Source organism: Streptomyces sp. NPDC034103 (assembly GCF_055575395.1).
Genome location: NZ_JBVISS010000004.1, coordinates 449,555 through 505,832, shown reverse-complemented (window position 1 = coordinate 505,832; position 56,278 = coordinate 449,555). Strand labels below are relative to the sequence as shown.

At 72.3% G+C, this 56,278-nt stretch carries 49 protein-coding genes and 1 pseudogene (1 of these 50 only partly in view); 22 read left to right on the top strand and 28 right to left on the bottom strand.

Annotated features, from left to right (window positions below):
- The 3 genes from ACZ56U_RS11705 to ACZ56U_RS11695 form a co-directional block, all read left to right on the top strand.
- A protein-coding gene (locus tag ACZ56U_RS11705) for an alpha-ketoglutarate-dependent dioxygenase AlkB family protein (protein WP_469083843.1) crosses the window boundary here: on the top strand, positions 1 to 152 show its end. 490 nt of this gene lie to the left of the window's left edge; the window shows 152 of its 642 coding nt (coding positions 491-642); the start codon falls outside the window, past its left edge; its stop codon occupies positions 150 to 152.
- 36 nt (positions 153 to 188) lie between these two features.
- Complete coding sequence (locus tag ACZ56U_RS11700) at positions 189 to 1,433, top strand: ROK family protein (RefSeq protein WP_469083842.1); 1,245 nt, start codon at positions 189 to 191, stop codon at positions 1,431 to 1,433.
- 242 nt (positions 1,434 to 1,675) lie between these two features.
- Complete coding sequence (locus tag ACZ56U_RS11695) at positions 1,676 to 2,125, top strand: RpiB/LacA/LacB family sugar-phosphate isomerase (RefSeq protein WP_469083841.1); 450 nt, start codon at positions 1,676 to 1,678, stop codon at positions 2,123 to 2,125.
- A gap of 64 nt (positions 2,126 to 2,189) precedes the next feature.
- Here the strand turns inward: ACZ56U_RS11695 and ACZ56U_RS11690 are convergent.
- From ACZ56U_RS11690 to ACZ56U_RS11675, 4 genes and pseudogenes are all read right to left on the bottom strand, one after another.
- Positions 2,190 to 2,420, bottom strand: a pseudogene (locus ACZ56U_RS11690) (tautomerase family protein); the annotation flags it as partial.
- A gap of 130 nt (positions 2,421 to 2,550) precedes the next feature.
- Positions 2,551 to 3,459, bottom strand: coding sequence for a phosphotriesterase family protein (locus tag ACZ56U_RS11685; RefSeq protein ID WP_469083840.1), 909 nt, complete (start codon positions 3,457 to 3,459; stop codon positions 2,551 to 2,553).
- Complete coding sequence (locus ACZ56U_RS11680) at positions 3,456 to 4,040, bottom strand: DUF4865 family protein (protein WP_469083839.1); 585 nt, start codon at positions 4,038 to 4,040, stop codon at positions 3,456 to 3,458. Before ACZ56U_RS11680 ends, ACZ56U_RS11685 begins: the two co-directional genes overlap by 4 nt.
- Before the next feature lie 71 nt (positions 4,041 to 4,111).
- Positions 4,112 to 4,687, bottom strand: a complete 576-nt coding sequence (locus tag ACZ56U_RS11675; protein ID WP_469083838.1) for a TetR/AcrR family transcriptional regulator — start codon at positions 4,685 to 4,687, stop codon at positions 4,112 to 4,114.
- Positions 4,688 to 4,864: 177 nt separating this feature from the next.
- Here ACZ56U_RS11675 and ACZ56U_RS11670 point away from each other — a divergent pair, with 177 nt between their 5' ends.
- Entirely contained in the window at positions 4,865 to 5,185 is a 321-nt protein-coding gene (locus ACZ56U_RS11670) for an SHOCT domain-containing protein (RefSeq protein ID WP_469083883.1), read from the top strand.
- A 196-nt stretch (positions 5,186 to 5,381) separates the two neighbouring features.
- On the opposite strand, the gene ACZ56U_RS11665 is transcribed toward ACZ56U_RS11670, so the two are convergent.
- Positions 5,382 to 5,933, bottom strand: coding sequence for an ATP-binding protein (locus ACZ56U_RS11665; RefSeq protein WP_469083837.1), 552 nt, complete (start codon positions 5,931 to 5,933; stop codon positions 5,382 to 5,384).
- Positions 5,934 to 6,117: 184 nt separating this feature from the next.
- Positions 6,118 to 6,441 (bottom strand): hypothetical protein, encoded by a 324-nt coding sequence (locus ACZ56U_RS11660; protein WP_361520942.1) that lies wholly within the window; start codon positions 6,439 to 6,441, stop codon positions 6,118 to 6,120.
- Positions 6,442 to 6,777: 336 nt separating this feature from the next.
- Between ACZ56U_RS11660 and cds1 the strand changes: the two genes are divergently transcribed.
- On the top strand, positions 6,778 to 7,902 hold the full coding sequence (gene cds1, locus ACZ56U_RS11655) for an L-cysteine desulfhydrase Cds1 (RefSeq protein ID WP_469083836.1): 1,125 nt from the start codon (positions 6,778 to 6,780) through the stop codon (positions 7,900 to 7,902).
- Positions 7,903 to 7,987: 85 nt separating this feature from the next.
- Here cds1 and ACZ56U_RS11650 read toward each other — a convergent pair whose 3' ends face one another.
- Together ACZ56U_RS11650 and ACZ56U_RS11645 are read right to left on the bottom strand one after the other, a co-directional pair.
- On the bottom strand, positions 7,988 to 8,458 hold the full coding sequence (locus ACZ56U_RS11650; protein ID WP_469083835.1) for an SRPBCC family protein: 471 nt from the start codon (positions 8,456 to 8,458) through the stop codon (positions 7,988 to 7,990).
- Positions 8,459 to 8,512: 54 nt separating this feature from the next.
- A complete protein-coding gene (locus ACZ56U_RS11645) occupies positions 8,513 to 9,343 on the bottom strand; it encodes a DeoR/GlpR family DNA-binding transcription regulator (RefSeq protein WP_391242341.1) in 831 nt (276 codons plus the stop codon).
- 351 nt (positions 9,344 to 9,694) lie between these two features.
- Here ACZ56U_RS11645 and ACZ56U_RS11640 point away from each other — a divergent pair, with 351 nt between their 5' ends.
- Positions 9,695 to 11,926 carry a hypothetical protein gene (locus ACZ56U_RS11640; protein ID WP_469083882.1) on the top strand — a complete coding sequence of 744 codons (2,232 nt, stop codon included), beginning with the start codon at positions 9,695 to 9,697 and terminating at the stop codon, positions 11,924 to 11,926.
- Positions 11,927 to 11,956: 30 nt separating this feature from the next.
- On the opposite strand, the gene ACZ56U_RS11635 is transcribed toward ACZ56U_RS11640, so the two are convergent.
- The 4 genes from ACZ56U_RS11635 to ACZ56U_RS11620 all read right to left on the bottom strand — a co-directional run bounded on the left by ACZ56U_RS11635 (position 11,957) and on the right by ACZ56U_RS11620 (position 16,691).
- Complete coding sequence (locus ACZ56U_RS11635) at positions 11,957 to 14,395, bottom strand: right-handed parallel beta-helix repeat-containing protein (protein WP_469083834.1); 2,439 nt, start codon at positions 14,393 to 14,395, stop codon at positions 11,957 to 11,959.
- A gap of 202 nt (positions 14,396 to 14,597) precedes the next feature.
- Complete coding sequence (locus ACZ56U_RS11630) at positions 14,598 to 15,203, bottom strand: Rv1733c family protein (RefSeq protein ID WP_469083833.1); 606 nt, start codon at positions 15,201 to 15,203, stop codon at positions 14,598 to 14,600.
- A 171-nt stretch (positions 15,204 to 15,374) separates the two neighbouring features.
- On the bottom strand, positions 15,375 to 16,205 hold the full coding sequence (locus ACZ56U_RS11625; RefSeq protein WP_469083832.1) for an MOSC domain-containing protein: 831 nt from the start codon (positions 16,203 to 16,205) through the stop codon (positions 15,375 to 15,377).
- A 51-nt stretch (positions 16,206 to 16,256) separates the two neighbouring features.
- Positions 16,257 to 16,691 carry a DUF6643 family protein gene (locus ACZ56U_RS11620; protein ID WP_469083831.1) on the bottom strand — a complete coding sequence of 145 codons (435 nt, stop codon included), beginning with the start codon at positions 16,689 to 16,691 and terminating at the stop codon, positions 16,257 to 16,259.
- 295 nt (positions 16,692 to 16,986) lie between these two features.
- Between ACZ56U_RS11620 and ACZ56U_RS11615 the strand changes: the two genes are divergently transcribed.
- Positions 16,987 to 18,261: a TerD family protein gene (locus ACZ56U_RS11615; protein ID WP_469083881.1), complete on the top strand. Its 1,275-nt coding sequence runs from the start codon at positions 16,987 to 16,989 to the stop codon at positions 18,259 to 18,261.
- A gap of 2 nt (positions 18,262 to 18,263) precedes the next feature.
- Here ACZ56U_RS11615 and ACZ56U_RS11610 read toward each other — a convergent pair whose 3' ends face one another.
- Positions 18,264 to 19,457 (bottom strand): glycosyltransferase, encoded by a 1,194-nt coding sequence (locus ACZ56U_RS11610; RefSeq protein WP_469083830.1) that lies wholly within the window; start codon positions 19,455 to 19,457, stop codon positions 18,264 to 18,266.
- Between the two features lie 39 nt (positions 19,458 to 19,496).
- Here ACZ56U_RS11610 and ACZ56U_RS11605 point away from each other — a divergent pair, with 39 nt between their 5' ends.
- Both ACZ56U_RS11605 and ACZ56U_RS11600 read left to right on the top strand, forming a co-directional pair.
- Positions 19,497 to 20,282, top strand: coding sequence for a glutamate racemase (locus tag ACZ56U_RS11605; protein WP_469083880.1), 786 nt, complete (start codon positions 19,497 to 19,499; stop codon positions 20,280 to 20,282).
- Between the two features lie 90 nt (positions 20,283 to 20,372).
- Complete coding sequence (locus tag ACZ56U_RS11600) at positions 20,373 to 20,918, top strand: hypothetical protein (RefSeq protein WP_469083829.1); 546 nt, start codon at positions 20,373 to 20,375, stop codon at positions 20,916 to 20,918.
- Here ACZ56U_RS11600 and ACZ56U_RS11595 read toward each other — a convergent pair.
- Positions 20,915 to 21,985 carry an O-antigen ligase family protein gene (locus tag ACZ56U_RS11595; RefSeq protein WP_469083828.1) on the bottom strand — a complete coding sequence of 357 codons (1,071 nt, stop codon included), beginning with the start codon at positions 21,983 to 21,985 and terminating at the stop codon, positions 20,915 to 20,917. The two genes, ACZ56U_RS11600 and ACZ56U_RS11595, sit on opposite strands and share 4 nt — an antisense overlap.
- Before the next feature lie 217 nt (positions 21,986 to 22,202).
- Between ACZ56U_RS11595 and lnt the strand changes: the two genes are divergently transcribed.
- From lnt to ACZ56U_RS11575, 4 genes are all read left to right on the top strand, one after another.
- Positions 22,203 to 23,813, top strand: a complete 1,611-nt coding sequence (lnt, locus tag ACZ56U_RS11590; protein ID WP_469083827.1) for an apolipoprotein N-acyltransferase — start codon at positions 22,203 to 22,205, stop codon at positions 23,811 to 23,813.
- Positions 23,814 to 23,823: 10 nt separating this feature from the next.
- Complete coding sequence (locus ACZ56U_RS11585; protein ID WP_469083826.1) at positions 23,824 to 24,303, top strand: NUDIX hydrolase; 480 nt, start codon at positions 23,824 to 23,826, stop codon at positions 24,301 to 24,303.
- Positions 24,304 to 24,357: 54 nt separating this feature from the next.
- A complete protein-coding gene (locus ACZ56U_RS11580) occupies positions 24,358 to 25,158 on the top strand; it encodes a 3-hydroxybutyrate dehydrogenase (RefSeq protein WP_469083825.1) in 801 nt (266 codons plus the stop codon).
- A 75-nt stretch (positions 25,159 to 25,233) separates the two neighbouring features.
- Positions 25,234 to 27,159 (top strand): helix-turn-helix domain-containing protein, encoded by a 1,926-nt coding sequence (locus ACZ56U_RS11575; RefSeq protein WP_469083824.1) that lies wholly within the window; start codon positions 25,234 to 25,236, stop codon positions 27,157 to 27,159.
- Positions 27,160 to 27,214: 55 nt separating this feature from the next.
- On the opposite strand, the gene ACZ56U_RS11570 is transcribed toward ACZ56U_RS11575, so the two are convergent.
- Positions 27,215 to 28,600, bottom strand: coding sequence for an MFS transporter (locus ACZ56U_RS11570; RefSeq protein ID WP_469083823.1), 1,386 nt, complete (start codon positions 28,598 to 28,600; stop codon positions 27,215 to 27,217).
- Positions 28,601 to 28,835: 235 nt separating this feature from the next.
- Here ACZ56U_RS11570 and ACZ56U_RS11565 point away from each other — a divergent pair, with 235 nt between their 5' ends.
- A complete protein-coding gene (locus tag ACZ56U_RS11565) occupies positions 28,836 to 29,495 on the top strand; it encodes a DUF1707 SHOCT-like domain-containing protein (protein WP_469083822.1) in 660 nt (219 codons plus the stop codon).
- A gap of 18 nt (positions 29,496 to 29,513) precedes the next feature.
- Here the strand turns inward: ACZ56U_RS11565 and ACZ56U_RS11560 are convergent, their stop codons facing one another.
- Positions 29,514 to 30,410 carry an SCO2400 family protein gene (locus tag ACZ56U_RS11560; RefSeq protein ID WP_469083821.1) on the bottom strand — a complete coding sequence of 299 codons (897 nt, stop codon included), beginning with the start codon at positions 30,408 to 30,410 and terminating at the stop codon, positions 29,514 to 29,516.
- A gap of 184 nt (positions 30,411 to 30,594) precedes the next feature.
- Positions 30,595 to 32,235 (bottom strand): phosphoglucomutase (alpha-D-glucose-1,6-bisphosphate-dependent), encoded by a 1,641-nt coding sequence (gene pgm, locus ACZ56U_RS11555; protein ID WP_469083820.1) that lies wholly within the window; start codon positions 32,233 to 32,235, stop codon positions 30,595 to 30,597.
- A gap of 114 nt (positions 32,236 to 32,349) precedes the next feature.
- Here pgm and ACZ56U_RS11550 point away from each other — a divergent pair, with 114 nt between their 5' ends.
- Complete coding sequence (locus ACZ56U_RS11550; protein ID WP_469083819.1) at positions 32,350 to 33,027, top strand: class I SAM-dependent methyltransferase; 678 nt, start codon at positions 32,350 to 32,352, stop codon at positions 33,025 to 33,027.
- A gap of 357 nt (positions 33,028 to 33,384) precedes the next feature.
- Here the strand turns inward: ACZ56U_RS11550 and ACZ56U_RS11545 are convergent, their stop codons facing one another.
- Positions 33,385 to 34,236: an SDR family oxidoreductase gene (locus ACZ56U_RS11545; RefSeq protein ID WP_469083818.1), complete on the bottom strand. Its 852-nt coding sequence runs from the start codon at positions 34,234 to 34,236 to the stop codon at positions 33,385 to 33,387.
- Positions 34,237 to 34,536: 300 nt separating this feature from the next.
- Positions 34,537 to 37,686 (bottom strand): RICIN domain-containing protein, encoded by a 3,150-nt coding sequence (locus ACZ56U_RS11540; RefSeq protein ID WP_469083817.1) that lies wholly within the window; start codon positions 37,684 to 37,686, stop codon positions 34,537 to 34,539.
- Between the two features lie 263 nt (positions 37,687 to 37,949).
- On the opposite strand from ACZ56U_RS11540, the gene ACZ56U_RS11535 reads away from it, so the two are divergent.
- Both ACZ56U_RS11535 and ACZ56U_RS11530 read left to right on the top strand, forming a co-directional pair.
- Entirely contained in the window at positions 37,950 to 40,004 is a 2,055-nt protein-coding gene (locus ACZ56U_RS11535) for a galactose-binding domain-containing protein (protein ID WP_469083816.1), read from the top strand.
- A 37-nt stretch (positions 40,005 to 40,041) separates the two neighbouring features.
- Positions 40,042 to 40,635, top strand: coding sequence for a TetR/AcrR family transcriptional regulator (locus ACZ56U_RS11530; RefSeq protein WP_469083815.1), 594 nt, complete (start codon positions 40,042 to 40,044; stop codon positions 40,633 to 40,635).
- Between the two features lie 83 nt (positions 40,636 to 40,718).
- Here ACZ56U_RS11530 and ACZ56U_RS11525 read toward each other — a convergent pair whose 3' ends face one another.
- Together ACZ56U_RS11525 and ACZ56U_RS11520 are read right to left on the bottom strand one after the other, a co-directional pair.
- Positions 40,719 to 42,098 carry a Tat pathway signal sequence domain protein gene (locus ACZ56U_RS11525; protein ID WP_469083814.1) on the bottom strand — a complete coding sequence of 460 codons (1,380 nt, stop codon included), beginning with the start codon at positions 42,096 to 42,098 and terminating at the stop codon, positions 40,719 to 40,721.
- A 326-nt stretch (positions 42,099 to 42,424) separates the two neighbouring features.
- On the bottom strand, positions 42,425 to 43,870 hold the full coding sequence (locus ACZ56U_RS11520) for a glyceraldehyde-3-phosphate dehydrogenase (RefSeq protein ID WP_469083813.1): 1,446 nt from the start codon (positions 43,868 to 43,870) through the stop codon (positions 42,425 to 42,427).
- A 430-nt stretch (positions 43,871 to 44,300) separates the two neighbouring features.
- Between ACZ56U_RS11520 and ACZ56U_RS11515 the strand changes: the two genes are divergently transcribed.
- From ACZ56U_RS11515 to ACZ56U_RS11495, 5 genes are all read left to right on the top strand, one after another.
- Positions 44,301 to 46,361 (top strand): xanthine dehydrogenase family protein molybdopterin-binding subunit, encoded by a 2,061-nt coding sequence (locus ACZ56U_RS11515; RefSeq protein ID WP_469083879.1) that lies wholly within the window; start codon positions 44,301 to 44,303, stop codon positions 46,359 to 46,361.
- A gap of 29 nt (positions 46,362 to 46,390) precedes the next feature.
- On the top strand, positions 46,391 to 46,855 hold the full coding sequence (locus tag ACZ56U_RS11510) for a (2Fe-2S)-binding protein (RefSeq protein ID WP_469083812.1): 465 nt from the start codon (positions 46,391 to 46,393) through the stop codon (positions 46,853 to 46,855).
- Between the two features lie 57 nt (positions 46,856 to 46,912).
- Positions 46,913 to 48,403 (top strand): purine-cytosine permease family protein, encoded by a 1,491-nt coding sequence (locus tag ACZ56U_RS11505; RefSeq protein WP_469083811.1) that lies wholly within the window; start codon positions 46,913 to 46,915, stop codon positions 48,401 to 48,403.
- Positions 48,400 to 48,942, top strand: coding sequence for a cysteine hydrolase family protein (locus tag ACZ56U_RS11500; protein ID WP_469083810.1), 543 nt, complete (start codon positions 48,400 to 48,402; stop codon positions 48,940 to 48,942). Before ACZ56U_RS11505 ends, ACZ56U_RS11500 begins: the two co-directional genes overlap by 4 nt.
- A 169-nt stretch (positions 48,943 to 49,111) precedes the next feature.
- Positions 49,112 to 49,519, top strand: coding sequence for an SseB family protein (locus ACZ56U_RS11495; protein ID WP_469083809.1), 408 nt, complete (start codon positions 49,112 to 49,114; stop codon positions 49,517 to 49,519).
- A 263-nt stretch (positions 49,520 to 49,782) separates the two neighbouring features.
- On the opposite strand, the gene ACZ56U_RS11490 is transcribed toward ACZ56U_RS11495, so the two are convergent.
- From ACZ56U_RS11490 to ACZ56U_RS11460, 7 genes are all read right to left on the bottom strand, one after another.
- Positions 49,783 to 50,763, bottom strand: a complete 981-nt coding sequence (locus tag ACZ56U_RS11490; protein ID WP_469083878.1) for an AraC family transcriptional regulator — start codon at positions 50,761 to 50,763, stop codon at positions 49,783 to 49,785.
- A gap of 158 nt (positions 50,764 to 50,921) precedes the next feature.
- Positions 50,922 to 51,311, bottom strand: a complete 390-nt coding sequence (locus ACZ56U_RS11485) for a MarR family winged helix-turn-helix transcriptional regulator (RefSeq protein WP_469083808.1) — start codon at positions 51,309 to 51,311, stop codon at positions 50,922 to 50,924.
- 60 nt (positions 51,312 to 51,371) lie between these two features.
- A complete protein-coding gene (locus ACZ56U_RS11480) occupies positions 51,372 to 51,716 on the bottom strand; it encodes a VOC family protein (RefSeq protein WP_353693499.1) in 345 nt (114 codons plus the stop codon).
- A 275-nt stretch (positions 51,717 to 51,991) separates the two neighbouring features.
- A complete protein-coding gene (locus ACZ56U_RS11475) occupies positions 51,992 to 53,023 on the bottom strand; it encodes a LacI family DNA-binding transcriptional regulator (protein ID WP_469083807.1) in 1,032 nt (343 codons plus the stop codon).
- On the bottom strand, positions 53,020 to 53,961 hold the full coding sequence (locus ACZ56U_RS11470) for a carbohydrate ABC transporter permease (protein WP_469083806.1): 942 nt from the start codon (positions 53,959 to 53,961) through the stop codon (positions 53,020 to 53,022). Before ACZ56U_RS11470 ends, ACZ56U_RS11475 begins: the two co-directional genes overlap by 4 nt.
- On the bottom strand, positions 53,958 to 54,932 hold the full coding sequence (locus ACZ56U_RS11465) for a carbohydrate ABC transporter permease (RefSeq protein WP_469083805.1): 975 nt from the start codon (positions 54,930 to 54,932) through the stop codon (positions 53,958 to 53,960). The genes ACZ56U_RS11470 and ACZ56U_RS11465 overlap by 4 nt, the downstream gene beginning before the upstream one ends.
- The gene (locus ACZ56U_RS11460; protein WP_469083804.1) at positions 54,929 to 56,248 is read right to left on the bottom strand and encodes an ABC transporter substrate-binding protein; all 1,320 of its coding nucleotides are present in this window, start codon (positions 56,246 to 56,248) and stop codon (positions 54,929 to 54,931) included. The genes ACZ56U_RS11465 and ACZ56U_RS11460 overlap by 4 nt, the downstream gene beginning before the upstream one ends.
- Between the last annotated feature and the right edge of the window lie 30 nt (positions 56,249 to 56,278).

Below are 56,278 nucleotides of genomic sequence, written 5' to 3'. Positions count from 1 at the left end.
ACGTCGAACTGCGCAGCGGCGACCTGTTCGTGTTCGGCGGGCCCTCCCGGCTCGCCTACCACGGGGTGCCCAGGGTGTACCCCGGCAGCGCGCCCCCGGAGTTGGGGCTGACCGGGCGGCTGAACATCACGCTCCGGGTCAGCGGGCTGTAGGAGGTCCGTGCGGCGGATCATGGGAGACTCGCCCCCATGAGCGGCGACGCGGACCCCCGGCCGGCGGGGGAAGGGACCACCTCGAGGACGCGGCTGGACCGGGGGCGCGGTGCGCTCGGGCCCGCGTTGGAGCTCGTGCACACCGGACGCGCGCCCACCCGCGCGGTGCTCACCGCCGAACTCGGCGTGACGCGTGCCACGGCCGGCGCGGTCGCCGCCGAGCTGGAGGCGCTCGGACTGATCCGGGTGGACGCCCGCCCCGGCGCGGCCGCCGGCTCCCAGGGCCGGCCCTCGCACCGGCTCGCGGTCGCCGAGGACGGGCCCGTCGTGCTCGCCGCGCAGGTGCACGCCGACGGGTTCCGGGCGGCCCTGGTCGGCCTGGGCGGCCGGATCGTCGCCACCGCGCCCGGCTGCGAGACCGTCGACGCCGACCCGGCGAAGGTCCTCGGCTCCGTCGTCGAGGCGGGCGCCGAACTGCTGCGCACCACCGGCCGCCGCTGCGTCGGCGCCGGTCTCGCCGTGCCCTCCGCCGTCGCCGAGCCCGACGGCACCGCGCTCAACCCCCTCCACCTGGCCTGGCCCGTCGGCGCCCCCGTCCGCCGGATCTTCGCGGAGTGCGTGCGCGCCGCCGGCCTCACCGGACCCGCCTTCGCGGGCAACGACGTCAACCTCGCCGCGCTCGCCGAGCACCGGCACGGCGCCGGCCGCGGCGCCCGGGACCTGCTGTGCGTGGCCACCGGGCACCGGGGTGTCGGCGGTGCGCTGGTCCTCGACGGCCGTCTGCACACCGGCAGTTCGGGTCTGGCACTGGAGGTCGGCCACCTCACCGTCAACCCCGAGGGCCGACCCTGCCACTGCGGCAGCCGGGGCTGCCTGGACGTCGAGGCCGACCCGCTGGCCTTCCTCGACGCCGCCGGCCGCGAGACCGGACCGGAGGTGTCCCTGCTCCAGCAGGCCAACGAGCTGATCCGCGACCACTACGACGAGCCGGACGTCCGCACGGCCGTCGAGGCTCTGATCGACCGGCTCGGTCTCGGTCTCGCGGGCCTGGTCAACATCCTCAACCCGGACCGCATCATCCTCGGCGGACTGCACCGCACCCTCCTCGACGCCGACCCGGACCGGCTGCGCGCGGTCGTCGCCGACCGCAGCCTGTGGGGGCAGAGCGGCGGGGTGCCGATCCTGGCGTGCACGCTGGACCACAACAGCCTGGTCGGCGCCGCCGAGTTGGCCTGGCAGCCGGTGCTGGACGATCCGCTGGGCGCGCTGTCCCGTCAGTGACCGGTTGCCGACGACGCAGAGCAGCGCCAGCTTCTCGGCGTCCGCGGTGCCGGCGTCAGCCGACCCACCCTGCCCTGGTGACCCTCGGCCGTCTCCAGGATCCGCGGCCGAGGGGGCTCGGCCGGCCCCCCACGCTTCGGGCACATCGTGCAGGACCACCTGAAGCGCCGGTGTTCGCCAGGACCGGCACCCACGACTGACGCGACCTCCTCGCCCGCGTGCTCGGCGCGTAGGCTCGGGGCATGCGGATCTCCGTCTCCTCCGACATGGACGAACCCGTGGCCCGCGCCCTCGTCGCCGAGCTGCGCTCCCGTGGCCACGAGGTCGTCACCCACGGGGCGCTCGCGCCCGGCGCCGATCCCCAGTGGGCGGTGTGCTCGGAGGCGGCCGCCCGGGACGTCGCCTCCGGCCGGACGGACCAGGCGGTCGTGTGCTGCTGGACCGGCACGGGCGCCTCGATCGCCGCGAACAAGGTCCCGGGCGTACGGGCCGCCCTGTGCACCGACGCGTACACCGCGGACGGCGCTCGGCGGTGGAACGACGCCAACGTCCTCGCCCTCGGCCTGCGCCTGACCTCCGAGCCCCTGCTCAAGGAGATCCTCGACGCCTGGTTCGCCGGTTCGGCGAGCGAGGACCCCGAGGACCGGCGGAACGTGGCCCGGATCGGACGCCTGGACCGCGGGGAGCCGTGACTTCGGGCGCGGTGCCCTGCGGGGCGTGGCTCGAGCCCTCCCCGCGGCAGGCCGGAGCGTCACGTCAGGCCTGACTCCCGGGTTCGTACTGAGCCTCCCCATGACCGAGCGACCAGTCCACCGACGCGTTCTCGGTCACGGTGACGAACACGTTCCGCGGCTCGGTTCCCGCGTAGTCGTGGGCGAGTTCCGCGATCCGGCGGTACAGGGCCCGCTTCAGGTCCGGGGTGCGTCCGGCGCGCATCGTGATCGCCACGTGGACGATGCCGTCGTCGCGGCGCACCCCCGGATAGTTCGGGGTCGGTGCCGAGCGCGTCGATGCGGACGAAGGGCGTGTCGGTGAGGGTCCTTTCACGAGGGCGGCGCCCCGTCCACCGGTTCGCCGCCTCGGTCGGGGGCGCGGATGCCGCCGTCGTCGATCCCGGTCAGCGCCACTCGACGGCGAAGGCCCGGGCGGGGTTGTCGTTCAGCACGCGTTCGACCAGCTCGGTGCCCAGTTCGGCGACCAGCCGCGGCCGCACTCGGCGCAGCAGATACGGCATCCCCGGACCGCCGTTCACCGAGCGTGCCGCCGCGGTCGTGGTGTCGCCGCCGAGCAGCAGCCGGTCACCGAACCCCGCGTCGGCCAGAGCCCGTACGGCGTCCGGCATCCGCCAGTCCGTGGCGTGGTTCGCGCGGGAGGGGCCGTCGAAGGCGAGATAGCAGCCACTCGCCGCGGCCTGGAGGTGCAGCACGAAGTCGGGGGAGCGGTTCAGATGACCGAGGATCACCCGGTGCGGAGGCACCTCCAACTCGCCGCACAGCAGGTCGAGTACGTCGAGGGCGCCCGTCCCCAGCTCCAGGTGCACGGCGATCGGCGCACCCGTGGCGTGGTGTGCCTCCGCCGCCGCGCTCATCGTCCAGCGGGCGTGCGCGTCGAGGGCGTGGAAGCCGCCCGCGACCTTGATGATCCCGGCACGCACCCCGGAGAGGCCGATGCCGTCGGTCAGTTCGGTGACGAAGACCTCCGCGAGCCGGCCGCGCAGCTCCGCCAGAGTGCGCTCGTCGTAGTGGACGGCCCCGTGCAGTCCCGTCGCGGCCACCACCAGCACCCCGGTCTGCCTGGACAGCGCCGGCAGATCGGCGGCCCGCCGTCCCAGCCCGTACGGTGTCCACTGCACGACGCTGTGCCCGCCCTGGTCCCGGAAGGCCGCCAACTCCGCGCGGGCCGCCGCCACGTCGCGCAGTTCCTGTCCGGGCAGTTGCGGGCTGCCGAAGAACAGGTGGTCGTGCGCGTCGCACACCCCCAACCGCTCCGGCGCCACGTCCCCGAGCACCGTGCGGATCGTGCTCACCACTGGCGTCCCCGGGGCAGTTCGGCCAGTTCCGGCGCGGACAGGTGCAGCACCTGGAAGGCCTCGCCGGCGGCCTTGGGCGTGTCGTGCGCCCAGAGCGAGAAGTGGACCAACTCCCAGCGGCTCGGATCCACCACGGCCGCCGCGAGCACCGCCCCGTCCTCCGCCGCCAGCCGCCCCGTCTCACGCACCGCGTCGCCCATGACCGCCGCCAACTCCACCCCGTCCGGCACCGGTTGCCGGCGCCGCACGGCGACCCGGGCGGGCGAACCGGCGGCACCGCCCTCCTCGTGGGCGAGCCCCGTCCACTGCCGGACCGAGGGCCGGCCGAAGTCGTCGCTCAGCCCCTGGAAGGCGCCACCCCACAGGAAGGTGTTCATGCCCTCCATGGTGTTCCACAGGTAGAACGGCGCGTACTGGTTGACCGGTGAGCCGTGCACCCCGCGCTCCCGCATCAGATACGCCTTGACGCCGAGTCCCTCCCACGCGTCGAGCAGATGCCCGACGCGCTCGACCCGGTCGCGGACGATCCCCATGTCGTAGTCGGCGGGAAGGGTGAGTTCGTACTGCATGGCATGCATCGCGGGCCTCCTCAGGCGGGGTACTGCGCGGTGTCGGGACGCTTCCTCGTGATGTGCACCCGGGCGGTCGCTCAGTGCCGTGGCGAGAGAAGGGAGAGCAGCCCGCGGACCCCCGCGTCGAAGGCCGCGGGCGACCCGGACGCGCGGGCGAGGACATAGCCTCCCTGCACGGTGGCGACGACCGTCGCGGCGATCGCCTCGGCGTCGAGAAAGGGCGCGAACTGCCCCTGTTCCTTGCCCTCTTCGACGATCCCCGCGAGCCGCTCCCGGAGCCAGTCCAGCGTCTCGTCGACCGGACCGCGCAGCTCGTCGCTCGCGACGACGTCCGGGTCCATCGTCAGCCGCCCGACGGGACAGCCGCGCAGCACGTCCCGCTCACGCAGCAGATACGCCTCGATGCGGGCGTACGGCGTCCCCGGCCCGGCGAGCACTCCCTCGGCGGTGGCCCGCATCTCCTGCGCCGTCCGCCGGATCGCGGCCAGCGCGAGGTCGGGCTTGCCCTTGAAGTGGTGGTACATGGAGCCCTGCCCGGCGCCGGACCGCTCCAGGATGGCCTTGGGGCTGGTGCCCACGTAACCGCGCTCCCACAGCAGCTCGCGGGTGGACTCGATCAGACGCTCCGGGGTGCTCACGCAGCCACTGTACATACTAGTAGTTACAGAAGTCGAGGCCTTGGGGTAGCAGCCCGGACGCCTCCGCGTACTCCCCGGGTGGTAGGCCCACTGCCGCTGGCCGTACGACGACCCGGCCCCCTCCTCGGAGCCAGTCTCGTGACATCACCGGAACACCGCTTCGAGAACACCGCTTCGAGGGAGATGACCGAGATGCAGACCCTGGCGCACGGGGACGGCGGGCCCGGCCCGTGGATCCTTCTCTTCCCGCTGATCTGGGCGGCCGTCGTGATCGGCGCTGTCACCGTCCTGCGCCGCCCGGCGTGGCGCGGTCGTCGCGGCCCGTGGCGCGCGATGTCCGACGCCGGCCCCTGGCGCGGGGCGGGTGGTGACACCGGCCCGTCCGGCGACTCGCCGATCGCCCTGCTCGGCCGCCGTTTCGCCACCGGCGAGATCGACGAGGACGAGTACTGGCGCCGCCTGTCCGTCCTGGACGAGCAGTTCGGCCGCACGGGCAAGGGCGGTGCGGCATGACGACCACGACCGCCATGAGGGCGGCACGCCCGGACGTACTGCGGGCGATCGCCACGGAGTGACTGGGGTACACGCCCACCGACGGAACGTCCGCGGCCGACAGCCGGCCCGGAAGCAGCCGCCCGTGGCCGACCGATCAGCGTGTCACCGCCAGGTCGGTCGGCCATGACCGGCCGATCGGAGCGTCACCGCCCGGTCAGCCGACAGCGGCCGACCGGGCGGGAGCATGTTCGACCCTGTGGGCGTCGACCTCGGCGAACACGCGAGGTCCCTTCTCCACCGCGGCGCGCCGCGGCGGGCGCGTCGGCCCGGCCTTGACGGCGGTGGGCGCGGACAGCGCGAACCACACGACCTTGCCCGCCTCCCCGTTCGGCCGCACGCCCCAGCTCTCGCTGACGGCGGCCACCATGGCCAGGCCTCGCCCGCAGGTGGCGAGTCCGTCGGTGGCGAGTCCGTCGGTGCCGGATTCCTCGCCGTCCGCCACGACCGGCAGACGCGGGTCGTGGTCGTGCACCGAGACCATGAGCCGGTCGAGCAGCAGCTCGATCTCGACCGTGCACATCTTGTCGGGCTGGGCGTGCCGGTGGACGTTGGTCAAGAGCTCCGTCACACCGAGCGCGGCCCGGTCTATGAGGGGGTCCAGATGCCAGTAGCGCAACTGCGCAGAGACGATTCTGCGGACCTGGCCGATCCGCGACGGCAGGGCTTGGAGCTCCACCGTGCAGTGTCTGCTTGGGTGACTGATCACGGCTGCGACTCCCCGACTGAGGTCCGGAAGAACACGGAGTTCGGATCGATGCAGCAGGATGCCTGGTGAGACGGCCGCCTGCTGCCATGCCCGGCGGGCTGGTTCGCAGCGTTATCACCGGTAAACCCAGAGTGACGTGGGAACAGCGTGACTCAGGCGGCGGGTCTGCGCAACTCGCGGTGACTCATCCGCTACGCCCCGCAGCCTTTCGTACGGCTTCAATGAACCGGCGTGCCGCGGGCGGGCCCGGCTCGCCCGGGGCGGGGTCGTGGTCGCCGAGGGTCAGCAGGTACCGCTTGCCGTTGAGGTCGGCGAGGGCTCGGTCGTCCGCGGCGAACCAGGGCTTGGACGCGCGCACCGCCTGTACCGGCGCGCTGTCGATCTCGCTGCCGTAGCTGGTGAGCAACTCCAGCCTGCCGTCGCTGATCCGGACCTGTCCGGCCCGGGTGAGCGAACGCAGCCGCTTCCCGATCCGCACGCCCGTGGCCGTGAACTCCGGCTCCGCCATGCCTGCCCGCCCCCTCGCCTGCCCTCGGTGTGCCGGCCTGTGATCCGGCTCGTCACGTGGTCCAGTGTGCGCCCCCGTCCGGGACCGGCGTGTCCCGCCCGGTGCAGTCTGCCCGCACCCGGCGCCGAGCACCAGTGCGCATGCGGGGGCCGCACACGGGCGTCTGGAGCACTCGTTCGAATGCGCCCCCACCCTTCTGTGGAAGCCCGCACCCCAGGGTGGCCTTTGGGGTCCTCAAAGGTGTGTTTATGCAGGTGAGAAGCGTGCGGAAGGTGTTTATGATCGGTGTGTCGGCCGCGCGACCCGCTGTCGGCGCTCAGCGTAAGGAGCCTCTCCGTGAGCACCCCTCAGCAGATCCGGACCGGCGCGACCCTCGACGTCGACCGCAGTGACGCCGCCTATCGCGGCTGGCTGAAAGAGGCCGTCCGCAAGGTCCAGGCCGACGCCAACCGATCGGCCGACACACACCTCCTGCGCTTCCCGCTGCCGGAGAAGTGGGGCATCGACCTGTACCTCAAGGACGAGTCGACGCACCCCACCGGCAGCCTCAAGCACCGCCTCGCCCGTTCCCTGTTCCTGTACGGCCTGTGCAATGGCTTGATCCGGCCGGGCCGCCCGGTGATCGAGGCGTCCAGTGGCTCGACGGCGGTCTCCGAGGCGTACTTCGCGGGGTTGATCGGCGTGCCCTTCATCGCCGTCATGCCGCGCACGACCAGCGCCGAGAAGATCCGCCTGATCGAGTTCCACGGCGGCCGGTGCCATTTCGTGGACGACTCGCGCCGGATGTACGAGGAGTCGGCCCGGCTCGCGGTGGACACGGGCGGCCACTACATGGACCAGTTCACCTACGCGGAACGGGCCACGGACTGGCGCGGCAACAACAACATCGCCGAATCCATCTTCCGTCAGCTGGAGTTGGAGCGGTTCCCGGAACCGGCGTGGATCGTCGCCACGGCCGGTACCGGCGGCACCTCGGCGACCATCGCGCGCTATGTCCACTACACCCAGCGCGACACCCGCATCTGTGTCGCCGACCCGGAGAACTCCTGCTTCTTCGAGGGCTGGACCACCGGCGATCCGGACGTCACCTGCGACTGCGGATCCCGCATCGAGGGCATCGGCCGGCCGCGTATGGAGCCGAGCTTCGTACCGGGCGCGGTCGACCGCATGATGAAGGTCCCCGACGCGGCCAGTGTCGCCGCCGTACGGGCGCTGGAACAGGCCATCGGCCGCAAGGCGGGCGGCTCCACCGGAACCGGCCTGTGGAGCGCGCTGAAGATCGTCGCCGAGATGGTGGCCGGGGGGCGGCGCGGCAGCGTGGTGACGCTGCTGTGCGACCCGGGGGACCGGTACCTGGACAAGTACTACTCGGACGCGTGGCTGGCCGAACAGGGCCTGGACATCCAGCCGTACGCGGAAGTGATCGAGTCGTTCCTGGGCACGGGCGTCTGGCCCTGCTAGTGCCGCGCCGGGCGACGTCCGCCCCGGCGCGACGGCCCGGCACACGCCGCTCCTTGACGGGCGGACGTCGCCCGCCGCGGGACAGCTAGCGCGCCAGGCGCCGGTCCAGTGAGACGACCGCGTCGCGGAACGCCCGATCCAGCCCGGCCCGCCCGAGGCGCAGGGCGAGCCGGAGGGGCGCGGTGCCGTCGGCGGCGAAGGTCCACTGCACGCGCGTGCCCGTGCCCGCGGGTCTCAGCCGCCACTCCTCGACCAGTGCGCGCAGGCCCGGCGCGTTGGTCACGTCCGCACGGTAGGCGTACACCTCGGGCTCCTTCGCCACGAGGACCGACTCCAGGAAGCGGGCGCCGCCCCGGAGCCTGACCTCGCGGCCGGCACCCTCCCGCGTGGAGCGGGCGAGGGTCACCGCGGCGAACCACTCGCTCCAGCCCGGCACGTCCTCGGCCAGCGCCCGGTGGACCCGCTCCGGCGGCGCGGAGACCTCGCGTGCGAAGACCAGTCGTACGGGCGCGGTCTCGACGAAGTCGAGCCCCACCTCGCGCAGACGGCGAGCCATGGGCGAACCCCCCTCGGTGACGGCCGGGAAGGCGCCACCCTAGCTGACGGGCCGTCAGCTGTCTGCGGGGGCCTCCGGCTCGCCCGCCACCACCAGCCGCCGCAGATGCTCGGCGACCTCCTCACGCGCCACGGCCGGCAGCCCCGTGTCTGTCACCAGCGTGTCGACCTGCTCCAGTGTCGCGAACGAACTCAGGCCCACCGTGCCCCACTTGGTGTGGTCGGCGACCACCACGACCCGGCGTGCCGACTGCACCAGCCGGCGATTGGTCTCCGCCTCCGCGAGGTTCGGCGTCGACAGCCCGGCCTCCACCGATATGCCGTGCACCCCGAGGAACAGCACGTCGAAGTGGAGCGCCGCGATCGCCTGGTCGGCCACCGGACCCACCAGGGAGTCCGAGGGGGTGCGCACCCCGCCGGTCAGCACCACCGTGGCCGCGCCCTGACGAGGGCCCGAGGTGCGCTGCGCCGAGTGGAAGACGTCGGCCACCCGCACCGAGTTGGTGACGACCGTGAGATCGGGGACGTCGATCAGGTGATGGGCCAGCGCGTACGTCGTCGTGCCGCCCGACAGCGCGATCGCGGAGCCCGGGGCCACCAGTTCGGCCGCCGCCCGCGCGATGTCCTCCTTGGCGGACAGCTCCAGACCCGACTTGGCCTCGAAACCCGGCTCGTGGGTGCTCGCCTCGACCACCGGCACCGCGCCGCCGTGCACCTTCTCCAGGACGCCCTGCCGGGCGAGCGCGTCCAGATCCCGACGCACGGTCATGTCCGACACGCCGAGCTTGCGCGTCAGCTCGTTGACCCGGACGCCGCCGCGGCGCCGGACCTCGTCCAGGATGAGCGCACGCCGCTGCTCCGCGAGGAGGTTCTGATTCTCGCTCACGTACGCTCCGGTCCTTTCGCCTCAACCCGTCCGACACGCCACGCGCACCTGCTCCGACGAGGACGTTTCTCCCCGTCTACGGCGCGCGGACGCCCCATCCTCGCACGGCACCGTACCGGTCGCGCCACCGACCGTCACGACGCGCGCATGTCAGTTCGACCTCAGGAGCGCGCCGATCGTGACACGGATCGGGGAGATTCCGTGACGAGGGGTGCACGACGGTGCCGCAGCGGAGATCCTTGACCCGCACAGGCATCTGCGGACGGCGTGTCAACGGGGGAAGAGCGCACAGTGGATCATGTGGAGAAACGCGCCTCGACGGGCGGGCCGGAAGGCTCCGCGCTGGAACTGATGGTCCACGGGGTGGGCGGTACGACACCCGACAAGATGCTCGACGACCCACGCACCGTACGCGTCACCGGCGACGACACCGCCGCCGTCTTCCGGCGCGCCGACGACGCCGAGGCGGACACCGGACCCGGCGCCACCCGGCGTGAACCGATCCCCGAGGCCTACGTCTGGTGCAACCTCACCTCCGGCAACGCCTCGCGCGCCCTGTGGCTGTTGCTGCTGCCCTTCATGGTGGTCAACCTCGCCCACTGGATGCGCCCCGCCGCCCGGGGCCGCACCCGCACGGTCCGGCTGTACGGGCTGCTGGTCCGGCTGGCCGCGCTCTCCCTGACCGTGCTGCTGGTCGCGGCCGTCTGCGAGGTGGCCCTCGATCTGGCGGCATGGCAGTGCGCGGGCACGCGCGCGTGCGCCGACCGGCACACCTGGCTGGGCTTTCTGTCGCCGACCGTCTCCGGCGGCGGCTGGTGGAGCCGCCCGGGCCGCCGACTCGCCCTCGCCGCCCTGGTCCCCACCGTCCTGACCTGCCTGCTGTGGTACCTCTCCCACCACACCTGGAACGCCTACGAGTCACAGGCCCCGATGTCCCGCCCCGCCGAACCCGACGAGGAGACGGCCCGCACGGCTCTGGGCCGCCCCGGCTTCTGGTACGGACGCCGGCTGGTGGCCCGGCTGCGCGCCGCCCACACCGCCGCCGCCCTGCTCACGGTCGCCGCGGCCGTCGGCTCCGCGGCGGCCCGCTTCGACCGCCGCCCCGGCGGCCCCGCCCCGCTCGACCTGATGGGCCGAGCGCTGCTCGTGGCGCTCGCCGGCGGAGCCGTCATGGTCGTCTGGGTGGTCTGCCGCCGCGGCCGCAGCGAGCACCGCCTGGACCGGGAGCTCGACGAACACCTCGTACGCCGTCTGCCGCTCGCCGCGCTCGGCCTGCTCGCCCTGACCCTGCTGTACGCCGGCTGGGAACGCCCGGGGTGGGCCTCGTCCGGCCGGCTGCCGGGTGACGCGACCTTCGGCGCCATCACCCTGGTGCAGGGGCTGATCGTGGTCCTCCTCGCCGCCGTGGCCCACCTGCTGCACCGCACCCACCCCGACCCGCGCGCCGCCATGCGGGGCCTGGGCGGACCGGCCGTCGCGATGCTCGCCTGCGCCCTCGGCGGGGTGATGTCCGGCGGGGTCTCCCAGCGCGTGGCCGACTGGCTGGACGGCACCGGGACCTCCCTCGCCGGACCACCGGTGCTGCTGACCTGGCAGTCCTCGGTGATCCCGCCGCTGATCATCGTCCTGCTCGTCCTGATCGCCTGCCTGGGCCGCAGGACCTGGCGGCTGCGCCGCACCGAACTGACCGCCGTGGAGAGCGACTACCCGGACGAGTCCAAGGACCGGGCCCGCACCCGGCGCATCGCCACCACCCGCGCGCTGGCCACCCTCACCGACCGGGCCCCGCTGATGGTCGCCGTCACCTCCGCCGCCACCCTGCTCCTCGGCGCCGCCGCGCTGACCGGCGCCCTCACCACCGGCAAGACCCCGGGCGAGGCGGCACGGACCTCGTCTCCCTTCGTCCAGGGCACCGCCGACACCGCCCAGGCGCTGGGCTCCTGGCTGATCGGGGTCGGCTTCATACTCTTCGTCACCTGGGGCCGGCGCGCCTACAAGGACGCCTCCGCGCGTCGCACCATCGGCATCCTGTGGGACGTCGGCACGTTCTGGCCACGCGCCGCACACCCCTTCTCGCCGCCCTGCTACGCCGAGCGCGCGGTCCCCGACCTCACCTGGCGGGTGGCCACCTGGACGCGTGCGACCGGCGGCCGCCTGGTGATCTCCGGTCACTCGCAGGGCAGCGTCCTCGCCGCCGCCGCGGCCTGGCAGTTGACCCCGGCCGACCGCAGGCGGGTGGCGCTGCTGACCTACGGCTCACCGCTGGAGCGGCTCTACGGCCGCTGGTTCCCGGCCCACTTCGGTCCGGCCGCGCTCAGCGCCCTGCACCACGAGGTGGCCTGCTGGCGCAACCTGTACCGGCCCACCGACCCCATCGGCGGCCCGGTCCGGCTGTCCGGCGACTGCGGCCCCGAGGTCGACCACCAGGCCCTCAAGGACCCGCTGGCCTACGGTCGCACCGACCTGCATCCGCTGCCCGCACCGGTCCTCGGTCACTCCGACTACCAGGCGGACCCGGCCTTCGCCGAGGAGCGGGCGAGGCTGCTGGCCCGGCTGCGACCCGACGTACCGGCCCAGCGGTAGCCCGCCGGACCGGCCCTCCACGGCGGCCGCTCAGCGCGGCTCCGGCAGGTCCCGCGCGTACAGCAGCGTCAGATCGTCGGTGCTGGGCTCCGCGACCTGGGCGACCCGGCTCGCGTGCCGCTCGACCATGGCCTCGAAGGTCTGGCGGGCGGTGCGGCCGTTGCCGAAGGCGGGTCCCTTGGGAAGCGCCGTGAAGTACTCCAGCAGCGCCTCCGGAGCGCCCGGCGCCAGCCGGTACTCGTGCTCGTCGGCCTGCTGCTCGACGATCCGCAGCAGCTCGTCGGGGGCGTAGTCGCCGAAGGTGATGGTCCGTGAGAAGCGGGACGCCACACCGGGGTTGACGGACAGGAAACGCTCCATCTCGGCGGTGTAGCCCGCGACGATCACCACGACCGCGTCCCGGTGGTCCTCCATCAGCTTCACCAGGGTGTCGATGGCCTCCTTGCCGAAGTCACGGCCGGAGTCCTCCGGCGAGAGCGCGTAGGCCTCGTCGATGAACAGCACCCCGCCACGCGCCTTGTCGAAGGCCTCCTGGGTGCGGATCGCGGTCGAGCCGATGTGCTCGCCGACCAGGTCGACCCGGGACACCTCGACGAGATGGCCCTTCTCCAGGACACCGAGGGAGGCGAGGATCTCGCCGTAGAGGCGGGCGACCGTGGTCTTGCCGGTGCCGGGGGAGCCGGTGAAGACCAGATGGCGCTTGACCGAGGCCGCCTTGAGACCGGCCTGCTGACGGCGCCGGCCCACCTCGATCATGTCGGTGAGGGCCCGCACCTCGCGCTTGACGCTCTCCAGGCCCACCAGCGCGTCGAGTTCGCCCATCACGTCCTTGGAGGCGCGCGGGGGCTGCTCCGGCTCGACGGGGGCGGCGGCCTGCTCCGGTTCGACGGCGCGCTGCCCGGGGACGACGCCGAGCAGGCCGGGGGACTGGCCCGCCGTCTCCACGGCAATCTCCCGGGCGGCCGGGGGCCGCGCGCCGGCGCTCTCGTCGCTCGTGCAGTCCTCGACGACCGGGCCGGTGCCGGAACCCGCGTCCGGGCCGGCGTCGGCGAACTCGTACCCGCCGCGCGCGCACCGCTCCGTGCGGCACTTGCGCAGGGTCGCGCGGCAGCCGTCGATCACATGGAAGCCGTAGCCGCCGCTACCGGTGACCCGGCAGTTCAGGAAGCTGCCCCGGCCGCCCGCCGACACATAGAAGCCGGCCTCGGCGGGGGAGTCCACCGTGCACCGCTCGATGGTGGGGTCGGCGCCCTTGGTGACGATCACGCCGGTCTGGGTGCCGTCCACCGTGCAGTTGTTGAGGGTGCCGCCGCTGCCGTGATCGCGGAACCAGGCGCCGGTCGCCGCGTCCCGGATACGGCAGTCGTCGAGTTGCGCGGTGGCGCCGTCGCTCACCGACACGGCGGTGTTGCGCACCTGGGAGAGGTCGCTGTCGACGACGTCCGCGCGGGAGCCGCGGTCCAGGACGAACAGCGCGTCCGGCACGTCGTGCACCCGGCAGGAGTCCAGCACCGCGGTCGCCCCGTCGCTGACCCACACCGCGGGGTAGTCGCCGGTGCTGTCGAAGATCTCGCACTGGTTGGCGTCCACGCGGGTGCCCGGGTCCCACACCGACAGGCCGTTGCGCCCGAACTGACGCACCGTCGTACGGGTCAGCGTCAGGACGGAACGGGAGCGCAGGTCCACCGCGTTCTCGGGGATGTCGTGGATGCGGCAGTCGGCCAGGGTCAGCACGGCGTCCGTGTCGAGCGTGACGCCGTCGCCGGCCGTGCGGTGCACATCGCAGTCGCTGAGGTGCGCGGCGGCCCGGTGGGTGATCTGGACGCCGCTGCCGCGGACCTCGTAGACCTCGCAACCCACCGCTTCCAGCGCGGAGTTCTCACCCGTCACCGACAGGCCCACGCCCGAGGCGTGGTGCACCCGGCAGCGTTCGAGACGGGGGTGGGCGCCGCCGCGGACCGCGACACCGGACTGGCCGGCGGCCACGACCTCGCACTCCTCGAACACCCCGCCCCCGCCGTCGACCACGGCGATGCCGATGCCGGCCGGGTTGTCGACGGTGCAGCGCCGCACGGTCGGGCGGGCACCGCCGCGCACCTCTATGCCGGCCGCGGACCGGGTGACGATCCGGATGTCCGTCAGCTCCGGGGTGCCCTCCTCCACGAGCAGCGCGGGCGCCGCCGCGTCCTGGCCCTCCACATGCAGGTCCTGGACCACCGCCGAGGCGCGCACGGTCAGCGGCACCCCGTCCACCGGCGCGATCCGCACCGAACCGGGCGAGCCCTCGGGTCCGCGCAGGGTCACCGCCCGCTGGACGACGAGGTTCTCCCGGTAGGTGCCGGGGGCGATGGTGAGGACGTCGCCGTCGGCCGCGGCCTCCAGGGCGGCGGCGAGCGATGCGTACTCACCCGTGCGGCGCCGCCACCGCGAGGTGCCGGTGTGCGTCACCTGGACCGTGCCCTGTGCCATGGCGTTGCTGTGCCCCCACCTTGCGGTAACTCATGGCTCGCTCGCCTTCGGGCCGTCGCGGTCGGTACCGGGAGCGCGTGCGCGTCCGGCGACCGGCGCGTCCCTCCAGCTCGCTCGCGCGCGGGTTCGTGCTGCCGAGGAAGTTCGGCCGGTCCACCGTAGCGTGCGCGCAGGCGGTGGGTTGACCAGAGCCGCAAGGCTGTCAGCTGCCGGCGCCGGTCCTGCCCCAGTCCGGGCCCACCCGTGCCCAGGCCTGGTCCCAACGGGCGTACCGGCGACGGACCATGCGCCAGACGATCAACCGGCGGGCGCTCTCGATCAGACCGATGCCGAGCAGGGCCGCACCGACCCCGGCGAGGACGGCGTGGGTGGTGGCGGTGGCGGAGTCCAGCGGGCGGGGCACCAGGTGTCCCCGTGTGTCCGTCCATATCGTGAAGTGGTCGCCGTGGTGCGGGTCCTTGAGGCCCGCCAGCACCGGGCCGTGCTGCGGCGTGCCGTCGGGCGCGGTCCAGTCGGCGAGGACGCGGGTGCTCATCTCCCGCCCGGTGGAGGTCTCGGGGTCGGCGTCCAGCGGGGACCGGTCCAGCTTGCGGGTCACGGTCGCCGTCACCGGATGACGGGAGGCGCGTTGGTCGCGGACGGACTCCTGAAGGGAGTCCTGGGCCAGACCGCCGACGACGGCGCCGGCCACCGGTGTGACGACCAGGACGAGCAGCAGGGCCGCGAGCGCGACCCAGGCCTCGGCCATGTCCGTGGCGCGGCGCAGCGGATTGTGCCGCCAGCGCCAGAGTCCGCTGATCGCTCGCACGGTCCACACCCCCTTTCCGCTCCGTGACAACCCCTGCCGGAGCCATTCACCCGCGAGTCCGGTCGAAGAGAGAGCGACATCACCGGACCGAGGCCTCTCATGAACTTCTCACGATGCCCAACGCGCAGGCTCCCGCGGTCGGTTCCCGCACCCCGGCGCTTGAGTGGATCTTTACCGGTCCAGGATCTCGACCGGATCGCCGACGCGGATCGTGCCGCGGGACTGCGGTACCAGGTTCTGCCCGAAGACCAGTTTTCCGCTCAAGCGGCGGTGGCGTCCCAGCGTGTGGAGGGGTTCCCGGCCCCGCTCGGCGCTGCTCTGGTCGGTGGTCGTCACCAGGCAGCGTCCGCAGTCCTTGGCGACGCGGAAGACGACCTCGCCGATCGCGACGCGCGCCCAGTCGTCCTCGGCCCAGGCCTCGGTGCCCGAGACGACGACGTTGGGCCGGAAGCGGTTCATCGGCAGCGGGCCCTCGGCGGCGTGCTCGCCGCGCGCGATCAGGGAGTTGAGGGCGTCGAGCGAGGCGGTCGTCGTGAGCAGCAGGGGGTAGCCGTCGGCGAAGGAGACGGTCTCGCCCTCCCGCGCGTACTCCGGGTCGACAGGCCGGCGCGTGGCGGGGTCGTCCATGTGCACCAGCCGGACGCTCTCGCCGAGCAGCTCGCTGCACCAGACGTGCGCGGCCGGGTCCTCGGCGGGCACCGTCTCCACCTTGTCGCGGAAGATCTGCATCGGCACGGTGCCGACCGGCCGCGGCACCGGGACCTCCAGTGGTGCCCTACCGGGTGCGGACAGCCGAACGCCGCCGCCGGGCAGAAGCTCGGCGGCGGCAAGCGCGACGCGCGGGTGCCGGCGTTGGGTGACGACCTTTCCCCCGTCGTCGATCAGCGCCCAGCGCCTGTCCCCGGCCAGCCCCCAGGGCTCGACCTCGGCGTCCCGGGGCGCGAGGCCCTGGAACGCCTTGACCGGATGGACGTGAATCGACTCAAGCCGTGCAATTCCCATGGAACCATCGTGCCAGCCCGGCGGACGGTCCGGGGATCGGCTCGGATCGGCTCAGTAGCCGCGGTACTGCTGGTTGTTGTACGGGTCCTGGTACGGAGCCGGGGCGGGACGGGGCGCCGCGGGGCGCATCGCCTCGTAGCCCATGCCCTGCGCCATCGGACGCGGCTGCTGCGCCTGCGGGCCGGGATAGCCCCGCGGGGCGCCGGCCTGCTGCGGGATGTACGCCGCGGGCGCCTGCTGGAGCGGGGCGGGCTGCTGGGCCTGCGGATAGCCGTAGACGGGCTGGGAGGGACCCGCCGGCAGGGCGGGCAGCCCCGAGGACAGGGCGGGCAGGTTGTTGCTGCTCGGCATGGCGTACTCGGCCGGGACCCGGATCGGGGCGATCTGCGGGGTTCCCCGCTCGGCCACGAGGGAGTCGTAGATCGGAGTGTCCGGGAAGGAGGCGGAGTAGTAGCCGCCGCCATAAGTGGAGCGGGGGGAGGTCATGGCACATAAGTTAAGCCCACGATGTGCTGGTTGGGGAGACCGATAAGAGGGTTGATTTCCGTGTCGGCCGTGACCCCGGATCCCCAATGCGAGCGAAGTCGGGAAAATGGGACACCGCACAGGACATGGATGGCGCAAAAGCCGAGTTCCAGGCGGGTTACCGAGGGTTGCCCGGCGATCTTCCCGTGCACCGCATGGGAGTTCGCTGCCGCGGGGAATAGGTTGGCTCTGTAGGGAACCGATGGGCTGCCGGGACATGCCTGGCGCGGTGACACGTGATGGGGGCGACATGTCGATGTCGAAAGGGGCCAACGCTCCGGTGCCGACGACGGCACTGCGGGTCGAGGTGGGCTGGAGTCCCGGTCCCGGTGTGCCCGACGCCGACGCGTCGGCGCTGCTCCTGGTCGGCGGAAAGGTTCGCTCCGACGCTGACTTCGTCTTCTACAACCAGCCCGCGCACACCTCCGCGGCGGTCCGCCACGAGGGCAAGCGCAACGAGGGCGGCCGGGTGGTCGACACCCTTCTCGTCGACCTCGCGCGCGTGGAGGCCGCCGTCGAGACCGTGGTCCTGGCCGCCTCCAGCGACGGCGGCTCGTTCGGACAGGTGCCGGGCCTGTACATCGAGGTGAAGGACGCGGCGCAGGGAACCGTGGTGGCCCGCTTCGACAGCACGGGCGCCAGCGTCGAAACCGCTTTCGTGCTCGGTGAGTTCTACCGCCGCCAGGGCAACTGGAAGTTCCGCGCCGTCGGTCAGGGATACAGCAGCGGCCTCGAAGGCCTGGCCAAGGACTTCGGGATCACCGTGGACGAGCCGCAGCAGGCCGCACCGCCCGCGCCCGCGCGCGTGGCGCCGCCCGTCACCGCACCGCCGGTGACCATGCCGCCTCCGCCAGCCGCCCCTCCGGCACCGCCCGCACAGCCGGCGCAGCCGGTACGGCTGACCAAGGTCACGCTCACCAAGTCCGCCCCCTCGGTCTCCCTGACCAAGCAGGGCGGCACCTCGGGCGCGCTGCGGGTGAACCTCAACTGGGAGGTCCGCAAGCAGTTCTCGGGCTGGGCCGCCAAGCTGGGACGCCCGGTCGCGATGCACAACGACCTCGACCTGGACCTGTGCGCCCTGTACGAACTCACCGACGGCAGCAAGGGTGTCGTCCAGGCCCTTGGCAACGCCTTCGGCGCCCTGCACCAGCCGCCGTTCATCCACCTCGACGGCGACGACCGCACCGGTGCCGTCGCGAGCGGTGAGAACCTCACCGTCAACCTCGACCACCAACAGGCCTTCCGGCGCATCCTCGTCTTCGTCACCATCTACGAGGGCGCCCGCTCCTTCGCCGACCTGAACGCCAGGGTCACCCTCCAGCCGCAGTTCGGCGCCGCGATCGACTTCTCCCTCGACGAGTGCACCGTCCCCTCGACCGTCTGCGCCCTCGCCCTGATCACCAACACCGGCTCCGACCTCGTCGTCCAGCGCGAGGCCCGCTACCTGGTGCCCGAGCGCGGGGTGAGCCCGCAGCGCACCGTCGACTACGCCTACGGCTGGGGCATGAACTGGACCCCCGGCCGCAAATAGGCTCAGCCTTCCTCGGGCACCGTCTCCGGGCGCGCGTAGGTGCGGCCCTTCCAGGCCGCACCGCGCCCCCGGTAGTGCTGCACGGCGGAGTCGACCGTCATCAGCAGGTAGAGCGACGCCGTGAACGGCAGCAGGGGCGCGAGCCACGGGGGCTGCCGGTAGTAGCGGAGCATCGGCAGGTACGTCCCCGTCATCACCAGCCACGCCAGACCGCCGAGCAACGCCACCGGCGTACTCCGCGTGGCGAGCCCCAGGGCCAGGGCGACGGGCGGCACCAGGTAGACCAGCGCGAGCCCGGCCACCGTGCCGGCCAGCAGCGCCGGGTTGTGCCGCAGTTGCGCGTAGGCACTGCGCGACACCATGCGCCACAGGTCGTGCAGCCGCGGATAGGGGCGCACGCTGTCCACCCCCTCGGCCAGCCCCAGCCAGATGTGACCGCCCCCGCCCTTGACCGCGCGCGCGAGCGCCACGTCGTCGATGACGGCGTGCCGGATCGCGTCCGGGATCCGGGCCCGTTCGGCGGTCTCGGCCCGCAGCAGCACACAGCCGCCCGCGGCGGCCGCCGTCCGGGCGCCCCGCCTGCCGATGCGGCGGAAGGGGTACAACTGGGCGAAGAAGTAGACGAACGCGGGCACGACCAGCCGCTCCCACGGGCTCTCCACCCGCAGCCGGGCCATCAGGGACACGGCGTCGAAGCCACCGGTGCGCGCCGCCGCGACCAGTGCGCGCAGACTGCCGGGCTCGTGCGCGATGTCCGCGTCCGTCAGCAGCAGGTACTCGGGATCACGCGCGCGTGCCAGAGCGATGCCGTGGCGCACCGCCCACAGCTTGCCGGTCCAGCCGGCGGGCGGCTCACCGGGCGAGCCGACGGTGAGCGGCAGCCCGCCGTGCCGCCGCGACAGCTCCCGGGCGAGTTCCCCGGTGCCGTCCGAGCTGCCGTCGTCGACGAGGAAGACCTCGGCCCGTCCGGGGTAGTCCTGGGCCAGCAGTGAGGGCAGGCCGGCGGGCAGGACCGCGGCCTCGTCGCGCGCGGGGACCACGACACCGACCGACGGCCACACATCGGGATCCCGCCGCTCGGGGAGTCTGACGTCCGTGCGCCAGAAGAACCCCTGGCAGAGCAACAGCCACAGCCAGGCGGCGAGGGAAGCGGCGGCGGTCCAGGCGATAGCGCTCACCCGCGCAGTGTGCCCCACCCGACCGGCCCCGGAGGGCTCATGTTCTATCGTGACCGGGTGAAGATCGCGCTCATGGACTCCGGCATCGGCCTTCTGGCGGCCACCGCCGCGGTACGGCGTCTGCGCCCGGACGCCGATCTCGTCCTCTCCCTCGACCCCGACGGCATGCCCTGGGGGCCGCGGACCCCCGAGGACCTCACCCGGCGGGCCCTGGCCGTCGCCGAGGCCGCCGCGGCGCACCGGCCCGAGGCGCTGATCGTCGGCTGCAACACCGCCACCGTGCACGCGCTGCCCGCCCTGCGCACCCTCCTGGAACCCGCCCTGCCGGTCATCGGCACCGTTCCGGCGATCAAGCCGGCGGCGGCCGGCGGCGGACCCTTCGCGATCTGGGCCACCCCCGCCACCACCGGCAGCCCCTACCAGCGCGGCCTGATCAAGGACTTCGCGGCCGGTGTCACCGTCACGGAGGTGCCCTGCCACGGGCTGGCCGAGGCCGTGGAGCACGCCGACCAGACGGCCATCGACGCCGCGGTCGCCGCAGCCGCCGCCCTGACCCCCGAGGACGTGACCACGGTCGTCCTCGGGTGCACCCACTACGAACTCGTCGCCGAGCGCATCCGCGCCGCCGTCCAGCGCCCCGACTCCCCGCCGCTCGTCCTGCACGGATCCGCCGGGGCGGTCGCCGCCCAGGCGCTGCGCCGGATCGGCGAGCAGCCCGCCCCGCAGGCCACCGCCGACGGCACCCTCACCGTGCTGCTGAGCGGACGCCAGGGGACACTGCCCGCGGCCGCCCTGGCCTACGAGGAAGGCCGCGCTCTCCAAGAGGTCAGCTCCGCCCGCTGACCTGGGCGCACCCGGCGCGCTCAGCCCACCGGCCCATTCGACCCCCGCCGCGCGCTACCCCCATGGCAAAACCTGAGTAATCTCGAAGGCATGAGGGACCACCCCCACGGCGAGAAGACGCCGCATCCCGACGTCTGGACCGGACGCGCCACCAACCGGGTCCAGTGGCTCCTGGCGCTCTCCGGAGCCGCCTGCATGGCCCTCGGTATCGAACTGGCCGTCGACTCGGCGTGGACCTCGGGGATCGCCCCGCTCGCCATGGCCGTCGTCGGCTGCATCGCGGCCGGTCTGCTCGTCCTGTTCGGCACCCTGGCGTTCGTGCACGTGGCGCTGAAGGTCGACGCGGAGTCCCTCGAAGTGCGCTGCGGCCACATGGGGCTGCCCCGCCGCCGCATCCTGCTGTCGAACGTGGCGGGCGCCGAGGTAGACCCGGACGTCACCCCGCGTCACTGGGGCGGCTGGGGCTATCGCTGGCGGCCCGAGAAGGGCACCGCCGTCGTGGTGCGCCGGGGCGAGGGCATCGTGCTGAGCCTGTGGGACGGGCACACGTTCACGATCACGGTGGACGACGCCGAGGCAGCCGTACAGATCATCAGGGACCGGCTGCACCCACGCGCACACGGCACGGCCCACTAGGCCCTGTCGTCCCAGGCGCGCTCCTGACGCTGTGACCCGTCGGTCAGGGGACGGGCCGTGGCCAGGCCCGCCAGGAGGCCGGCGCCCACCGAGACCGTGGTGAAGCTGAGCGCGTTGCCGACCGCGGCGATCGTGGCGAGCGCCGTCAGGGCCGCGCCCGCGGTGAGCACGACCGGTGTGGGGCGCGGGGAGCGCCAGAGCGTGTAGAGCAGCCAGCAGAAGGCCGCGGCGAGCAGGAGCAGCCCGGTGACTCCCTGTTCGGCCGCCTGTTGCAGCGGTGCCGAGTGCGGTTTGCCGTCGGGCAGCATCATCTGGGCGGCCGTCGTGCTGAGCTCGCCGAATCGACCCGGGCCGACGCCCAGAGCCGCGTCCCGGGACGCCATGTGCAGCGCGTCGTGCCACAGCTCGATGCGGTGCCGGGTCAGCTGGCCCTCCAGCGACACCGCGAGCCCCTCCGGCACCGCCTCGCCGGCCACCGCCCAGGTCAGCCCGGTCGCCAGGACCGCCGTCAGGAGCAGCCCGGCGAAGCCCGCGCCCCGGTGGCGGCCCATCCGCCCGGCGGCGAGCGAGCACAGCAGCACCGCGGCACCGGTGACGCAGGCGCTCGCCGAGCCGAGGACGGCGGCGGTCACGACGGTCCCGGCGGCCAGCAGCCGCAGCAGCAGCCGCCACGCGGGCGTACTCACGGTCCACGCCGCGCAGCACGCGGCTCCGGTGGACAGGGTCAGTACGGCGGCGGTGGCGCCGGCATGGCCGAGCGGGGAGGCGATCTCGGGTCCCGCGGAGAGCTGCGGCGCGGCCGCCGTGAGGCCGAGCCCCGCCACGGCGGCCGCCGTGAGCGCGGCGGCCGGCCGGATCGCTCCGCCGACGCGTCCGGCCGCGTAGCCGGCGGTCACCGCGAGAACGGCGAGCAGCATGCCTTCCGGACGCCCGTCATGGACGGCCGCGGTGACCAGGGACCAGGCGGCGCAGGCCCCCAGCACCACGACACCCGTCGCGTCAGAAACGTTTCGTCTGTCGCCGTCCGCCAGCGGACCGGCCGCAGACGTCCTCCCCGTGGACCCCATCCGACCCCCGAACCAGTCGCCCCCGCGACCTGCGCCGGCCCCGGTCGCACGGCCGCCTGACCGGCGGTACGACAAAGGCCCCGGCACACGGTAACCGCTGATGGGCGGTTTGTGGACAAGATGTGCAGGAACGATGCGCCGGGGGCGTGCGCGGGCGCCCGCGCTGCCGCACGGACCGTGCTGTCGGCGCCGATGTCACCCGCCGTACACTCCCGGAGTGACCGTCACCGCAACATCCGTGGACGAGTCGGACCAGAAGCAGCCCGCGGCGCCCGCCTCCCGCGTGGCCCGTCTCGTGCGCTTCGCCCCGGCTCTCGCCGCCGCGCTCTTCGGAGTGCTGCTCTACGTCAGCTTCCCGCCGCGCACCGTGTGGTGGCTCGCCCTACCGGCCTTCGCCGGCTTCGGCTGGGTCCTGCGCGGCCGCAGCTGGAAGGCGGGCCTGGGCCTCGGCTACCTCTTCGGGCTCGGCTTCCTGCTGCCCCTGCTGGTGTGGACGGGCGTGGAGGTGGGCCCCGGGCCCTGGCTGGCCCTGGTGGCGATCGAGGCGGTCTTCGTCGCCCTGGTCGGCGCGGGCGTCGCCACGGTCTCGAAGCTGCCCGGTGCGCCGCTGTGGTCGGCGGCCCTGTGGATCGCCGCCGAGGCCGCACGCGCGCGTGCGCCGTTCAACGGCTTCCCCTGGGGCAAGGTCGCCTTCGGCCAGGCCGACGGCGTGTTCCTCCCGCTGGCCGCGGTCGGCGGCACCCCGGTGCTCGGCTTCGCGGTCGTCCTGTGCGGCTTCGGGCTCCACGAGGTCGTCCGCCTGGCCGTCCGCAAGAGCCGTGACCAGGAGGTACGGCGCTCCGCCGCGGTCATCGCCCTGCTCGCCCTCACCGTCCCGGTGGCCGGGGCCCTGGCCGCCCGCCCACTGGTGAGCGACAAGGCCGAGAACGGCACCGTGACCGTCGCCGCCATCCAGGGCAACGTGCCGCGCGCGGGCCTGGACTTCAACGCCCAGCGCCGGGCCGTGCTCGACCACCACGCGCGGGAGACCGAGCGGCTGGCCGCCCAGGTCAAGGCCGGCAAGGTGGCCAAGCCCGACTTCGTGCTGTGGCCCGAGAACTCCTCCGACATCGACCCGTTCGCCAACCCCGACGCGCGTGCCGTCATCGACGGCGCGGCCAAGGCGATCGGCGTGCCGATCTCGGTCGGCGGTGTCGTCGAACGGGACGGCAAGCTCTACAACGAGCAGATCCTGTGGGACCCGGTCAAGGGACCGACCGACACCTACGACAAGCGGCAGATCCAGCCGTTCGGCGAGTACCTCCCGCTGCGCTCGCTCATCGGCGCGATCAACAGCGACTGGACGTCCATGGTCCACCAGGACTTCAGCCGCGGCACCGAACCGGGCGTGTTCACCATGGCCGGCGCCAGGGTCGGACTCGTCACCTGCTACGAGGCGGCCTTCGACTGGGCGGTGCGCTCCGAGGTCACCGACGGCGCCCAGCTGATCTCCGTGCCCAGCAACAACGCCACCTTCGACCGCAGCGAGATGACCTACCAGCAACTCGCGATGTCCCGGGTCCGCGCGGTCGAGCACAGCCGGACCGTCACCGTCCCGGTGACCAGCGGCGTCAGCGCGATCATCATGCCGGACGGTCGGATCACCCAGAAGACCGGCATGTTCGTCGCCGACTCCCTCGTCCAGAACGTGCCGCTGCGCTCCTCCGAGACCCCCGCGACCAGGCTCGGCATCCTGCCGGAGATGGCGCTGGTGCTGCTCGCCGTGGGCGGACTGGGCTGGGCGATCGGCTCCGGTGTGCGCAACAGGCGTACGGAGGCCGCCGGTTAGGGTCGGGGGCATGGCTACTCCCGACTTCATCCGTGAGATCCGGGCCTCCGCCGGGCACCAGCTGTTGTGGCTGCCCGGCGTCAGCGCCGTCGTCTTCGACGACGAGGGGCGGGTCCTGCTGGGGCAGCGCGCGGACAACCACGAGTGGACGGTGATCTCGGGCATCCCCGACCCCGGGGAGCAGCCCGCGGCCGCTGCCGTCCGGGAGGTCCACGAAGAGACGGGTGTGCACTGCGTCGTCGAGCGGGTCGTCCTCGTCCGGTCGGGGAGAGAGGTCGTCTACCCCAACGGCGACACGTGCCAGTTCATGGACATCACCTTCCGCTGCCGGGCCGTCGGCGGCGATGCGCGGGTGAACGACGACGAGTCCCTCGAGGTCGGCTGGTTCGAGGTGGACGCGCTGCCCCCGATGGGCGAACGTCAGCTGTTCCGGATCAAGCAAGCACTGTCCGATGAACCCACATGGTTCGAGCCCATGAGTTCCGAATGAAGTATGGGCGCTGACCACATGGGGTGAGTCAGGGGCGCTGCTTAGGGTCAAGCCATGACCCCGCCCAGCGCCCTCCCGGCCCCCCGCGCCTCCTCGCTCGACCTCGGCGGCCGCACCGCCCTCGTCACCGGCGCCGCCGGCGGCATCGGCCGCGCCTGTGCGCTGCGGCTCGCGGCCGCCGGGGCGAAGGTGAGAGCGGTCGACCGGGAGGCGCGGGGGCTGGAGGAACTCGCCGAGACCGCCCGGGGCCTCGCGGGCACCGTCGAGCCGCACGTCCTCGACCTCACCGACCTGGACGCCGCCGAACTGGCCGCCGCCGGCACTGACGTGCTGGTCAACAACGCCGGGCTCCAGCTGGTGCGTCCCCTGGAGGAGTTCCCGCCCGACGTCTTCCACACCGTGCTCACGGTGATGCTGGAGGCGCCGTTCCGGCTCATCCGCGGCGCCCTGCCCCACATGTACGGGCAGGGGTGGGGCCGCATCGTCAACGTGTCCTCGGTCCACGGACTGCGGGCGTCGGCGTTCAAGTCGGCGTATGTGGCCGCCAAGCACGGCCTGGAGGGTCTGTCGAAGACGGCCGCCCTGGAGGGCGCGCCCCACGGTGTCACCTCCAACTGCGTGAACCCCGCCTATGTGCGCACCCCCCTGGTCGAGAAGCAGCTCGTCGACCAGGCCCGGGCGCACGGCATCCCCGAGGAACGCGTCCTGAGCGAGGTGCTCCTCCAGGACAGCGCGGTCAAGCGGCTCATCGAACCCGAGGAGGTCGCCGAGGCCGTCGCGTACCTGTGCGGCCCGCAGGCCTCCTTCGTCACCGGCACGTCGCTCGTCCTCGACGGGGGCTGGACGGCCCACTGACCGGCGCACTCCCGCCGTATCGGGAGTTGTCCACAGGGCTGACGAGGTGACCGTGCGATGAGGAATCCTGTGAGCATGTCCCGCGATCACGCGCAGTCCGCCGAGCACCCCGCCGGCAGCGCCGAGGCACCGTTCCTGGAGCTGCTGGCCAGGGGCGCGTCCGCCGACGCCTACGAGCAGCCGGTGCTTCTCGCCCGGGCGGAGGGACGACCGGCCGACCGGATCGCCGAGCTCGAACAGGCGAAGCTCGTCGCCCTGCGCGTGCGCTCGGAGCTGGAGGGCAGGCGTCGGCGGGAGGCCGAGCTGTCCGCGCTCTTCGAGACCGCGCACGACCTGGCGGGGCTGCGCGACCTGGACGCCGTGCTCCAGGCGATCGTGCAGCGCGCGCGGTCGCTGCTCGGCACGGACGTCGCCTACCTCAGCCTCAACGACCCGGCCCGCGGCGACACCTACATGCGGGTGACCGAGGGGTCGGTCGCCGCGCGCTTCCAGCAGCTGCGGCTCGGGATGGGGGAGGGGCTCGGCGGACTCGTCGCCCAGACGGCCCGGCCCTATGTCACCGACGACTACTTCCAGGACGAGCGCTTCCAGCACACGCGCACCATCGACGCGGGCGTCCGGGACGAAGGGCTCGTCGCCATCCTCGGCGTACCGCTGACGCTCGGGCACCACGTCATCGGGGTGCTGTTCGCCGCCGACCGGCGGGCCCGGGTGTTCGAGCGCGAGCAGATCGCCCTGCTCGGGTCCTTCGCCGCGCTGGCCGCCGCCGCCATCGACACCGCGAACCTGCTCACCGAGACCCGCTCGGCCCTCGCCGGTCTGGAGCGGGCCAACGAGATCATCCGCGACCGCAGCGGGGTCATCGAGCGCGCCTCCGACGTGCACGACCGCCTCGCCGAGCTGGTGCTGCGCGGCGGCGGGGTGCATGACGTGGCGGCCGCCGTCGCCGAGGTCCTGGACGGCAGGGTCGAGTTCACCGAGGCCGCCGCCGCCCCGGCCGACGCCCTGGAGGCCTCCCGCGCCGAGGGCCACGCGGTGCGGCACGGGGACGACTGGATCGCGGCCGTCGCCGCCGGCGGCGAACTGCTCGGCGCGCTGGTGCTGCACGGCCACCCCGGGCTCGACCCCGTGGACCAGCGCACCCTGGAGCGCGCCGCCATGGTCACCTCCCTGCTGCTGCTCGCCAGACGCTCGGCGGCCGAGGCCGAACAGCGGGTCCGCGGCGAGCTGCTGGACGACCTGCTGGATGCCCGCGACCGCGACCCGCGCCTGCTGCGCGAACGAGCCACCCGGCTGCGCGCCGACCTCGACGCCACCCATGTCGTCCTCGCCGCCCGCCTCGACGGCACCACGGCCGACGCCGAGCAGGAGGCGGAGGCGCGCAGACGCCTGTGGTCCGCAGCCTCCCACCTCGCCGCCACCCGGCACGGACTGGCGGCCGCCCGCGACGGCGGCACCGTCCTGCTGCTGCCTCTGAAGCCCGGCGACACCGCGACGGCCCTGGCCCGGCGTACCGCCCGTCATCTGGGCACCGCCGTCCACGAGGCGGTCACCGTCGGCGCCTCGGGCCCGGTCGAGGACCTGGCCGCCCGCCCGGACACCGTGGCCGCCGCCTACGAGGAGGGGCGCCGCTGTCTGGACGCCCTGCGGCTCCTCGGCCGCACCGGCGACGGTGCCGCCGCCGAGGACTTCGGGTTCCTCGGGCTCCTCCTGGCCGGTGACCGGGACATCGCGGGCTTCGTCGACCGCACGATCGGCCAGGTCGTGACCTACGACGAGCGCCGCGGCACCGACCTGCTGCGCACCCTCGACGCCTACTTCGCCTGCGGTATGAGCCCGGCCCGCACCAAGGACGAACTGCACGTCCACGTGAACACGGTCGCCCAGCGACTGGAGCGCGTCGGCCGCCTGCTCGGCGACGACTGGCAGAGCCCCGCACGCGCTCTGGAGATCCAACTCGCCCTCCGGCTGCACCGGTTGTCGGCATCGCCGCAGCACTGATACGCCGACCGGCCCCCGTACGCGTCGGCGTGCGGGGGCCGGTCCGGCGGGGCGGTCAGACCGTGCGGGCGTCCGCGGTCGCGGCCTTCGCCCCCGCGTCCTCGTCCGCGGCGGAGCCGACGTCGGCGAGGTCACGGTCGCGGGTCTCCTTGGCCACACCCACCGCGATGAGCGTCACCACGGCCGCGGCGATGACGTACAGGGCGATCGGGGTGGAGCTGCCGTAGTCGTCCAGCAGCGCGGTGGCGATCAGCGGCGCGGGCGCGCCGGCGGCGACCGAGGCGAACTGGGCGCCGATGGAGGCGCCGGAGTAGCGCATCCGGGTGGCGAACATCTCGGAGAAGAAGGCGGCCTGGGGCGCGTACATCGCCCCGTGCAGCACCAGTCCCACGGTGACGGCGAGGATCAGGTTGCCGAAGTCGCCGGTGTCGATCAGGGAGAAGAACGGGAACATCCACAGCCCGATGCCGGCCGCGCCCAGCAGGTACACCGGACGACGCCCGATCCGGTCCGACAGGGCGCCCCACAGCGGGATCACCGCGAAGTGCACGGCCGAGGCGATCAGGACGGCGTTGAGCGCGGTCTGCTTGGAGACGTCGGCCGCGGTGGTGGCGTAGACGAGGATGAACGCGGTGATGACGTAGTAGCTGATGTTCTCGGCCATGCGCGCGCCCATCGCGATCAGCACGTCCCGCCAGTGGTGGCGCAGCACGGACACGATCGGCAGCTTCTCCGCCGTCCCCTGCTCGGACTTGCGCGCCTCGGCGTGGGCCAGGGCCTGCTGGAAGACCGGTGATTCATCGACAGAGAGACGAATCCACAGACCGACCATCACGAGCACGCCGGAGAGCAGGAACGGGATCCGCCAGCCCCAGTTGGTGAAGGCGCTGTCCGAGAGCAGGGCCGTCAGCAGCGAGAGCACGCCGGTGGCCAGGAGCTGTCCGGCGGGTGCTCCGGTCTGCGGCCAGGAAGCCCAGAAGCCGCGCCGCCTGGCGTCGCCGTGCTCGGACACCAGCAGGACGGCGCCGCCCCACTCGCCGCCCAGCGCGAAGCCCTGGACCAGGCGCAGCACGGTCAGCAGCACCGGGGCGGCCGCGCCGACCGTCGCGTGCGTGGGCAGCAGCCCGATCGCGAAGGTCGCCCCACCCATCAGCAGCAGACTCAGCACCAGCAGCCTCTTGCGGCCCAGTCGGTCCCCGTAGTGCCCGAAGACGAGCGCGCCGATCGGACGCGCGGCGAACCCGACCGCGTAGGTGAGGAACGACAGCAGGGTGCCGACGAGGGGATCGGAGTCGGGGAAGAACAGCTTGTTGAAGACGAGCGCCGCGGCGGATCCGTAGAGAAAGAAGTCGTACCACTCGATGGTCGTGCCGATGAGGCTGGCGGCGACGATGCGCTTCAGGTTGTTCGGCGTCGGTGGAGCGGTTGCTGCGGAGGCCATGTGCGCCACTTCCTCGTGTGCGGTGGGGACGGGTACGTGTTCGCACACCGTAGGAACGGGCAGGTCAGGGGCACATGTGGTGGGACTACATAGTTTCTGGGCGACCTGTACGTGCTGCCGCTATGTCGGGGTGGCGGGATCCAGGGGGCGGACCCTGTCGCGATATAGCGCTAGCCTGCTGGTCGCGGCGCTGCTCGCGCCGCCTGGGGACGTTCGATGGGAGCGGGACGGAAGCATGCCGGAAGAGATGTCGCCCACCGCGAGGCGCTCCGGCGCCGGTTCGTCGCCCGAGCTGCGGGCTTCTCACGCGGACCGGGACCGGGTGGTGGATGTGCTGCGGATCGCGGCCGGGGACGGCCGGTTGACCGCCGACGAGCTGGACGAGCGCCTGGGGGCGGCGCTGTCGGCGCGGACGCTGCGGGAACTGGCCGAGCTCACCGCCGACCTCCCGTCGGGAGCGGCCTCGGTCGGCGTGGCCGGGGCGGAGGCCAAGGACCTGGTGCGGATCGAACAGGTCCACAGCGGTCCGATCCGGCGCCACGGGCGCTGGGTGGTGCCGCGCAGGATGGAGCTGGAGGTGACGTACTGCGAGGTCACCCTCGACTTCACCGATGCCGTGATCACGCATGACACCCTGCGGATCGACCTGACCATGACGGGCAGGACCCTGACGCTCGTCACACGCCCGGGCGTCGTGGTCGACACCGACGGGCTACGGCTGGCTCACAGCAGGGTCGAGCAGCGCCGGACCGCGGCGCACCGGGAGACGCCTGTGGTCCTGCGCGTGGAACTGGTGGGGCGGAAGGTGCACGGCCGCGTGGTCGTGCGGCCGGCGCGCCGGACGTTCGGGCAGTGGCTGCTGCGCAGGCCACTGCCCTTCTCCGCGGACGGATGAGACCCGGTCGGAGCCGGATCAGCTGACGCAGACCAGCCCGAGGAGGCAGAGCCCCGAGGGAGAGGTCGGCGAGGACGCCTCGGACGAGGAGGGGTTCGTCGAGGACGCGCCCGTGCCGGACGTGTCGGACGTACCGGATGCGTCGGAGGTGCCGGACGCGCCCGTGCCGTCGGTGCCGTCCGCCGTGGAGGGGGCGGGGGAGGCCGCCGTCTCCACGACCGTGCCCGTGGTGTCGGAGACCGTGGAGGTCGCCTGGGACCCGGCCGCGGATATGACCGTGCCCAGGGGCGCCGTGCCGCTGTCCTGACGGGCCGTCCGCGTGGCCGGAGTGGCCTCGGGGGCGGCCGCGGACTGCTCGTGCGGGGCGTTCGCCGTGGCCGAGCCGGTGGCGGACGACGTGCGGTGGGAGCGGTGCGTGTCCGCGGGGGTCGCCGAGGCGGGGACGGCTTCCGTGGCCGGCCCCTGGGCGACGCCCATGGTCTCCGTGTCCGGCGCGGAGGCCGCCTGCGTGCGGTCCGTGGACTGGCGGTCCATCGAGGCGGCGGTCAGCCCGCCGCCGACCAGGGCGACCGCGGTGGCCACCAAGGCCCTGCGCTGGGTCTTCCTCCAGCGCTCCCGCTGCCGCCGCCGAGACGCACGGCCCGTGGACGCGGAGGACCCGGCCAGGGGCAGGACGTCCAAGTCCTCGGAGGGATGCGCCTGGGGTGCCTCGCAGCTCTCCTCGGCACCGGGGCCCTCCTCGTGCCACAGGCGGTCCGGTGCCGACCATGTCGCCGCGGCTGTCCCGGGGGTCGTCCCGGCGGCCGGCGCGGGCGCCGCGACGGCGACGGGAGCGATGTCCGGGGCGTAGGCACCACACCCGGGGCACGCCAGGGCGCCGTTGAGATGCCGACGACAGGTGGAGCAGTAGTCCATGTGCGGTCTTCCTGTGTTCGCTTGTGCCAGAGGATCAAGCCGCGAGCAAAGGTAGCGAGGCTTTCGAAAGCGTGTGTGGAGTCTGTGTGACGCCCCTGCGCAGATGTGACCAGGACGTGATCGCATAACGACACATACCGCGCAGGGGCGCCCCCTCCCGGGCGGCGCGAGTCGTCCCGGGCCGTCAGCCGCCCAGCGCCGACAGCACCACGGACCTGGCCTCCTCCTGGACCTGCCGCAGGTGGTCCGGGCCGAGGAAGGACTCCCCGTAGATCTTGTAGACGTCCTCGGTGCCCGACGGCCGGGCCGCGAACCAGGCGTTGGCGGTGGCGACCTTGATACCGCCGAGGGCGGCGCCGTTGCCGGGGGCCTCGGTGAGGACGGTGGTGACCGCTTCCCCGGCGAGGGTGTCGGCGGTGACCTGGCGCGGCGACAGCTTGGCGAGCAGCGCCTTCTCCTCGCGCGAGGCGGGGGCGTCGACGCGGGCGTAGGCGGGGGCGCCGAAGCGGTCGGTGAGCCTGGCGTAGTGCTGCGAGGGGGTCTCGCCCGTCACCGCCGTGATCTCGGAGGCGAGCAGGGCCAGGATGATGCCGTCCTTGTCGGTGGTCCACACCGAGCCGTCCCGGCGCAGGAAGGACGCCCCCGCCGACTCCTCACCGCCGAAGCCGAGAGCGCCGTCGGACAGGCCGTCGACGAACCACTTGAAGCCGACGGGGACCTCGACCAGCTTGCGGTCGACGTCCGCCGCGACCCGGTCGATCATGCTCGACGACACCAGCGTCTTGCCGATCCCGGCGTCGGCGGGCCACTGCTCCCGGTGCGAGAACAGGTACGAGATCGCCACCGCCAGATAGTGGTTGGGGTTCATCAGGCCGCCGTCCGGGGTGACGATGCCGTGCCGGTCGGCGTCGGCGTCGTTGCCGGTGGCGATGTCGAACCGGTCCCGCCGCTCGATGAGCGAGGCCATGGCGTACGGCGAGGAGCAGTCCATCCGGATCTTGCCGTCCCAGTCCAGCGTCATGAACCGCCAGGTGGGGTCGGTGAGCGGATTGACCACCGTCAGGTCGAGACGGTGCTGTTCGGCGATCCGGCCCCAGTAGGCGACCGAGGCACCGCCCAGCGGGTCGGCGCCGATGCGCACACCGGCCGTCCGGATCGCCTCCAGGTCCAGCACGTTCGGCAGGTCGGCGACATAGGTGCCGAGGAAGTCGTAGCGGCCGGTTCCGGAGGCCGTCAGGGCGCGGGCGTAGGGGATGCGCCGTACGTCCTTCAGACCGGCGGTGATGATCTCGTTGGCCCGGTCCTGGATCCAGGAGGTCGCCTCGGAACCGGCCGGTCCGCCGTTCGGCGGGTTGTACTTGAAGCCGCCGTCGGCGGGCGGGTTGTGCGAGGGGGTGACCACCACGCCGTCGGCGAGACCGGAGGCGCGGTTCCTGTTGTGGGTGAGGATGGCGTGCGAGACCGCGGGGGTGGGCGTGTAGCCGTCGGTCTCGTCGATGAGCACGGTCACGTCGTTGGCGGCGAAGACCTCCAGCGCCGTGATCCGCGCCGGCTCGGACAGGGCGTGGGTGTCGGCGCCGAGGAAGAGGGGGCCGTCGGTGCCCTGGGCGGCCCGGTACTCGCAGATGGCCTGGCTGGTGGCCGCGATGTGGTCCTCGTTGAACGCCGCCGCCAAGGACGAGCCGCGATGCCCCGAGGTACCGAACGCCACCCGCTGGCCCGGCTCGGCCGGGTCGGGGTGCAGCGCGTAGTACGCCGTGACCAGACGGGCCACATCGATGAGGTCCTCGGGTCCGGCGACCTGCCCCGCTCGCGCGTCCTGCATGTTCCCGCTCCTCCGCAAGGGTCGACCGTTGGGTGTGTCCCTCATTCTCCCCTGCCCGGACTTTCCGGGCGCGCACAGGTCGGCCGTTGTGGCACGTCGACGGCGGGTGCGAGGATGCAGGCCGGCGAGCGAAGGGACACCGACGTGAGGCACGAGGACCAACGGCCGCCCGCCGCAGCGCTGTTCGACGCGCTGGGCGCCGACTACGAGAAGGCGTTCGCGCACGCGCCGGCGCATCTGGCCGCGCTGGAGTGGCTGATCGAGCGCCTGCCCCCGGCCGCGCGGATCCTCGACGTGGGCAGCGGCACCGGGCGGCCCACCGCGGCCGCACTCGTCGAGGCGGGACACTCGGTGCTGGGCGTCGACGTGTCCGCGGTCATGGTCGAACTCGCCGCGCGCCAGGTTCCCGGGGCCGAGTTCCGCTGTGCCGACATCCGCGAACTGCCGCTGGAGACAGCCGCGTTCGACGGTGTGTGCGTGTTCTTCTCGCTGCTCCAGATGGCCCGCGCCGAGCAGTCCGCGCTGCTGCGGCGGCTCGCCCTGGCCCTGCGCCCCGGCGGCCACCTGGTCCTCGCCACCGTCCCCGCGGACGTGGAGGACCTGGAGGTGGTCTTCATGGGCCGGCCGGTCCGTGCGACCAGCTTCGCCGAGGACGACGTCGTCGCCCTGGCCGAGGATGCGGGACTGACGGTCCTCTCCCGCCAGAGCCTGGTCTTCACCCCGGACCACCCCGGCGCCGAGCCCGAGCCCCACCTCTTCCTGTACTGCCGACGGGACGGGGACGGGGGCTGAGCCCCGAGCGGGGTCGTACAGCTGCCGACCCTCGCGCGCGGCCCCGCGTGGGCCGGCGCCGCGCTCCGGGACGGCAACGCCCTGCGGGTGTCGCTGCCGCGGACGCCCGGGGTGCTGCTCATCCGGCTTTCCTGGTTGGGGCATTCGCCGTCGGCGTCGGAGGTACGGGCAAGGAGAGGTCCGGACCTGCGCGGCGAGCGGTGGGCCGTCAAGGGCGGACAGATCGAGTACGCGCAGGGGCGTCAGGGCGCGCCGGCCGGTGTGGCCGCTCCCGCCAAGGGGAGCGTGTCGCTCCGGCGGCGGTCCGGTCAGTGGGCGCCCCCGGCGCCCCGGGCCCTCGGCAGGCGGTCGAGCGCGTCAGTGCGGGGGCAGCGCGCGGACGACGTCGGGGAGGGGCGTGGCGGGACGCCCGGTCAGTCGGGGCACGGCGTCGCTGACGCCGTCGAGTTGCCCCGCGGCGATGGCGGTGTACGTGGACACCCAGGCGTCGAGCTGCCACCGCGGGGCGCCGTAGGAGGAGCGCGAGGCGTACGCCTCCTCGACCGTCTCCGGGTGATACGCGACGGGGCGACCCCACACCTCGGACAGGACGGCCGCGGCCTCCTCCAGCGACAGGGACTCCGGTCCGGTCAGGTCGTACACGGCACCGGCGTGCTCGGCCGGCCGGGTCAGCACCGTAACGGCGGCGTCGGCGATGTCGTCCTGGGAGACGAACGCGGCCCGCCCCTTGCCGGCCGGGCCGCGGATGACGCCGTCCGCCCCGGCCAGGTCCGGCACGAAATCGGCGTAGATGTTGTCCCGCAGGAACGTGTACGCCAGGCCGGTGGCCCGGATGTGCTCCTCGGTGTGGAAGTGGTCGCGGGCCAGGGTGAACTCCGCGTCGGGCGCCGCGCCGAAGAAGGAGACGTACACCAGGTGCCGCACACCGGCCTCGACGGCGGCGTCCACGAAGGCCTGGTGCTGGGAGAGCCGGTCGGCGCTCTCGGAGGCGGACACCATGAACAGGGTGTGCGCGCCGGTGAGGCCCCGTACGGCGGCGTCGTGATCGTCGTAGGCGCCGCGGACCGCTGTCGCACCGGGCAGCCGCGGCGCTCGCTCGGGGCTGCGTACCAGCAGCCGCTGCGGCACGTCCCGCTCGGCGAGGCGACGGGCGACGCGGCCGCCGAGGCGGCCGGTGGCCCCCGTGACCACCAGTGTCGACTCGGTCATGATCAGCTCACTTCCTCACACGGGGTGGCCGGGGGCCCGGATCGACCCGTACCGGTCGCGCCCCGGGGGTGCGGTGGACAGGGTTCCCCATGGTCCACCGGATCACGCCCGGGGTACAGCGGCAACCGGCGTCACGACCTTCCACGGTTCAGTGGCGTGACCGTCCGTCATGACGTGGTCCTACGGGGGAGCGGCGCGTCAGCGCCCGCCGTCCGGTCGTCCCGCCGTCCGGTCGTCCCGCCGTCCGGTCGTCCCGTCGTCCGGTCGTCCGGTCGTCCGGTCGTCCTGTCGTCCCGTAGGTCAGCGTCGCAGGAGCGTCAGCCGGTACGTCGTCGTCCGGGACCCGTCCTCGCCGGTCACGGTGACGACGGCACGGCCGTGGGCCCGCTCCACGGTGACGGTGGCGTACGGGTCGCGTGCCGTCGACGTGACCACGGCGCGGGTCGGATCGGCGGTCCGGACGCGGTAGTCGGTCCTGTCGGGGGAGAAGTCGGCCACCGGCACGCCGTTGACCTCGATCGATGCCGCGGCCGCGTCCGAGGAGACCCCGGGCGCCCTGGCGTACACCTCGACCTCGCTCATCGTGAGGTAGCCGCCGGACCGGGCCGTCATCACCAGGCGCACCCCGGTCGCCGGGCTCGATGCGCGCAGCGGCACGCCGACCACCGGTGTCCCCTCGGTCCCGACGGCGATCTCGTCGCTCGCGTCGACCCAGGAGCCGTCGACGCGCACCTGTGCCTTGAGGCTCGCCGGGAAGGAGGGGGTGTCGCCGTCCCGGTAGAAGTGCGCCACGACCCGGTCGAGGTCGCGTGCCCTGGGCAGGGCGAAGGTGAGGGTGTCGGACGGGTTCTTGGTGCCGGACCGCCAGTTGGACCAGGCCTTGTCGGTGGTGTCGCCGTTGCGCAGGCGCTCGGCGGAGTAGCCGCTCTCGGTGTAGGTGGCGGCGACGGTGACACCCGGGTCGGGCGCGATGTCGGTCAGTTTTGGCTCGGTGACCTGTACGCGGACGGTCGCGTCGACCGTGCCGCCGCCCACGATCCGTGCGACGCCGTCCAGGGTCACCACGCCGGTCTTCTCGTACGCCCCGCCGGGGGCCGCTTCCCAGGTCACCGGGAGGTCGGTCCGGCCGCCGTGCGCGCCGACACCGACGACCGTGTCCGGCAGCCGCGGACTTGCGCCCGCATAGGTCTTGGCGCGACCGGGCAGGGTCGAGGCGATCGTGTCGACGGTGACGGTCGCCGTCGCGCGGATCGTCCGCCCGAGCGGATCGGTCGCCCGCCCCGTGACCCGTACGGTGCCGGGCTCGGCCCAGGCGTCGTCGGAGGGCAGGTCCCACGCCACCGGCAGGGCGCCGCGGGCGCCGTCCCGGTAGACCGGCGTCACCGTCCGCGGGAGTACCGGCGCCAGCCCGGGCACGGTGAACACCTCGGCCTTCTCGGTGCGCAGCACGGTCTCGTCACTCACCGTCCAGCGTTGGTTGGCCGTCGAGGTCGGGGTGTACGTGGAGACCTTGGCGCCGTCCGCCGAGGACTGGCCGGCGACGTCGAGCAGTCGGCCGGTGGCGGCGTTGACGAAGGTCCAGGTGCCGTCCCCGGTGGTCGACATGATCCACTGCGCGGCGGCGCTGTCCGAGGGGTCCTCGAGGACGGCCTGGTCGTCCCGTACGGCGATCCGCTTGCCGGTGGCGATGTGGGTGAGGGCGTACCGCGCGCGGTGGTCGGTGCCGGGCGTCAACTGCCGTACGGACCACAGCTGTCGGGCGCTGCCGTTGTCGTTCGCGCGGATCACGACGCCGGTGCCGTCGTCCGACGGGGCGAGCGACTTGCCGCTCTGCGTGCCGGTCAGCCGGTAGACATGGCCGGGCTGTACGAGGGCGGCGTCCTTCGCGACCCCGCTGACACCCTTGACGAGGAAGCTGGTGACCGACTTCGCGGGGACGGTGAGGGTGGCCGAGCGGTCGGTGACCCGGACCGGGGTGCCCTGGACGAGGGCGCCGTCCGCGCTGGTCACCACGGGGGTGACGGTGGCGCCGCGGGTGACCTTGCCGAAGCGGGACAGGTCGAGGGTCACGGAGCGGGCGGACGCGGTGCCGTTGACGTGCACGACGGTCGCGGACCGGCCGGACCTGCTGACGGCGGCGACGCTGGAGGTGTCGTCGACCTTCACGAAGTGGTCGCCGGGTCGGATGTAGTGGGTGAAGTTCCGGATGGTGTGGAACTTGGAGTTCGCCTTGATCGGGCAGGTCTCCAGGGTGTCCTCGGCCGTGCAGTTGAACGGCACATGGATGCTGCCCCAGTTCTTGCCGGCGGCGGCCTGCGGGGCGGAGTCCTCGATCGGCTGCCAGAACACCCAGGCGGAGGGCTCCAGTTCCCGCATGTCGTCGACCATGCGGGTGGCGATGCCGAGTCCCGGCTCCATCCCGGTGAAGTCGGTGCCGGTGCCCCAGGTGCCCTCGACCTCGCTCATCCACAGCGGCTTGTCGGCGCCCTTGGCGATGTCGCGGGCGCTGGTGCGCTGGCTCGTGCCGTACGTGTGCACGTTGAGCTGGCCGACGGCGGCCCGGGCGTCGTCGGCGTAGGCGTTCCAGTTGGTGGTGAAGATGCCGGGGTTGGTCTCGTCCATCGCGGAGACGCGGGCCTTGGTCGTGGCGCCCCCAAGTGCCTTGTGCAGGGCGAGGATCACCTTCTGCTGGAGCGCGGGCCCGGCGTGGGCGCCTTCCTGCCGACCGCCGGTCGGCTGGCCGTTCGGGCCCAACTGGGTGCCCCAGTAGGAGGTGTTGGGCTCGTTCAAGGGGTCGATGGTGTCGAAGGTGATGCCGTGTTCGCGTTCCATCCGCTCGGACACCCGCACGAGATAGGTGGCGAACTCGTCGACCCGGTCGGCGCGGATCTGGTCGGCGCCGGCGTCGAAGCCGCCGGAGACGTAACCGCTGACGGTCTGGAACCAGGGCGGCGAGTTGCTGAACGCCTCCCACTTGGTGACCCTGTTTTTGACCTGGGCGACCCACCAGCGCTGGTTCGCGTCGGCGCCCCAGTCCCAGTGCTCGGGATTGTTCGGGTCCCACCAGTCCCTGTCGTTCTGCGTGGTGCCCTCGGGCGCCTTCCAGAAGCCCTCCATGGTCGCGCCGGCCTTCATGTAGTCCGTGCGGACGTCCGGGGCGTTGCCGCCGCCGATGTTGTAGCGCGCGATGTTGAGTGCGAGGCCGTCCTTGCCGAACAGCATGTCGACGAGCCGTCTTCGGATCGGCTCCGGATAGCCCCCGGTGGCGTTGGCGAACCAGACCAGGCTGGTGCCCCACCCCTCGAACTCCTCCTGCTGGTACGAGGGATCGACCCGCACCGTGACCGAGCCGGCTGTCGCCGTGTCCGCGGGGGAGGCGGCGGAGGCGGGGAGGGCGGGAGCGGCGGTGACGAACCCCGCGGCGAGAGCGAGGGGGACGGCCGGGGCCAAGGCCCGGACGATGCAGCGGCGGCGGTGGGACACGGAACTCCCTTCCAGGGAACGGAGAATCACAGAATCGACCAGAAGCGATCAGACTCCCAGCATGCTCAACGACGGAAATGAACACGTCAAGACAGCGCACACGCCGGGCGCTTATCAGGTCAAGCGTCCCGGACCCTTGACTCATAACCCGCCAGTAGCCATTCTCGTCGCACAGATTGCCCCGGTCATGACAATCTCGTGGCCGCCGACCGAGGGGCGTGGTACCCACCATGACTCGATGTTCGTATCGCAGACGCAAAGACATCACCGTGGTATCGCTCCTCCTCCTCGTCCTGGCCCTCGCCCTCGGCCCGGCACCGAGTTCGGCGGCCGCGAGCGACTGGTGGAACCCGACCGCGCGTCCCACCCCCGACGCGCAGATCAACGTCACGGGTGAGCCGTTCACGGGGACCGATTCGGCGGGCCAGGTGCGCGGGTTCGTCGACGCGCACAACCACCTGTTCTCCAACGAGGCGTTCGGCGGCCGGCTGATCTGCGGCAAGGTCTTCTCGACGGCGGGTGTCGCCGACGCGCTCAAGGACTGCCCCGAGCACTACCCCGACGGCACGCTCGCGATCTTCGACTACATCACCCACGGTGGCGACGGCAAGCACGACCCGGTCGGCTGGCCGACGTTCAAGGACTGGCCGGCGTACGACTCGATGACCCACCAGGCCAACTACTACGCCTGGATCGAGCGCGCCTGGCGCGGCGGTCAGCGGGTCCTCGTCAACGACCTCGTCACCAACGGCGTGATCTGCTCGGTCTACCCGTTCAAGGACCGCAGTTGTGACGAGATGACCTCCATCCGCCTCCAGGCCAAGCTCACCTACCAGCTCCAGGACCACATCGACGCGCAGTACGGCGGCACCGGAAAGGGCTGGTTCCGGATCGTCACCGACAGCGCGCAGGCCCGCCAGGTCATCCAGCAGGGCAAGCTCGCGGTCATCCTGGGCGTCGAGACCTCCGAGCCCTTCGGCTGCAAGCAGATCCTCGACATCGCGCAGTGCAGCAAGTCCGACATCGACAAGGGTCTCGACGAGCTGTACAGCCTCGGCGTGCGCAGCATGTTCCTGTGCCACAAGTTCGACAACGCGCTGTGCGGGGTCCGCTTCGACGAACACGGGCTCGGGACCGCCATCAACGTCGGGCAGTTCCTGTCCACCGGCACCTTCTGGAAGACGGAGAAGTGCACGGGCCCGCAGCACGACAACCCCATCGGCACGGCCGCGTCCGGGGCGGAGGCGGACCTGCCGGCGGGCACCGAGGTCCCGGAGTACGACGAGGACGCGCAGTGCAACGTCCGCGGGCTCACCGACCTCGGTGAGTACGCCGTGCAGGGCATGATGAAACGCAAGATGATGCTCGAGATCGACCACATGAGCGTCAAGGCCACCGGCCGCGTCCTCGACATGTTCGACGCCGCCGACTACCCGGGCGTGCTGTCCTCGCACAGTTGGATGGACCTGAACTGGACCGAGCGGGTCTACTCCCTCGGCGGGTTCGTCGCCCAGTACATGCACGGCTCCGAGAGCTTCAGCGCGGAGGCGAGGCGGACCGACGCGCTGCGCGCCAAGTACGACGTCGGCTACGGCTTCGGCACCGACTTCAACGGCGTCGGCGACCACCCCGGGCCGCGCGGCACCGGCACGGCCCCGGGAGTGACGTACCCCTTCAAGAGCGTGGACGGCGGCTCGGTCATCGACCGGCAGACCTCCGGTCAGCGCACCTTCGACCTCAACACCGACGGGGCGGCGCACGTCGGCATGATCCCCGACTGGATCGAGGACATCCGGCTCGTCGGCGGCCAGGGCGTGGTGGACGACCTCTTCCGCGGAGCCGAGTCCTACCTCGACACCTGGGGCGCCTCCGAGCATCACCAGGCCGGCGTCGACCTGGCCAAGAACCGTGCCGCAGCGGCGAGTTCGTCCGAGTCCAACCCCTTCACCAGCTACCAGCCGGGGCGGGCCGTGGACGGCGACGACGGCAGCCGCTGGGCCAGCGACTGGAGCGACGACCAGTGGTGGCAGGTCGACCTCGGCTCCACCCACCTGGTGTCGCGCGTGACGCTGGACTGGGAGCGCGCCTACGGCAGGTCCTACCGCGTCGAACTCTCCACCGACGGCAGCCACTGGCAGACCGCCTGGTCCACCACCAGCGGCGACGGCGGCCTCGACACCGCCAGGTTCACCGGCACACCGGCCCGTCACGTCCGCGTCCACGGCCTCGACCGCGGCACCGACTGGGGGTACTCGCTCTACGAGGTCGGCGTGCACAGCGCCTGACGAGGACGGTGGGACGGGTGGACGGGGGGACGCGCGCATGGCACGGATGCCGTCGGCCGAACGGCGCCGGCAGCTGACGGAAGCGGCGATCAGGGCGATGGCCCGGGACGGCGTGGCCAGGACCACGACCCGGTCCATCGCCGCCGAGGCGGGCGTCTCCCTGAGCGTCTTCCACTACTGCTTCGACTCAAAGCAGGAGCTCGTCGAGTCCGTCATCACCACCATCACCGACCACTACGTGACCGTCGTGAAGGAGGCGCTCAAGCCCCGCGAGACCCTGGAGGAGACCGTCCGGGCCGGGTTCCAGGCGTACTGGGACCATGTGTGCGCGCACCCCGACGAGCACATGCTCACCTACGAACTCACCCAGTACGCCCTGCGGGAACCAGGGTTCGAGCATCTGGCGCGCCGCCAGTACGAGCTGTACGGCGAGCTCTATGTCGAGCTCATCGAGCAGTTGCGCCAGGACCTTGATTTCGAACTCCGGGTTCCCGCCTCCGTGTTGGCCCGCTATCTCGCCGCCATGACCGACGGGCTGACCCTCAACTACCTGGTGCTCGGCGACGGGGACGCCTGGACCGACATCCTCGACACCGTCACCTCCCACATCGCGGGGCTGGTGTCCGGCTAGGGCCTGCCGACCCCTTCCCGTCGTTCGCCCGGAGGCTGTGCCGGCCGCCGCGCGCCGGCCGGCGGGAAGGTGACGACAGGGCCTCAAGCCCGCAGCGGGTTCGTGCGCGTCGCCGCCAGCAGGTACCACGCCGTCGCGCCGGTGTGCCGGTACGGGTAGTACCCGAACCCGAAACCGGTGTCGAGCGGGCTGCTGGCCGAGACGATCCCCGACCGGGCGGCCACCGCGGTCCCGCCGAAGGTCTGGCCGGCGCCGAGCAGGTCCTGGGCCCGTTCGATCGAGGCGATCAGACGCCGGGCGCGCTTCTCGTCCCCGGGGTCGCGCCGGTGGCGCAGGGCGAGCGCGAGGTGCGCCGTGCCCTCGAACCACACGCCGTCACGGTCCGGCTTGGGCTGCCCGTCGGCGATGGGGGCGGACTCGTCGGCGAGGAGGCTGGCGGAGCTGAAGGTGACGCCCTCGTACGACTGGCCCGCGGGGACCGTGCTGTTGAGGCGGTCCGGGGTGTCCAGGACGGACAGTTCGGCGGCGGCCCAGTCCAACGAGCGGGCGTACACGGGGGAGTTGAGGGCGAGGTGGGTCCAGGTCTGAGTGTCCTCGGGGATCGGTGACTTGTTGATCGTCACGCCGTCGTTCGTCCCGGTGTAGAAGAAGCCGGCCGCCGGCTCCCACATCCTCCTGACGAACCGAGCGGCCACGGACCGCCGTTGGAGCCACACCCGGTCCCCGGTGAGCCGGGCCAGCCGGCCGAACAGGCCGATCAGGTCGGTGTTGTGCTCGGTCGAGGTGAACGGAAGCTTCTCGTTCGCCCCGTTCACCCCGAACTTGAACCCGCCGAGCGGCTCGTCGGTGCGCCCGACACGGTCGATCCACTCACCGATGCGCACGGCACCGGTGAGGAAACGCCGCTCCCCGGTCCGCCGGGCCAGCTCGGCCAGCGCGATACCGGCCCAGGCCATGTCGCCCACGGCCGTCCCCGTGAACCCGAACTGCCAACCCACGTTGGCCTTCCCGTCCGCCCGCACGAACCCGTCCGGCTGGCGGGTGCCGTCATAGAAGGTGTACGGCCCCACGTTGTACGCCTGCCGCAGGCGGCCGTCCGTGTACTCCGGGTCATGGGACTGCGCGTAGACAAGCGCGTCGCCGAGCACCACCGCCCGGGACCTGCCGTCCGCGCCGCCCCAGGCCAGGCTCGCCAGGATCGCGAGGGCGTTGTCGTAGGTGAAGGCCGTGCTGAACAGTCCGGCCTGGTCGGTGTAGCTCTGCGCCAGCCGGATCGTGCCGTGTTCCGGATAGGCGTCCATGGCCGCGGCGAGAAAGCCCTGCGCGCGGCCGGGCGCGGAGGCCGCGCCGTGGCCCGCCGCCCGCGCGGTCCCCGTCCCGGCCACGACGGCGGCAGCGGCCCCGAGACCGGTCCCGATGAGTGCGCGGCGGTTGAACACGGGGCCGCCCTGGCTGCCGGTCATGGGTCTCCTCGAAGTCGCATACGCGGGTTTGAGAGCGCTCTCAGAGCGCGCCCTCATTCTGCTGTCGAGGAGGGGGCGGGTCAACGCCTGTGCAGGGCGGCGGAGTTGGAGTGGGTGAGGCTGCGGCGTCGTCGGCCGCGGGCGAAGGTGGCTTCGGGAACAGGGGTGTCGCGTGCCGCCAAGGGTCCGTCCACGGCAGGGGACGCGCTACGGCCGCCCCCGTGCTCGAAGCGCGCGGCGGGGTCCCCGTCCACGTGGTGTGGCCGGACAGGGCCGGGCGCGCCCGCCGTCGCACCGCCGGGGTGCGGACGACGGGCGCGCCGGGATCAGACCGCCGTCGCCGGGAAGGTCGGGTACTCCACCCCGGAGACGTGCTGGACGACCCGGATGACCTGGCAGGAGTAGCCGAACTCGTTGTCGTACCAGAGGTAGAGGATCGCGTTGTCGCCGTCGACCTTGGTGGCGCCGGCGTCGACGATGGAGGCGTGGCGGGAGCCGACGAAGTCCATCGAGACGGCGTCGGGCGCCGTCGTGAAGTCGATCTGGCGCTTCAGCGGCGAGTTCAGCGAGACGTCCCGCAGGTACTCCAGGACCTCCTCACGCGTGGTCTCGCGGCCCAGGCGCAGGCTGAGGATCGCGATCGACACGTCCGGCACGGGCACCCGGATCGAGCTGCCGGTGATCGGCGCCTTGAGGTCGGGCAGCGCCTTGGCCACGGCCGAGGCGGCACCCGTCTCGGTGATCACCATGTTGAGCGGCGCCGAGCGGCCGCGACGGTCGGCCTTGTGGTAGTTGTCCAGCAGGTTCTGGTCGTTGGTGAACGAGTGGACCGTCTCCACGTGCCCGCGCAGCACCCCGTACTCGTCGTCCATCGCCTTCAGCGGCGGCACGATCGCGTTGGTGGTGCAGGAGGCGCAGGACAGGATCTGCTCGTCCGGCTTGACGGTGTCGTGGTTGACGCCGTGCACGATGTTCGGGACGTCGCCCTTGCCGGGCGCGGTCAGGACGACCTTGTCGATGCCGGGACGCAGGTGCTTCGACAGGCCCTCGCGGTCGCGCCACTTGCCGGTGTTGTCGATGAGGATGGCGTTCTTGATGCCGTACGCCGTGTAGTCGACCTCGGACGGGTCGTTGGCGTAGATCACCTTGATCGTGTTGCCGTTGGCGACGATCGTGCTGTTCGCCTCGTCGACCGTGATCGTGCCCTGGAACTGGCCGTGGATCGAGTCGCGGCGCAGCAGCGAGGCGCGCTTGACGAGGTCCTGCTCGCCGCCCCCGCGGACGACGATGGCGCGCAGCCGCAGCCCGTTGCCGGAGCCCGACTTCTCGATCAGCAGCCGGGCGACGAGCCGCCCGATACGGCCGAAGCCGTACAGGACGATGTCGCGGCCCTCGCGGCGCTCGATCTTGTTGGCGCCGGTGGCACCCGCGACGGCCTCGGCGGTGAAGGCCTCCACCGTCAGACCGCGGTCGTCGGCGCGGTAGGTCGCGGCGAGCATGCCGATGTCGATCTGGGACGGGCCCAGGTCGAGGGTGGTGAGCGCCTGAAGGAAGGGCAGCGTCTCGGTGACCGACAGCTCCTCACCGGCGATCTGCCGGGCGAAGCGGTGGGTCTTGAGGATGCTGACGACCGACTTGTTCACCAGGGAGCGGCTGTGCAGCAGGACGGTGACGTCCCGCTCGCGGTGCAGCTTCCCGATGATCGGGATCATCGACTCCGCGATCTCCTCGCGCGTCTTCCAATTGGTGAACGAGTCCTCGTTGACAGTCACAGATCTATCTCTCGATCGAGCTAGGCGGCGCTCATATGCTAACCCCATGCTCGTTTGACCCTTCGAACGGGGTGGGATCACGGGGCAACGGGCCAGGGCCGTACATCCGCACCCCATGGGCCCGCATGGCCTCGAGACGATCGGGCCTCCCGCCCGTACTCACGGCGGACCGCCCCGGTACCTTCCACACCCACTGGGCGGCCCCGGGCCGGCCCGAGACGGCGGAGTGACGGGGCCGCCACCCCGATGCCGGAGCAGGTGCGCCGGCTCACCGGGATAGGTGAGGCGGTGAGCGACGCCCAACTCCCGTCGCTCCAAGGACCGAACGCCGGCCGCACGCAACCTCGCACGGCCCGGGACCCTCCTACCAGGCACACACCGGCCGTCCACGGAGGAGAGCACGTTGGCAGAGCTGTCCCGGCGCAGATTCATGGTCTACACCCTCGCCGCGTCCACCCTCACCGTCGCCGCCCCCCTCGGCTGTGACACCCCGGAGGCGGAAGGGGCCACACCGCAGCGCCGCTCGGACGTCCTCGTGACCGGCACGGACGAGGAGATGCTGGTCCTGGAGGTCACGCGGGAGAACAAGGTCGTCGTCCGGCTGCCCCGCGTCGAGGTCGGCCAGGGCGTCACCACCGCGGTCGCCATGATGATCGCCGAGGAACTCGACGCCCGCCTCGTGGACGTCGACATCCCGCTCGCCGCCGCCCGCAGCCGGGGCAACCAGTTCACCGGCGGTTCCAGCTCGGTCAGTTCGCTCTACGGCCCCGCCCGCAACCTCGCCGCCACAGCCCGTGCCCGCCTGGTCACCGCGGCCGCCCGGCGCTGGCGCCTGCCCGCGCGGGTGTTGCGCACCCACGACACCATGGTCGTCGCACCGGACGGACGCACGGCCACCTTCGGATCACTCACCGAGGCCGCCGCCCGCGTCCGCAGCCCCCGCGTCTCCAGCAAGCCCAAACCGGCGTCCCGCCACAAGGTGATCGGGAAGCCGACGACCCGGATCGACGCCCGGGACATCGTCACCGGCCGGGCGACGTACGCGGGCGACCTGACGGCGGCCGGTGCGAAGCCGACCGTGGTGGCGCGCCCGCCCACGCTCGGCGGGAAGGTCGTCAAGGTCGACGACCGCGCGGCGCGCGCCCTGCCCGGGGTCCTCGACGTGGTCAGGATCGCCGGGGGAGTCGCCGTCGTCGCGGACACCTTTCACCATGCCTTCCAGGGCCGGGACGCCCTGCGGATCACCTGGAAGGCGGGCCCGCTCGCCGGGGTCTCCGACGCCGAGATCCGGTCGCGGCTGAAGGCCGCCGTCCCCGCGCTCGGCGGTCCGCCGCGAGGGTCGGCCCAGATCGAGGCCCGGTTCGAGTTCGCCTTCGTCAGCCACGCCCCGATGGAGGTCCTCACGGCCGTCGCGGATGTACGCGAGGACCGCGCCGAGATCTGGTTCTCCTCCCAGACGCCCCAGCAGGCCCGCGAGAGCATCGCCCAGGCGGTCGGTCTGCCGGCGTCAGCCGTCAAGGTCCATGTGGTGCGGGGCGGCGGGTCGTTCGGCCGCCGACTGGACCATGACGCGGCGATCGAGGCCGCCCTGATCTCCAAGGCGGCGCGCCGCCCGGTGAAGCTGATGTGGAGCCGCGCCGACGACCTGCGGCACGGCCGCATGCGTCCGGCCTCCCACCACCGGATCCGCGCCAGCCATGCCGACGGCCGGGTCGTGGCCTTCGCCCACGCGACGGCCTCGGTGAGTGAGTCCGACAGCGGCATCAGGACCGCCTCCTTCCGCGCGGCCTCCCCGCTGCCCAGCGACAGCGGCCTGTACAACTTCGGCCGGCTCTCCGGGGATTCGGGCTCGGTCGAGCTGGCGGCGATACCCCTCGGTGCCTGGCGTTCGGTGGACTCCGGGACCGTGCGGACGGCCGAGGAGATCGTCGTCGACGAGATCGCTCGGGCCCTGGGCAGCGACCCGGTCGCCTTCCGCCGTACGACACTGCGCGGCAAGAGCGTCAGAGCCGTGCTCGACAAGGTCGCGAGCGCCGGACAGTGGGGCCGGACCCTGCCCGCGGGACAGGCCCAGGGCGTGGCCGTCCACGAGGAGTACGGCTCCTGCGTGGCCTGTCTGGTCGAGATCGACGCCGCCGACCCGACGAACCCGCGGGTGACCAAGGTGGTCATGGCCGCCGACGTCGGTACGGTCGTCAACCCGCGTGGACTTCAGGCCCAGCTCATGGGGACGGCGATCGACGGCATCTCCACGATCCTGCGGGCCGGCCTGCACATCGACAAGGGCGCCGTCCGCGAAGGCAGTTACGCCGACTTCCGCTACGCGCGCCAGCGGCACGCCCCGCTCCGCTTCGAGGCGCACGTCCTGCCCACGGGCGGGGAGCCGGGCGGGGCGGGTGAACTCGGGGTCCCGGCCGCCGCCGGTGCCGTCGCGAACGCCTGGGCCCGCGCGACCGGCATCAAACCCCGCCGCTTCCCGCTCGACTTCTGAACCTCCCCGAGACCCGCGAGAAGGTACCGATGCCCTCCTACTCCTTCGACCTCAACGGCGAGCCCGTCACCGTCGAGGCCCCCGCCGACATGCCCCTGCTGTGGGTCCTGCGCGACCTGCTGCACGTCACCGGGCCCAAGTACGGCTGCGGGGTCGGCGTCTGCCGGGCCTGCACCAGCCACCTCGACGGCGAGGAGATACAGCCGTGCGTCGTCCCCGTCGAGGAGTGCGCCGAGCGGCAGGTGACCACCATCGAGGGCCTCGCCGACGGCGACACCCTGCACCCCGTCCAGCAGGCCTGGCTCGACTGCGACGTCTCCCAGTGCGGCTTCTGCCAGCCCGGCCAGATCATGGCGGCGGCCGCCCTGCTGAAGAGGACGCCCCGGCCCACCGACGCCGACATCGACCGCATCGAGAACGTCTGCCGCTGCGGCACCTACTCCCGGATCCGCGAGGCGATCAAGAAGGCGGCGGACGCCCCGCGCGGTGCTTGACGCCCGGGTACGGCCTGCCTAGCGTCGACTGGTCACAGCTGAACAGACAGGTGGCCGATGACGGACTCCCGGGATTCGCTCGACAACAGGGCCAGGCAGCTCCAGGTGGAGACACACGGGCTCGACGTGATCGGCGACGCCGAACGCAAGGGCACGCCCCGCACCCTGTTCTGGCCCTGGTTCGGGGCCAACGTCTCGGTGCTGGGCCTGAGTTACGGCGCGTTCGTGCTCGGCTTCGGCATCTCCTTCGGGCAGGCGCTGATCGCCGGGGTCCTCGGCATCGTCTTCTCCTTCCTGCTGTGCGGTTTCGTCGCCGTCGCCGGAAAGCGGGGCTCCGCGCCGACGATGGTCCTCAGCAGGGCCGCCTACGGAGTACGCGGCAACCGACTGCCGTCGGTCGTCTCCTGGGTGCTCACCGTCGGCTGGGAGACCGTGCTGTGCGCCCTCGCCACCCTGGCCACCGCGACGGTCTTCGGCCGGCTCGGCTGGGGCGGCGGCACCGGGACACAGGTGGCCGCCCTGATCGTGGTCGCCGGGCTCACCGTGGTCGGCGGGGTCATGGGCTTCGACCTGATCATGCGGCTCCAGACCCTGATCACCGTGGTGACGGGTGTGCTCACGGTCGTCTACGTCGGCCTCGTCGCCGACCACGTCCACTGGAGCGAGGTCAGCGCCCTGCCCGCGGGCTCCGCGCAGGAGTTCATCGGCGCGCTCGTGTTCATGATGACCGGCTTCGGCCTCGGCTGGGTCAACGCGGCCGCCGACTACTCCCGTTACCTGCCCCGCACCTCCTCCGGCCGCTCAGTGATCGGCTGGACCACCTTCGGCGCCGCGGTCGCCCCGCTCCTGCTGCTGGTCTTCGGCCTGCTCCTCGCCGGATCGTCCCGCACGCTCAACGCGGCCGTCGCCGCCGACCCCATCGGCGCCCTCACCACCCTCCTGCCCACCTGGTTCCTCGTCCCCTTCGCCGTCGTCGCCGTACTCGGCCTGGTCGGCGGCGCGGTCCTGGACATCTACTCGTCCGGCCTCGCCCTGCTGTCCGCGGGCATCCGGATCCCGCGCTACCTGGCGGCCCTGGCCGACGGCGTTGTGATGATCGCCGGCTCGGTGTACATCGTGTTCTACGCCGACGACTTCCTCGGCCAGTTCATGGGCTTCCTCACCACCCTCGGCGTCCCCGTCGCCGCCTGGTGCGGCATCTTCCTCGCTGACCTGCTGCTGCGCCGCCGCGACTACGACGAGAGCGACCTCTACCGCCCGCACGGCCGCTACGGAGACGTCCCCCTCACCCCCCTGCTCCTCACCCTCGCCGCCACCGCCCTCGGCTGGGGCCTGGTCACCAACTCGGCCGCGAGCTGGCTGGAGTGGCAGGGCTACCTCCTCGAACCGCTGGGCCTCGGCGGCAAGTCGGGCGCCTGGGCCTACGCCAACCTCGGTGTCCTCGCCGCCCTCGCACTCGGCTTCCTCGGCGCCCTCCTCCTCGGCCGCGGCCGGGTCCGGGAGCAGGAGGCGCGGGAGCCGGGCCAGGCGGAGGCGGCCGCCGTATGACGACCGGTCGGCTGGCCGTCATCGACATGCAGCGGGTCTTCGCCGACCCGGACAGCCCGTGGGCCACCCCTCGCTTCGCCCTGGCGGCGCAGGGCGTCCGGCAACTGCTGCCCGTCTTCGGTGAACGGGTCACCTTCACCCGCTTCGTGGCCCCCGACCACCCCACCGGCGCCTGGCGCGCCTACTACCAGCAGTGGCCCTTCGCCCTGCAACCCGCGCACGCGCCCCTGTGGCGGCTGGCGGACGAGTTCGCCGAGGGTGCCCCGCACGTGCTGGACGCCCCCACCTTCGGCAAGTGGACCCCCGAACTCGCCGCCCGCGTAGGCCCACAGGGCCGACTCGTCCTCGCCGGCGTCAGCACGGACTGCTGCGTGCTGTCCACGGCGCTGGCCGCCGCCGACGCCGGAGTGGAGGTCGTGGTCGTCGCCGACGCCTGCGCGGGCGCCGACGACGACTCGCACGCCAAGGCGCTGCACGTGATGGACCTGTACCGGCCGCTGATCCGGGTGACCACCGTGGCGGAGCTGCTCAGCCGCTGAGCAGGTGGCCCTGTCCGGCGGGCACGGCGCGGCGGTTGCCGTGTCCGATCCATTCCCCGACCCCCCTCAGGGAATGCCCCCTTCCGGATCGGGTACGCGAACAGGGTCGCCCCGGGGGCCGAGTACACCCGGGGCCGACCGCACGACCACCCGCGATCAGGGGATTCCCATGCAGACACCCGCGAACGACCACTCCAGCACGCCGGCCCGGCGGGCGCTGGACGCACTCGCCGAGAACACCGAGGACACGGTGGCGCTGGACACGCTCGCGAGCAGCGACGTCCTCGTCCCCGTCCCCGACGACGTCAGTGACGCGGATGCCGTCGATCCCACGGCGGTGGCCCTACCGGTGATCGAGCAGCCCGGCGGTTCGCCGGTGGTGCCCGTGTTCACCTCCGAGTCCGAACTGGCCGGACTGCTGCCCACCGTCTCCCGCTACCGGCTGGTGCCGCTGGGCGCGCTCGCCTCGGAGTGGCCGACGGACGAACTGGCGCTGACCATCGACGCCGCCTCCGAGCACCCGCTGACGCTCACCTCACAGGGGGTGCGGACCCTGCTGGGCCGGTCGTACGGCTGACCGGGGTGGGCCCGGTCACCTCACTCGGAGGGGGAGCGACCGGGCCCTGGGGCACGGGCGGCCTCCCGCTTCCGTGCCCGGGTCACGCCGACGCCCGGGTGAGCGGCGCCGACCCCGCTCCGCACCGGACGTCCGCGATCGCCGTGCCCAGACGATAGGGCCGCACGGTCCTTCTGTCGCGCCGGGATGCGCGACGGCTGTCCGCAAAACGCGGTGGATCGAGGCGCGGCAGGGCGTGTCGGCGGGCTCCGGGGCGGACGGCGTCAGGCGGCGCGCAGCGTCTGCGAGGGCGACTCCCCGAACCGTTCCCGGTAGCGCCGCGCGAACCGGCCGAGATGGACGAAGCCCCATTCGTGGGCCACGTGCGACACGGTCGTCGTCCCCGGCGCCGAGGCCCGCAGCTGCACCCGCACCCGCTCCAGCCGCACCTCACTGACGTACGCCATCGGCGGCATCCCCACGTGCTTGCGGAACGCGTCCTGGAGGGTGCGCACACTGACCTGGGCGATCTCGGCGAGGCGCGCGGCGTCGTAGGGATCGGCGGGACGGTCCTGCACGGCGTCCATGACCCGCTTGACGGCGGCGGGCCGCATCGGGGGTGGCGGCGCGGCCAGTTCCTCACGGTAGGAATGGTCGGCGGCCAGCAACACCCCGTCCAGCAGGGTCTGTTCGAAGCGACGGCGGATGAGCGGCCGGCGCAGCAGACCGTGCGAGACATCCTTCTCCAGCAGGCTCCACTGCGCGAGGTTCGCCCAACTGCGCCCGGCGCCGCGGGAGACGTCCATGTACGGCCGGAACCGGGGCGGCCGGGGGAGCGGTCTGCCGAGCAGCGCCTCCAACTGCCGGAGCAGGGCCAGCTTGTCGATCTTCACCGTGAGGGTGTGGCAGTCACCGGTCCACTCCTCGACGCTGATCTTCCGCGCGGGGTCGAAAAAGCACGCGCGCCCGGAGGTGCCGTACAACAGCTCCCCACACCCTTCCCGGACACCGAAGACCCCGGTCAGCGGTACCCCGACGTGGTAGTAGCCGAGTTCGCCGAAGCGCATGCGCACCTCGGTGCCGAAGGTGACCTCGCCGACCGTGAGGGAACCGAGGTCCACCACGTTCATGACGGTGCTGAAGTCCTCGGCGGGGCCCGCCACTTCGAGGAGAAGGTCGTAGTAGTGCGCCGCGATCGCGTCGTGGGTCTCCGCCACGGAACGCGTCGTGTAGGCGCTGAACTCGGCGGCCCGGTCCTCTTCCACGGCCAAGGCGTCGTCTCTCCGTCCCTGCGCGGTGCTCTTCGTTCAGCATGGCACCGCGAAGGGGTTACGCCTCGCTCTCTTCCGGGTTCTCACAGGCTTTTCCCGGGCTGGGGGCTTCCCGCGAAAACCGAGCGTCCTCTGTGTGAGCGGGGCCGCTCTCAGCCGTTCAGCATGCGTTGCAGGGCGTCCCGTTGGAGCGGCAGCACCTCGGCGTGCAGATCGCGCCCCTTGCGGGTCAGGGCCACCCACACCCCGCGCCGGTCCTCTCGGCACACGGACCGTTCCACCAGGCCGTCCTTCTCCAGCCGGCCGATGAGCCGGGACAGCGCGCTCTGACTGAGATGGACCCGGCCGACCAGGTTCTGCACCCGGCACAGGTCGCCCTCCGCGGGAGCCTGGGCGGCGAGGAGATCGAGCACCTCGAAGTCGCTCGCGCCCAGCCCGTGCGGGTGCAGCACCCGGTCGATCTCGCACATCGTGCGGGCGTGGACCGCGAGGATGTCCCGCCACTGTTCTTCGAGCCGGGCGCCGGCCGCGTTCACTGCCATACACCCCATGTTAATGCGCGTGCAACCACATCAGGCAGGGGGCGTGATCGGCGCGATCCTTCAGCTGTCCTGGGTGATCCCCACGAGGTTGCCGTCCGCGTCCTTGACGGAGGCGATCAGCTTGCCGCCGCCGACGTCGGTGACGTCCTGGAGCAGCTCCGCGCCCGCTTCGAGCAGCGCGGCCAGCCGGGCGCGGATGTCGGTGACATGCCAGTACGGGACCGGGCCCGTCATACCGCGGGCGTGGCCGTTGGGGTCCAGGCCCACGTCCTGGCCCGCGTCCTTGAAACCGACGTAGTAGGGCTCGTCGGCGTACGGCTCGGTCTCCAGCAACGCGCTGAACAGGGCCTTCGCCCGAGCGATGTCCTTGACGGGGTAGATGATGGTGTTCAGTCCTGCGGTCATCGGGGCCTCCTGGCGTGCGCCGTTTCGTCGGTGTTCTCACCGTAGGACGGGGGAGTGGGAGGCGGCTTCTCCGATCCTGACCGGGTCAGGGACACCAGCCGTGACGTGGGACGGGGGATCGACGAAGGGCGCGTTCCTGGCCGGAGGGCCGGGCAGCGCGCCCATGCCGTGCCGATGTTCGGCGGCGGCGCCTACCGTGCCGGCAGGCGGGTCACCGGCTCCGTAACGGGGCCACCGTTGTCCTGCCACCTGCCACCTGCCGCCTGCCGCCTGCGTCAGGTCGAGTCCCGCATGACCAGCTCGGTGGGCAGGATCACCGCGGCCGGGTCCTCGCCGCCGATCTGGGCCAGCAGTACCCGCACCATCTCGCTGCTGATGCGGTCGTAGGGCTGGCGGATCGTGGTGAGGGCGGGGGTGGACTCCGTCGCCGCCGCGGAGTCGTCGAAGCCGCCCACGGACACGTCCTCGGGGACCCGTCGGCCGGCCCTGCGCAGTGCCGTCAGGGCACCCTGTGCCATCAGGTCGGAGGCCACGAACACGGCGTCCATGTCCGGGGCCCGGGACAGCAACCGCTCGGCCCCCGCCTCACCGCTGGCCCGGCTGTAGTCGCCGGAGGTGATGAGGCGCTCGTCGATCTCGACGCCCGCCTCGGTGAGCACCTCCTTGTAACCGGCGAGGCGGTCGACGCCACCGGGGCTGTCCAGCGGACCGGTCACGACACCGATGCGGCGCCGGCCCAGCGACAGCAGATGGCGCACCATGTCCCGCGCGCCGTCCCGGTCGTCCGCGGCCACGTAACTCACCTTGGAGCCCCGGCCCATGGGCTTGCCGCACTGGACGAGGGGCACCCCCGCCTCGCGCAGCTCCTCGGCGACCGGGTCCGCGGAGTGGCTGGAGACCAGCAGCACCCCGTCGACGTGGCCCGCGGTGATGTACCGCGTTATCCGGCGCCGCTCGTCCTGTGTGCCGGCCAGCATCAGCAGCAGCGGGATGTCGTGCGCGGCCAGTGCCTGGGTGCAACTGCGCAGCAGGACGTTGAAGTTGGGGTCCTCGAAGAGCATTTCCTGAGGCTCCGTCAGCAAGAAGCCGATGGAGTCGGAGCGTCCCGTGATCAGGGACCGGGCGTGCCGGTTCACGACGTAACCCGTCTTGCGGATCGCGGCGTTGACCGCCTCCTGGGCGGCCGGGCTGACGTAGTGCCCGCCGTTGAGGACGCGCGAGACGGTGCCACGCGAGACCCCGGCCTCGCGGGCCACGTCGTGGATCGTCGGCGGCCTGCGTCGGCCCCCCGTGTTGCTCATGGTCATGACTTTACGGCCCCGGACAGCAGATCGAGGCTCCAGAACCGCTGGATGATCAGGAACAGCGCGATCAGCGGGAACACCGCGAGGAAGGCACCGGTGATCACCAGCGTGTACAGGGCCGGGGTGTTGGCGCCCTGCTCCAGGAGCGTGTACAGACCGAGCGTGATCGGGAACTTCTCGTCGTCGCTCAGCATGATGTACGGCAGCAGGAAGTTGTTCCAGATCGCCACGAACTGGAAGAGGAACACCGTCACCATGCCGGGCACCATCATCGGCAGCGCGATCCGAGTGAAGATCCGCCACTCGCCGGCGCCGTCCATCCGCCCGGCCTCGACCACGTCGGCCGGGACGGCCGCCGCGGCGTAGATGCGCGCGAGGTAGACGCCGTAGGGGGAGAGGATCTGGGGGAGCAGCACCGACAGGTAGGAGTCGGTGAGGTCCGCCTGGGCCAGCAGCAGGTACTGCGGGACGGCGAGAATGATCGGCGGCATCAGGACACCGGCGAGCAGGACGTTGAACATCGTCTCGCGGCCGCGGAAGCGGTAGGTGGCGAGCGCGTAGCCGCTGAACGCCGACACGACCGTCGACAGCAGGGCGCCCACGCCGGAGTAGAACGCCGAGTTGGCCATCCACGCCCAGTAGACGCCGTCGCGGTAGGCGTTGAGGTCCTTGAGGTTCTCGGTGAGACCCGTGCCGGGCAGGAACGTGAAGGTCGAGAACAGCTCCGTGCCGGACTTCGTCGACGCGATCACGACCCAGGCCACCGGGAGCAGGGTGTAGAGGGCGCCGATCAGCAGCGCGACCGTCGGGACGAGCGCGATCCGGCGGCGCAGGGGCGGGCCCTGGGCGGCGCGGGGCGTGCTGCCCTCCCCGACTCTCGACTTCGCTCGACCGGGGGGACCCCCGTCCGGCTCGGTCTTGTGTACGGCAAGAGAACTCATCGTGCTGCCTCCTGCTTCTGACGACGGTTCGCGGCCCGCAGGAACCCGAAGGAGAGCAGCAGCGTCGCGAGCGCGATGATCACGGCCTGCGCGGCGGCCGCGTGGATGTCGTTGGTGCCGAACGCGTCCCGGTACACCTTCATCAGCGGACTCCACGTCGTGGAGACGGAGTTGGTGAGGGGCTTGAGGGTGGTCGGCTCGTTGAACACCTGGAGGGTGGCGATGATCGAGAAGAAGAAGGTCAGCACCAGCGAGGGCGCCACCATCGGGATCTTGATCCGCAGGGCGACCTGCGTCGGGGTGGCGCCGTCCAGCTTGGCCGCCTCGTAGACCTCCGCCGGGATGGCCTGGAGCGAGGTGTAGATGACGATCATGTTGAAGCCGGTGCCGCCCCAGATCGCGATGTTCGACAGGGCCAGGTACAGCGGACCGCCGTCCAGCAGGTCCGGCTGGGGCAGGCCGAGCCTCTCCAGGACGTAGTAGAACGGGCTGACGTCGGGCAGGTACAGAAAGCCCCACAGCAGCGCCGCCACCACGCCGGGGATGGCGTACGGCAGGAAGATCGCGAGCCGGGTGAACGAGGTGAACCGCACCTTGTCGGAGTCGAGCATCAGCGCGAACAGCAGGGCGAGGCCGAGCATCACCGGGACGACGATGCAGCCGTAGCCGAGGACGCGCAGGGCACCGTGCAGCAACTCGCTGTCGGACAGGGCGTCCGTGTAGTTCTCCAGGCCGGCCCAGACCTCCGTGCGGGCGCCCTTGCCCAGGCCGAGCCCGGAGACATGCACCTTGCGGAAGCTGAGGTAGACGGCGTAGCCGATGGGCAGCGCGAAGAACAGCGCGAAGAGGAGCGTGGCGGGGATGAGGAAGAGATAGGGGGCGCTTCGCGCTCGTTCGAGGGTGGTGGTGGGAGACGGGTGGGCATACGGGGCCCCCTTGACCCCGTACGACCTCCGGCGTGCGATCGTCACTCGCTGACTCCGAAGCCCTGCTTCTTGAGGTCGGCGACCGTGTCGTCCTGCATCGTGTCCAGGGCGGCGGTGAAGTCCGACTTGTTCTTGGCGGCGGCGCCGAAGGCGTCCTTGAAGGACGTGTAGGCGACGTTCACGTTCGGGCCCCAGGCGGAGGGCGCCGTGGTCTTCGCGATCTCGGCGGCCTTGGTGTAGAAGTCCGCCTGGTTCGAGAAGTAGTCGGGAGCCTGGGCGAAGGCGCCGCTGGTCTGGGCGTTGGTGGCGGCCGGGTAGATGCCGCTCTCCTTGGCCAGCGCCTGGAGGGCCTGGTCGTCGGTGTTCAGCCAGGCGGCGAACTTGGCGGCGGCCTCCTGGTGCCCCGAGTCCGTGGTGACGGCGGTGGAGGAGCCGCCCCAGCTGCCGGTCCTGTTCTCGCCCGCGGCCCACTGGGGGAGCGGGGCCATGGCCCACTTGCCCTTGGTGGCGGGCGCGGCGGTGGTCAGGGTGCCCGGCGCCCACACGGCGGAGACCCAGGCGATCTGCTTGCCGGTGTTGAGCGCCTTGTTCCAGGCCGGGGTGTACATCGGCTGGTTGTCGACGGCGTCCTCCTTGACGAGGCCGCCCCAGAAGTCGGCGACCTTCTTGGTGGCCGCGTCGTTGATGCCGACCTTCCACTTGTCGCCCTCGGTGGTCCACCACCGCGCGCCGGCCTGCTGGGCCAGGCCCGCGAAGAGGCCGGAGTCGTTGGCGGAGAAGGTCGTGAGGTCGGTGCCGGGGGACTTCTTCTTCAGCGCGCGGGCCGTCTCGGCGAACTCGTCCCAGGTGGTGGGGACGGTCAGGCCGTACTTCTTGAAGAGGTCCTGGCGGTAGTAGAACATCATCGGGCCGATGTCCTGCGGCACCGCGTAGACGGCGTCCGAGCCGAGTGTGGTCTGCTGCCAGACACCGTCGGCGAACTTGCCCTTGGCGTCGCCCACGTTCTTCGAGATGTCCGCGAGGGCGTCGTTGCTGACCAGGGTCGGCAGCGCCTGGTATTCGGCCTGGACCAGGTCGGGCGCCTTGCCGGCCTTGTGCGCGGTGAGGATCTTGGTGATGAGCGCGTCACCGGACGCCTGCTTCTTCACCGTGACGGTGATCTGGTCCTTCTTGCCCTGACCCTTGTTCCACAGGTCGACGACCTTGTCCATGCCGGGCGTCCACGTCCAGTACGTCAGCGAGACCGGACCGGAGTCGGCCTTGCTGTCGCCGTCGGACGAGCCGCAGGCGGCCAGTGCGGTGGCGCCGAGGGCAACGGCGATGGTGGATGCCACAAAGCGGCTGCGCTTCGTGATGGGCATGGATCTCTCCCCTGACCTGGGTCCCCGCCT

Coding starts and splice junctions, on each gene's coding strand:
- ACZ56U_RS11485 (WP_469083808.1), bottom strand. CDS start 51,311: ATGGCAGTGAACGCGGCCGGCGCCCGGCTCGAAGAACAGTGGCGGGAC.
- ACZ56U_RS11595 (WP_469083828.1), bottom strand. CDS start 21,985: ATGGGGTCCACGGGGAGGACGTCTGCGGCCGGTCCGCTGGCGGACGGC.
- ACZ56U_RS11545 (WP_469083818.1), bottom strand. CDS start 34,236: ATGACCGAGTCGACACTGGTGGTCACGGGGGCCACCGGCCGCCTCGGC.
- ACZ56U_RS11660 (WP_361520942.1), bottom strand. CDS start 6,441: ATGGCGGAGCCGGAGTTCACGGCCACGGGCGTGCGGATCGGGAAGCGG.
- ACZ56U_RS11700 (WP_469083842.1), top strand. CDS start 189: ATGAGCGGCGACGCGGACCCCCGGCCGGCGGGGGAAGGGACCACCTCG.
- ACZ56U_RS11570 (WP_469083823.1), bottom strand. CDS start 28,600: ATGGCCTCCGCAGCAACCGCTCCACCGACGCCGAACAACCTGAAGCGC.
- ACZ56U_RS11495 (WP_469083809.1), top strand. CDS start 49,112: ATGCAGACACCCGCGAACGACCACTCCAGCACGCCGGCCCGGCGGGCG.
- ACZ56U_RS11475 (WP_469083807.1), bottom strand. CDS start 53,023: ATGACCATGAGCAACACGGGGGGCCGACGCAGGCCGCCGACGATCCAC.
- ACZ56U_RS11565 (WP_469083822.1), top strand. CDS start 28,836: ATGCCGGAAGAGATGTCGCCCACCGCGAGGCGCTCCGGCGCCGGTTCG.
- ACZ56U_RS11680 (WP_469083839.1), bottom strand. CDS start 4,040: ATGCATGCCATGCAGTACGAACTCACCCTTCCCGCCGACTACGACATG.
- ACZ56U_RS11640 (WP_469083882.1), top strand. CDS start 9,695: ATGGTCCACGGGGTGGGCGGTACGACACCCGACAAGATGCTCGACGAC.
- ACZ56U_RS11695 (WP_469083841.1), top strand. CDS start 1,676: ATGCGGATCTCCGTCTCCTCCGACATGGACGAACCCGTGGCCCGCGCC.
- ACZ56U_RS11515 (WP_469083879.1), top strand. CDS start 44,301: ATGGTCTACACCCTCGCCGCGTCCACCCTCACCGTCGCCGCCCCCCTC.
- ACZ56U_RS11600 (WP_469083829.1), top strand. CDS start 20,373: ATGAGGGACCACCCCCACGGCGAGAAGACGCCGCATCCCGACGTCTGG.
- ACZ56U_RS11500 (WP_469083810.1), top strand. CDS start 48,400: ATGACGACCGGTCGGCTGGCCGTCATCGACATGCAGCGGGTCTTCGCC.
- ACZ56U_RS11505 (WP_469083811.1), top strand. CDS start 46,913: ATGACGGACTCCCGGGATTCGCTCGACAACAGGGCCAGGCAGCTCCAG.
- ACZ56U_RS11635 (WP_469083834.1), bottom strand. CDS start 14,395: ATGGCACAGGGCACGGTCCAGGTGACGCACACCGGCACCTCGCGGTGG.
- ACZ56U_RS11550 (WP_469083819.1), top strand. CDS start 32,350: ATGCAGGCCGGCGAGCGAAGGGACACCGACGTGAGGCACGAGGACCAA.
- ACZ56U_RS11675 (WP_469083838.1), bottom strand. CDS start 4,687: ATGTACAGTGGCTGCGTGAGCACCCCGGAGCGTCTGATCGAGTCCACC.
- ACZ56U_RS11460 (WP_469083804.1), bottom strand. CDS start 56,248: ATGCCCATCACGAAGCGCAGCCGCTTTGTGGCATCCACCATCGCCGTT.
- ACZ56U_RS11525 (WP_469083814.1), bottom strand. CDS start 42,098: ATGACCGGCAGCCAGGGCGGCCCCGTGTTCAACCGCCGCGCACTCATC.
- ACZ56U_RS11615 (WP_469083881.1), top strand. CDS start 16,987: ATGTCGAAAGGGGCCAACGCTCCGGTGCCGACGACGGCACTGCGGGTC.
- ACZ56U_RS11470 (WP_469083806.1), bottom strand. CDS start 53,961: ATGAGTTCTCTTGCCGTACACAAGACCGAGCCGGACGGGGGTCCCCCC.
- pgm (WP_469083820.1), bottom strand. CDS start 32,235: ATGCAGGACGCGCGAGCGGGGCAGGTCGCCGGACCCGAGGACCTCATC.
- ACZ56U_RS11650 (WP_469083835.1), bottom strand. CDS start 8,458: ATGGCTCGCCGTCTGCGCGAGGTGGGGCTCGACTTCGTCGAGACCGCG.
- ACZ56U_RS11620 (WP_469083831.1), bottom strand. CDS start 16,691: ATGACCTCCCCCCGCTCCACTTATGGCGGCGGCTACTACTCCGCCTCC.
- ACZ56U_RS11535 (WP_469083816.1), top strand. CDS start 37,950: ATGACTCGATGTTCGTATCGCAGACGCAAAGACATCACCGTGGTATCG.
- ACZ56U_RS11585 (WP_469083826.1), top strand. CDS start 23,824: ATGGCTACTCCCGACTTCATCCGTGAGATCCGGGCCTCCGCCGGGCAC.
- ACZ56U_RS11575 (WP_469083824.1), top strand. CDS start 25,234: ATGTCCCGCGATCACGCGCAGTCCGCCGAGCACCCCGCCGGCAGCGCC.
- ACZ56U_RS11670 (WP_469083883.1), top strand. CDS start 4,865: ATGCAGACCCTGGCGCACGGGGACGGCGGGCCCGGCCCGTGGATCCTT.
- ACZ56U_RS11625 (WP_469083832.1), bottom strand. CDS start 16,205: ATGGGAATTGCACGGCTTGAGTCGATTCACGTCCATCCGGTCAAGGCG.
- ACZ56U_RS11560 (WP_469083821.1), bottom strand. CDS start 30,410: ATGGACTACTGCTCCACCTGTCGTCGGCATCTCAACGGCGCCCTGGCG.
- ACZ56U_RS11510 (WP_469083812.1), top strand. CDS start 46,391: ATGCCCTCCTACTCCTTCGACCTCAACGGCGAGCCCGTCACCGTCGAG.
- ACZ56U_RS11480 (WP_353693499.1), bottom strand. CDS start 51,716: ATGACCGCAGGACTGAACACCATCATCTACCCCGTCAAGGACATCGCT.
- ACZ56U_RS11530 (WP_469083815.1), top strand. CDS start 40,042: ATGGCACGGATGCCGTCGGCCGAACGGCGCCGGCAGCTGACGGAAGCG.
- ACZ56U_RS11580 (WP_469083825.1), top strand. CDS start 24,358: ATGACCCCGCCCAGCGCCCTCCCGGCCCCCCGCGCCTCCTCGCTCGAC.